Below are 55,613 nucleotides of genomic sequence, written 5' to 3'. Positions count from 1 at the left end.
TGTTTGACAGGAGCAGGTATGAAGCAAATCAGGGCGTTGGCCCAGTATTATGTGGATCTGATGGTGAAGCTGGGGTTAATCCGGTTCTCACTGTTGCTGGCCTCAGCGCTGGTGGTGCTGGCGATGATTGTGCAGATGGCCGTCACCATGCTGTTGCGCGGCCAGGTAGAGAGCATCGATGTGGTGCGATCCATCTTCTTTGGCCTGCTGATCACGCCATGGGCAGTCTACTTTCTCTCCGTGGTGGTCGAGCAACTGGAGGAGTCCCGGCAGCGTCTCTCGCGGCTGGTGGACAAGCTGGAAGAGATGCGCCACCGTGACCTGGAGCTGAACCACCAGTTGCAGGAGAACATCACCCAGCTTAACCAGGAGATCACTGACCGTATCCGGGCGGAAGAGGCGCGCCTCGCGGTGGTGGACAAGTTAAAGCTGGAGATGGCGCACCGTGAACAGGCCCAGATTGAACTGAGCCAGCAATCGGCGTTATTGCGCTCTTTCCTGGATGCCTCGCCCGATCTGGTCTATTACCGTAATGAAGATAAAGAATTCTCCGGCTGCAACCGGGCGATGGAGCTGCTGACCGGCCGCAGTGAGAAACAGCTGATCGGCCTGACCCCGTATGACGTCTACACGCCTGACATCGCTGAAAAAGTGGTGGAAACCGACGAAAAAGTATTCCGCCACAACGTCTCCCTGACCTATGAGCAGTGGCTGGTTTACCCAGACGGGCGTAAGGCCTGTTTCGAGCTGCGGAAAGTGCCGTTTTATGACCGTATCGGCAAACGCCACGGGCTGATGGGCTTCGGCCGTGATATTACCGAGCGTAAGCGCTACCAGGACGCGCTGGAGAACGCCAGCCGGGAGAAGACCACCTTTATCTCTACCATCAGCCACGAGCTGCGTACGCCGCTTAATGGCATTGTTGGCCTCAGCCGTATTCTGCTCGATACTGATCTCAATGAAGAGCAGCATAACTACCTGAAGACGATCCATGTCAGCGCCATCACCCTCGGCAACATTTTCAATGACATCATCGAAATGGATAAAATCGAACGACGCAAAGTACAGCTGGACAATCAGCCGGTTGACTTTACCGGCTTCCTGGCCGATCTGGAAAACCTGACCGGCCTGCTGGTGCAGCCGAAAGGGCTGAAATTCGTGATGGAGCCGCACCCGCCGCTGCCGGAGAAAATCCTTACGGACGGTACCCGGCTGCGCCAGATCCTCTGGAACCTGATTGGCAACGCCGTGAAATTCACCCAGCAAGGGCAGATTGTGGTGCGTGTCTGGCATGAGCCGCATAACCGCCTGCGCTTTGAGGTGGAAGATTCCGGCATGGGCATCCCGCAGGATGAGCAGGACAAGATTTTCGCCATGTACTATCAGGTGAAAGATCAGAACGGCGGCAAGCCGGCTACCGGCACCGGCATTGGCCTGGCGGTATCACGGCGGCTGGCCCAGAGCATGGGCGGCGACATCACCGTGCGCAGCCAGCCGGGGCACGGCTCCTGCTTCACCCTGACGATTACCGCACCGTCGCTGGAGGAAAAGCCCGCCAGCCGCGAAGAGCCGGAGCCGCTGCCGTTGCCGGCGCTGCATGTGTTGCTGGTCGAAGATATCGAGCTGAATGTGGTGGTGGCCCGTTCGGTGCTCGAGAAGCTTGGCAACAGCGTCGAGGTGGCGATGAACGGCCAGGATGCGCTGGCGATGTTTAACCCGGATGAGTTTGACCTGGTGCTGCTGGACATCCAGCTGCCGGACATGACCGGGCTGGATATTGCCCGCATCCTGCGCGAACAATATGTCGACCAGGTGCTGCCGCCGCTGGTGGCCCTGACGGCCAACGTGCTGAAAGATAAAAGCGAATACCTTGAGGCAGGCATGGATGACGTCCTGAGCAAACCGCTCTCCGTCCCGGCGTTGACTGCCATGATTAAACAGTTCTGGGATCATCCCCCACGCCATTCCGGCAAAAAAATGGAGCTAAAAAGTATGCAAACCAACGAATCACTTCTCGATGTTGCGATGCTGGAGCAGTACATGGATTTGGTCGGGCCGCAGCTTATCCATCAGAGCCTGGAGATGTTTGAGCAGATGATGCCGGGCTACCTGGCCGTGCTGGATTCCAACATGACCGCGCGTGATGAAAAAGGCATTGCTGAAGAGGCGCATAAGATCAAAGGCGCAGCCGGATCGGTAGGGCTGAAGCACCTCCAGCAACTGGCGCAGCAGATCCAGACGCCGTCACTGCCGGCCTGGTGGGACAACGTGCAGGATTGGGTCGATGAGCTGAAACAAGAGTGGCCGCAGGATGTGCAGGTACTGCGTGAGTGGGTCGCAAAGGCGGAGCAGGCTTAATCCTGAAAGGGTAAGAAAGTGTCTTGCTGAAGGGATAAGAAAAATAACGGGGTCATACAAAAAAATGACCCCAGCCTAAGCCGGGGTGCGCGAATACTGCGCCAACACCAGGGAAATCGGTCACCCACGAAGATTCTTATCAGGGTTTTCGGTATCGCAGGGTTTGGTAACTTTTCACAATAAAATTTTACTGTTTTTCAACAATAGCAAAAGACGCCGCGTTTGTTAAAGGAAACATTAAAATATGTGATGTAGATTAGTCTTTATTCGCACAAAACTTCAAGCAGTTGTTTTAAGAAATTTCGGAGGCGGAGAATGAAAAGGATTGGGGTCATCATCTGTGGGGACGCTTTTTTAGATAAAATTGAGATCCATGAAACGGAATTAGTGCTAAATGCACTGAAAAATAACAATGTAACGGTCGTTTTTTTCACCCGATTACATGGTCAAGTTATTGATAATAAAAATATTGAAGGGCGCGTAGCAGAAGCCTCGTTAAAGGTCGTGAATATATTTACTGGACTGACCTCCTACCCCTTGTCTGACCTCTCAGAAATAGAAAAATTTATGCCGGACGCCCTTATTATTTTATCTGCAAACAGTGTACCGGTTTACTTTGAAACGAAAGAAAACAGCATCGAATATGAATCCTCAGCGAAGAGCTATATGGACTTACTGAAGAAATTTCATAAGAAAGGTTTAACTATTGGCTTTGTGGGTAAAAGCGCGATTCTGGCCCCATTACTCACCCGGAATCCGGTACGGGCAACGCTGGGGAACGATCCCGATTGTGCTGAACTGATTGAGGAATTAGGCGCTGAAGCCGTGATCTGCCCTGCGGATGACATTGTGATTGATGATGCGCACCAGGTGATGACCACGCCGGGATTTCTGGCAGGTGGTCCTGTAGCAGAAATTTCACAAGGAATTGATAAGCTAGTAACACGTATTTTAGGTGAGTGATTATGTGGAGCAAACGTCGTCAACGAGGTGTGCTGTTTTGGCTGAGCGGGCTTAAATGGCTGGCAGGCGGCGTAATTACGTTGTGGATAGGGTTGATCCTGATCTTTTCCGTCCTGCCGGTGCCGTTTTCTGCGGTGATGATGGAGCGCCAACTCAGCGCCTGGTTCTCCGGTAACGTTAGCTACGTTGCCCATTCTGACTGGGTGCCAAGGGAGGCCATCTCCCCGGCGATGGCCCTGGCCGTGATGGCGGCCGAGGACCAACGCTTCCCGGAACACTGGGGGTTTGATGTGGCGGCGATCCAGTCTGCCCTGTCGCACAATGAGCGCGAGGGCAGTTCACTGCGTGGGGCGTCGACTTTGTCACAGCAAACGGCAAAAAACCTGCTGCTGTGGGATGGGCGCAGCTGGGTGCGTAAGGGGCTGGAAGCCGGCCTGACCGCCGGGATTGAACTGGTCTGGACGAAACGGCGCATCCTGACGGTTTACCTTAATATTGTGGAGCTGGGCGATGGGGTCTTTGGAGTAGAACAGGCCGCGCGCACCTATTTCCATAAGCCCGCCAGCCGCCTGACGGCCCCGGAAGCGGCGTTACTGGCGGCCGTATTGCCCAACCCGCACCGCTTTAAGGTGAATGCACCCTCAGCCTATGTGCTTCGCCGCCAGCAGTGGATTTTACGCCAGATGCGGCAGATGGGCGGGGAAGGGTTCCTGCGGGCACACCAGTTATAGCGCTGGGAAGGCAGCAGGCGCGTCGGTGAAAACGGCACAATGCCCATCGCTATCACGCCCACTGCCGTAGTGGTTATGCACAACCAGCACCGTAATGCCCTCGCTTCAGCCGTGCCTGCCACCGCCCTTACGCTCACCAACCGGTGATGACCCCGAAAATGCATAAAAAAACGGGTGCCGTCATGGCACCCGTCAGCGGTAACGCGTGGTTATTTCAGATCGGTAAAGGCGGTGGTGACATGTTTCACCCCGCTGACCTGGCTGGCAATTTGCGCAGCGGACTGGCCTTCCTGCGGCGTTACCAGCCCCAGCAGGAACACTTCACCATTCTCAGTGGTCACTTTGACATTCGAGGATTTTACCGAGTCGCTGGTCAGCAATTGCGAGCGCACTTTGGTGGTGATCCAGGTATCTGAAGACGCTGTACCCAGGCTCACCGGGGTGCCCTGACGAATCTCGCTATAGACTTCGCGTGCGCCGTCTACGCCCATGGCGATTTGCTTGGCGCGGGTCGCGAGATCAGTGTTGGGGGCCTGGCCGGTCAGCAGTACCTTGCCCTGATACGCCGTGACTACCACGCGCGCCTCTTTCTTCAGTTGTTGATCTTTGCTCAGCGCATTGCTGACGCGCGCTTCCAGCGTTTCATCATCGACCTGGGTGCCGACGGTGCGCGGGTCAGTCGCGGTTTTGGTGGCCACTGCCGCGCTGCCAACCACCACAGCGCCGACGCAACCCTGCAGCAGCAGGGCGCTGCACAACACAGCCAGTGTTAATCGAACCTTCATTGGTGCTCCTTAATCATCCTGGTGAGGAAACAGGGTGTTATCTATCAGATCACACAGGCAATTCACGGTGAGCATATGCATCTCCTGAATGCGTGCGCTGCGGTGGGAGGGAATACGGATCTCGACATCCTGTTGGCCGAGTAATCCCGCCAGTTCGCCGCCATCGTACCCTGTGAGCGCGACAATCGTCATATCACGGGTGACCGCTGCTTCAACCGCTTTCACAATATCACGGCTGTTGCCGCGGGTGGAAATGGCCAGCAGCACATCACCGGCGTGGCCCAGCGCGCGCACCTGTTTGGCATAAACCTCATCATGCAGCCGATCGTTGGTAATGGCGGTCAACACAATGTTGTCTGCGCTCAGGGCGATGGCCGGCAGGCTGGGGCGCTCAGTCTCAAAACGGTTGATCATGCTGGCGGCAAAGTGCTGTGCATTGGCCGCAGAGGTGCCGTTGCCGCAACAGAGGATTTTGTTACCGTTCAGCAGGGATTGCACCAACGTCAGGGCCGCCCGGGAAATGGCATCGGGCAGGGCTTCCGCCGCTGCGATCTGGGTTTGGATGCTTTCAGTAAAGCAGGCTTTGATTCTTTCCAGCACGTGAGTTAATCCAGTCAGTAAAAGGGCCGGGCGAAAGCACCGGTTAACATATCATTCCGCATTGAAGGCATTGGGCAACCACTCCAGGCTCTCGCCGGTAATGGCCAGCACATCAAAACGGCAGGGCGTGGTGTCAAAACTGGCCTGCCGCAGGGCCAGCCAGACGCCGGCCGCATGCAACAGACGCCGGCGCTTTTGCCGGGTAATGCTGGCGGCCGCACCGCCAAAGGCGGCGTTACGCCGGTAGCGCACTTCCACAAACACCCAGGTCTCCCGGTCACGCATGATGAGGTCCAGCTCACCGCCGCGTACCGTGACGTTGGCCGCCTCAAACCGCAGGCCGGCCTGCTCCAGATAGCGGCGTGCCTGTTGCTCATAGGCGGTGCCGGTGTGTCGTGTCCCTGGGCGGATGTTCAGCATGGCGTCTGTCCTGTCTTCATGCTGAGGGGAAAGGCAGCGGCTGCCTTTCCCCTCTTAACCCGGCCGGGGCAAAATACCCCGGCCGGAGCCTTAGTTGGCGGAGACCAGCGCGCCGCCGCGGTATTGCAGCCACGGCAACTGGCGGTGAACCACGCAGTCACTGTTGGCACTCAGGCCACCGGTGGTGCCGGGCAACTGGAAACCGGGGATTTGGCGGAGTTCAGCGAAGTGGTTCGCCAGTGTCCAGGCATCCATCCCCATGGCATAGAGCCGCACCAGTGAGTAGTCGTTCCGGAACTGCGCGCTGGCCTGCTGCATCAGCTGCGGGTTAGCCCCGGCCAGCAGCGGGATGTCACTGAACTGCAACCCTTCCATCTCCAGCCGGTAATCCGGGCCGGCACCGGCTTGATAGCTGCGCGAGCTGGCATAGAGCGCGGTCTGGCTGCGGGAACTGGTGGACATGTCAATCATCGGCTTGATCAGGGTCATCTCATCCTGCGTAGCGATGATGTAGACCGCATCCACATTGCCGGACGGCGCGGCAGACGCGCTGATCTGCGCGTCGGTCGGCGGGGCCGGAATGGTGATACCGCCGATGGTCACGCCCTGCGGCTCAGCAGGGGCCGCAACCGGTGCCGGGTTGACCGGTGTGCCGGTCAGGCGGATGCCTGCGCCGCTGTTAATCGCCTGCTTAAGCTCGCCGGTGGAGCCAAAGCCCTGTTTCAGCACCGTCTGGCCACCCTGTTTTTGCCATTCGTCGGCAAAGGCGGTGGCAATCCGGTCGCCCAGGCTGCCGCGTGGGGCCAGCACCAGTGGCATCTGTTTGTGTTGCGCCCAGATATGGCGGGCGGCGTCGCGCGCCTCATCTTCCGGCGAAAGGGCGAAATAGCAGAGGTTCGGCAGGTTAGTGACCTTCTCCGGCTGGTTCAGCGCCAGGATATTCAGCGGCGTCTGGGCGGTGGCGAGCTGCTCAACATTGCTTTTCAGCAGCGGGCCGACCACCAGCGTAGCACCATCCTGCTGCGCCTGCGCCAGTAACGCGGGCAGCGGCTGGCTGTCGGTGTCATACACTTTAACCTGCGCGCTGCTGGCGGCCGGTGCCGGAGCCACCGGGGCTGCGGGTGCCTGCACCGGTTCAGCCGGCGCGGCCGGTGCGGCGGCGTCAGTGGGCTGTGCCGACGGGCTGACAGCGGCATTTGGGTCAACAGGCGCGGCGTTCGGATCAGCGGGCGCAGCCGTCGGGGCAGGTGCGGCCGCCGGTGGGGCGGCCTGTACGCCGCTCTGCGCGGCCATAAAGCCCTGCTGGATGGCGTTACCGAACACCTGCGCCTGGCCGCTCAGCGGCAGGAACAGGGCGATTTTCGCCGTGGACGCCTGCTGGAAGTTGAGCACATTATTCAGCTGGGTCGGCAAGGTTTTGGCCGCCGGGTTTTGCGGGTAGCGGGTCTGCCAATCCTGAATGCCGGATTTCAGGGCGTCCGGGTTCTGCATATTGTCCTGATAGACGTGCAACAGATCGAGCCAGCCCTGCAACACATTTTCGTCGGCATTAATCGCCAGCGTGCTGAGATCCTGCGGTGTCAGCTGCGTCAGCGCCATCCAGGTACGGTCGAGGTTGTCCTGATGCGGCTGGCCGGTCAGCGCCGGTTCCTGCGCAATATAGGCGCGGATCAGCGGCAAACCGGGGCGTGTCTGGCTGGCGGCGATCAGCGCCTGATAGTAACGGGCTTTCTGGTTGGCAGAGAGGCTGTCGGGGTTGAGGGCGTTCAGCGTGGTGGCCGCCGCCGGGGCATTACCCTGGGCCAGTTGCAGTTCGCCGGTCAGCAGTTGCTGTTCCAGCCGTTGGACATCACTGAGCGTCTGCGGTAGTTTGCCCAGCTGTTCGGCTGCCTGCGGCAGCTTCTTCTCATTCAGCAGGGCGCGAATGGCGAGTAATTGCCAGTCAGCCTTGTTATCATCGCCGCTTTGCTGCATCTGTTGCAGATAATAGTCAGAACCGGCGGTTGCCGCGTCCTGGACATTGGCGGCCGGGGCCTGGGTTGACTGGTTCTGACAGCCGGCAGCAATCAGGGCGGCCAGCAGAACAGGCACAAAGCGCCCTTTACGGCGTCGAACGACATGTGAGGAAAGCATACTGTATCCAGTGATGTTTTTTTCAAGATGCTCAATATTAAATCGGCATTCCGGACGAAACAATGAATCAACACGATCAGGCAGTGATTTCTGCATCAACGCTTTATGTAGTGCCGACCCCTATCGGTAATCTGGGTGATATCACCCAGCGGGCGCTGGCGGTTCTTCAGGGCGTGGATCTGGTTGCTGCTGAAGATACGCGCCATACCGGCCTGCTGTTACAACATTTTGCAATAAATGCGCGACTCTTCGCACTTCACGACCACAATGAACAGCAGAAAGCGGAGCTGCTGCTGGCAAAATTGCAGGAAGGGCAAAGCATCGCGCTGGTCTCCGATGCGGGCACGCCGCTGATTAACGATCCGGGCTACCATCTGGTGCGCCGCTGCCGTGAAGCCGGTATCCGCGTGGTACCGTTGCCGGGGGCCTGCGCGGCGATTGCGGCGCTCTCCGCCGCCGGCCTCGCCTCAGACCGCTTCTGCTATGAAGGGTTCCTGCCTGCCAAAACCAAGGCGCGCAAGGATACGCTACAGGCGTTGATTGAGGAACCGCGCACCCTGATCTTTTACGAGTCCACCCACCGGCTGATCGACAGCCTGAAAGACATGGTGACGGTGCTGGGCGCAGAGCGTTACGTGGTGCTGGCGCGTGAGCTGACCAAAACCTGGGAGTCTATCCAGGGTGCGCCGGTCGGGGAGCTGCTGGCGTGGGTGCTGGAAGATGAGAACCGCCGCAAAGGCGAGATGGTGCTGATCGTCGAGGGCCATAAGGCGACCGAAGAGGCTCTGCCCGCCGAGGCGCTGCGCACGCTGGCGCTGTTGCAGGCCGAATTACCGCTGAAAAAAGCGGCGGCGCTGGCGGCGGAAATCCACGGCGTGAAGAAGAATTCGCTCTATCGTTACGCCCTGGCGCAACAAGAGGGTGACATTCAGGACGAAACCCCCTAATATGCGCGCCGGAGTTGACCAGACAGTCGCCGCTTCACTGCCGTCCCTTTCGGGGGAGACAGGTGGAGGGGAGGAAAGTCCGGGCTCCATAGGGCAGGGTGCCAGGTAACGCCTGGGAGGCGTAAGCCTACGACAAGTGCAACAGAGAGCAAACCGCCGATGGCCCGCGCAAGCGGGATCAGGTAAGGGTGAAAGGGTGCGGTAAGAGCGCACCGCATGGCTGGCAACAGTTCATGGCAGGGTAAACTCCACCCGGAGCAAGGCCAAATAGGGGTTCACATGGTACGGCCCGTACTGAACCCGGGTAGGCTGCTTGAGCCAGCGAGCGATTGCTGGCCTAGACGAATGACTGTCCACGACAGAACCCGGCTTACCGGTCAACTCCACTCCATAAAGAAAAGCCCGGATCAGGAAACTGACCCGGGCTTTTTGCTTTCAGCGTAATACCTTCCCCCCGGCACGGCTCAGGTTGCCGGGGATCGTGCATAAACGCTGTGTTCTGACTTAACCACTTTCTGACTTACAACATCGACGAACGGGTGCTGTGTGCAGGCAATGCCTGTCTTAACCTGCCGCAAGGGCGGCGGGAAACCGGGTAATCAGGTCGGCAGATCAATTAACAGGGCGCGCATCGGGCTGTCCGCCACGATGGTCAGGCTCTGCTCTTGATAAATAAACGCACCGTCGCCACACGAGAGCAGTTGCTGTTCATCCCCGGCGGCGTTATGTGCCTGCACCCGGCCGTGGATCGACTGCAAATAGGCGCGCGGCCCGTTAATCGTCAGGGTGTGGCGCTCGCCCGCCTGAAGGTCAAGCTGATGCACCCACGCCTGCTGGCGCAGTTGCAGGCTCCCTTCCGCGCCGTCCGGTGAGGCAATCAGCTGGCAGGGCGTGCTGCGCAACGCCAGGTGCTGGAGTGCATTGCTGACCCGCTCCGGGCAGGCATCCAGCCAGAGCTGCATACGCGTCAGCGGCTGGTCAGCACTGACGTTTTGTTCGGTGTAGGTCACGTCCTGCCGGGTTGCCAGCATCAGTGCCTCACCGGCCTGTGCGCGCAGATGGTTGCCCAGGCTGTCACGGTATTCCGCCTCACCCTGCAAAATCAGGTTCAGCACATCCACCCGTGGGTAGCTGCGCGGTTGCAGGGCGGCGCCGGGTGCCAGCACTTCCTGGTTCAGGACGCGCAGCGCAGCGTAACCCATCAGTTTTGGGTCGAAATAGTGGCCAAACGAGAAGGTGTAGCGGGCTTTAAGCCAGCCAAAGTCCGCTTTCCCGCACTGTGTGGCTGTTCTGCAAGTAATCATGACTGAGGCTCTCATTATTCGATGGGGAAATGGTAAGCGTCTGGACGCCGGATTGTTAGCCAGTTAATCTGGTTGGCATATTCAAAAATCCTGACAGAGAACAACCATGGCCAAAGATCGGGCATTGACGCTGGAAGCGTTACGGGTAATGGATGCCATAGATCGTCGCGGCAGTTTTGCGGCGGCGGCGGATGAACTGGGCCGGGTGCCGAGTGCCCTGAGCTACACCATGCAGAAGCTCGAAGAGGAGCTGGACGTGGTGCTGTTTGACCGTTCAGGCCACCGGACAAAATTCACCAATGTCGGGCGGATGCTGCTGGAGCGCGGCCGGGTACTGCTGGAAGCGGCAGACAAGCTGACCACCGATGCCGAAGCGCTGGCGCGCGGCTGGGAGACCCACATCACCATCGTCTGCGAGGCGTTGTCGCCTGCCGTGCAGCTTTTCCCGCTGATTGAGCGGCTGGCACAGAAGGCCAACACCCAGGTGTCATTGCTGACCGAAGTGCTGGCCGGGGCCTGGGAACGGCTGGAGCAGGGACGGGCGGACATCGTTATCGCGCCGGACATGCATTTCCGCTCCTCGTCTGAGATCAACAGCCGCAAGCTTTACAAGCTGATGAGCGTCTACGTGGCCGCGCCGGATCACCCGATCCACCAGGAGCCGGAGCCGCTGTCGGAAATTACCCGCGTGAAGTACCGCGGCATCGCGGTGGCAGACACCGCCCGCGAGCGCCCGGTGCTGACGGTGCAACTGCTCGACAAACAGCAGCGGCTGACGGTGAGCACCATCGCGGAGAAACGGCAGGCACTGCTGGCGGGGCTGGGCGTGGCTACCATGCCGTACCCGATGGTCGAGCAGGACATCGCCGACGGGCGGCTGCGGGTGGTGAGCGCCGAGTACAACCGCGAAACGGACATCATCATGGCGTGGCGGCGTGACAGCATGGGCGAAGCGAAAGCCTGGATGCTGCGCGAGATCCCAAAACTGTTCCAGCATCTCCAGCAATAACGCGGCGGGGCCGCCCGGCTCCGCGTGCTTTCCCTTACAGCCCGTCGGTTTCCCCGTCACGCTCCGGCGTGCCGAAGCGCGTATCGCGCCCATGTTCTGCCAGCAGATCCTGTTCCGGCCCGATGGAGATCACCCCATTCGGGTTGATGGTTTTATGGCTGCGGTAGTAGTGGTTGCGGATGTGTGCCAGATCCACCGTCTCCTCGATGCCCGGCATCTGGTAGATGTCACGCAGGAAACCATACAGGTTAGGATAATCGCTGATCCGGCGGCGATCGCACTTGAAATGGGTGACATACACCGGGTCAAACCGCACCAGCGTGGTCCACAGCCGCAGGTCAGCCTCGGTGAGCTGGTTGCCGGTCAGGTAACGTTTGAAACTCAGGATCTGCTCCAGCCGATCCAGCGCCTCAAACACGCCTTCCACCGCCGTGTCATAGGCCGCCTGGCTGGTGGCAAAGCCGGCTTTATAGACGCCGTTGTTCACCTTGTCATAGATCCAGCTGTTGAGATCGTCAATCTCACCACGCAATACGTCCGGGTAGTAGTCCCCGGCGCGGGCGCCCACCGCATCAAACGCGCTGTTGAACATGCGGATGATGTCGGCAGACTCATTGCTGACGATGGTCTGCTGCTGTTTGTCCCACAATACCGGCACCGTCACGCGGCCGGTGTAATCCGGCTGGGCTTTCAGGTAGAGCTGGTAAAGGTAGTCGAACTGGTAGAGGTCATCGCCGGTGGCGGCCGGGAAATCACTGCCGAAGGTCCAGCCATTTTCCAGCATCAGCGGATGCACCACCGACACCGGGATCAGCGTCTCCAGCCCTTTCAGCTTGCGCATCAGCAGGGTACGGTGCGCCCACGGACAGGCGAGGGAAACATACAGATGGTAGCGATCCGGCTCCGCGCGGAAGCCGCCGCGGCCATGCTCGCCGGGTTCACCGTCTGCGGTGACCCAGTTACGGAACTGCGAAGTGGAGCGCTTGAAATGGCCGCCGGTTGATTTGGTGTCATACCAGGTATCCTGCCAGACTCCGTCAACTAATTGTCCCATGGTTCTCTCCTTCCTTCAGTGAAACGCGTAAGCAAAAAGGTGAGGCGGGGGCTGCCCGGCACTCACCTTTGTCATCTCTTTACCTGTAGCAATGTGTTAAGTGTAGCGGATCATGCCCGGCTTAACGTTTTGGCAGCCAGCAGGCGCTTCTTCAGCAGCGCGTCCAGGCTGAAGCTGCCGGCACCGGCTACGCTCAGCGCCAGGAAGCCCCCGGCGATAGACAGGTTCTTCATAAACATCATCTGGTTCACGCCTTCTGCAAAATTACTGTGGAAGATAAGCGCGGTCAGAATGGTGAAGATGGCCGTAATAAACGCCGTGGTACGGGTCAGGAAGCCGAACAGGATCGCCAGGCCGCCGCCGAACTCCAGCAAAATGGTCAGGGGCAACATAAAGCCGGGTACGCCCATGCTTTCCATATATTGCTGGGTAGCGCTGTAGGCGCCGATTTTGCCGTAGCCGGCGGTGATAAACAGAATCGGCATCAGGATGCGTGCAGCCAGCAGGCCGGTATCTTCTAATTTCTTCATCATCTTCTCCAACGTTTTGCGCCGGGAGCAAGCTGCACCCGATCAGGGATTATTCCGCCTCAGGCCCGCTGTCATGCGGTCTCAGGCCGTATCGCTATTCGATGAAGATGAGTGTATGAGAGGCGTGAAAAAGATGTAAGCAAGGAAAACTGCTGGATAACGTCAAAAAAATTGAGCAAAAAGCGATAAGGGAAAAGACAGGAAAAAGAAAACGGTAGCGCGCCGGCTACCGTGGGGAGAGGGTGTTACGGATCAGTTTAACCGTGCCCCAGATGCCAACGGCACGGCGGCCCCACTGCATCACCTTATTCGGGTGACGGGCAGTGTAGACCGCCATCAGGCTGGAGCCGATGGCCAGGTACTTTTTCATACCCATCAGCTTGATCCAGCCACGGTCATACGGGGCAGTCGCCACCAGCCACTGGTCACACTCATCCGTCAGATCTGCGCGCTGCTGCTGAATCAGGTAGAGCAGGCGCAGTTTTTCGGCATGGCGTTCACGTGGTCTCATGGAATTTTCTTCTCCAGCAGGGCACGGTCAATCTGCAACTGACGGCGTGTGGCCCCGAGCAGCGTAGAGTTTTTGGCTTTCACCAGCGTCCAGATGCCGATGGCAAACGCCAGCACCAGCAGAATGCCGGTGGTGATCCACAACGCCGGCTGGCGGTACGCCGGATCAATGGCCCAGAAGATCAGAACCAGTAAGCTGACCAGGCCAAAAGCCAGCAGGATTAATGAGATACCGGTCATCAGCAGCAACTGCACCAGGTGGGATTTCTCCTCCTCCAGTTCCAGTACCGCCAGTTTCACGCGGGTTTCAACAATGCCAACCACGGTGGTGACAACACGGTGCGCAACATCCAGGGCCCCTTTGGCCGGGCCCTGGGAATCAGTGGGTTTGCGATAATCCGTCATATCAGCGTCGTGCAATCAGAACGCCGATGATCACGCCGACAGCAGCCCCGATGCCGACCCCCTTCCATGGATTATCATGGACATAAGAATCCGCCTGGGTGGCGATCTCCTTGGTCTGGTGGACAACTTTGTCACTGGTGTCGCTCAGGCGTACGCGGGTATCTTTCAGGGTGCTTTCCGCACGGCTGCGGAGTTTGTCCCATTCGGCCAGCGGCTTTTCTGAAGAGGAGCGAAGCACATCTTCCAGCGTATCGGCCAGTGACTTGAGTTCTGCACGTAAACTATCCGAGGTGTAATCTTTTGCCATCAGGTGACTCCTTCATTTTCAGGACGGTCTTTTTAACATAGAGGATTTCCGGCGGTGCGCAAATGCGATTAATCTGGTTGATTCTTCACGCTTTTCGCGAGGCCTTCGCACGGCCGGAAGGGGGCTCAGGCCCACCCGGCCGGGTTATTGCCCGGCTTCGCGCAGCTCTGCGATTGCCTCTTCCAGTTTTTTCTGGCGTACGGCAATTTTTTCCTTATCGCCGCTCGCCTGTGCTTCCTTCAGATCTTGCTGCCGTTCGGCCACTTCCTGCTGCTTTTCCTTCGCCTTGTCAGCTTTTTCCGCAGCCAGGCTCTGGGCGGTACAATTGGCTTTGACTTCTGTCAGCGCCTTTTGCAGGCCCTTCAGCCGGTCAGCCTGGCCCTGTTCACGGGCATGGGCCATTTGCTGTTCGATCGCCTGCGCCTTACTTTCACAGGTTTCGACCGGCGCCGCGACACAGGCCGCTGAAAACAGTGACAGGGAGAGGACGAGTGTCAGGGGTGCGTGAAACGTCATCATCCGGTTCCTTATTCATCCCCGGGCGAGGTATGCGCTCTCACCCGGCACAGCGTTAAGCATAGACGGAAATTACGCATCCCCCCAAAAAAGCAGGCTTTTTCAGAAAAGTTTTGTGTCACAGGCCAAAAAAAACGCGCCGGATAGGCGCGTCTGTGGGTAGGGGGCGTAGCGGGCTAGCCGATACGCAGCTGATCATGGGTCAGCTTCTTTACCCAGGTTTGCTCCGCATTCACCGCGCGCTGCTCCACAATATAGCCCTGCGGAAGGATCACCGAGAGCGCCTCACGCGCCGCCTGCTGCTGCTGCGGCGAAGCCAGCCGGATGATCAGGGTGTCATTCTCCGGGGTAATACTTTTGATGCGGATGCCGCGCTGATCCAGATTCTGGTAAACAAAAAAGCCGTCCGGCAGGGTCAGCCCATGCCGCTCAGGGCGAATCGACAGCGCGTTCTCCTGGCTGTTGCCGCGCGGCAGGGCCAGCAGGCCCAGCAGGGCGAAGGCCACCATCAGGCAGACCAGCCACTGCCAACGCAACGGGGAGCTCAGGAAGGGGAGCTTCATACATGGTTTCCTTTATCTGAACTGCCGTGCCGCTTACGCCACAACACCACCAGCGAGCCAATCAGGCCCAGCACCAGCAGCACCAGCGGCAGCAGCATCAGGCAGAACATCAGTTGATCTTCATACTTCAAAAACAGCGAGGTTCTGCCGAGGAAAAAGCCCATCGTGGTCAGGATCACTACCCACAGGAAACCGCTCATCCAGTTAAAGAACTGGAAACGGCTGTTGCTGAGGCCGGAAAGCCCGGCAATGGTGGGCAGCAACGTACGCACGAAGGCCAGGAACCGGCCAATCAGCAGGGCAGACAAGCCATGCCGGTGAAACAGGTTATGCGCCCGCTGGTGGTACTGGGCAGGCAGGTGTGACAACCAGCTCTGCACCAGCCGGGTATTGCCCAGCCAGCGCCCCTGGATGTAGCTGAGCCAGCAGCCGAGGCTGGCGGCCGTGGTCAGCACCAGCAGCGTCAGCGGGAAATTCATGGTGCCTTTGGCAATCAGCACGCCCACCAGAATCAGCAGGCTGTCGCCCGGCAAAAAGGCAGCCGGCAGCAGGCCGTTTTCCAGAAAAAGGATAATAAACAGCAGGATATAGATTGCCCAAACCAGCGTGGGGTCGGCCAGTAACTCAAAATTTTGGTGCCACAAGGCGTGCAGCAGCTCTTTGATGATATCCATGTAGCGCGTCCGGAAACTCCATTACTTTTTAGGCCCGGTTTCCACAGTGCATCCTGTGCTGTGTTTCTTACCGGCCGATTAACGGGCGGAGGGCGGAGGTATCACGGGAGGGCCGTGACGTAACTTTTCCGCGTATTATCTGCGGCTTACCGGTTTTAGGGGTAATTATCTTAAAACGGGTAAAAAAAGTGGTCTAACTGTAACAAAAACCGTCAGAACGAAACAGCGGTAATCATACAGGTTCAATCATGTTTACATTGCATTGTATTAAGGCAGAAAAAAGCCGGACGGGTTTTACATAAATTGACATAAAATGCTGAACAGAAAAAAACCGGCGGACGCCGGTTTTAGGGGAAACGCCTTATTTGGGCAGGCTGAGGTGGTTTTCGAGGTGAACCACCGGGTTTTCTGCAAAAAGGTAACGGTCAACGTTGAATTCGAAATCGTCGGTGGTGGCATGGAACAGCATCTGTTTGGTGTTCTCCAGATGTTGCCACATCGCCAGCTTGGCCGCGTGCGGGTCTTTGCGCATCAGCGCTTTCAGGATCTGGTCATGATCCTCGCACCAGCTCTCAATCGACTTATCATCAATGTGCTCATGCAGTTTCAGCCAATAAGGGTTATGCACCCGCTGGCTCCACATCTTCTCCACAATGGTGGCCAGCGCGCTGTTCTGGGTCGCCATCGCCACCTGCACATGGAATTTCAGATCCCACTGGGAATCCCGGAAGCGATCCTCCTGCCGGGCATGATCCTGAATCTCCATCAGCTGCACAATATCCTGCTTGGTGACCTGGGTAGCGGCAAACTCTGCGATGTTGCTCTCAATCAGCTGGCGCGCCTGCAACAGCTCGAACGGGCCGACGCTGGCAAACTCCATCTCGGCGCTCGGCATCACCAGATGCTTCTGTTTGCTGGAGATCACATGGATGCCCGACCCTTTGCGCACCTCGACATACCCCTCTACCTCCAGCATGATGATCGCTTCCCGCACCACGGTACGGCTGACGTTCATCTCTTCAGAGATATAGCGCTCTGCGGGCAGCTTCTCGCCCACCGGATAGATGCCGGACTCGATACGCTGTTTAAATTCTGCGGCCAGTTGCTGGTAAAGCCGTCGCGATTCGGTGAATTCCATGGCAGTGCTCTTGGGTAAAAGGTAAGTGGGAAAAGCCGGCGGTGATGATAGCAAGTTATGGCGGGCATGTTTACCCAAAGTCGTCCCTGCGCCATAACCTGTTATACCACTTTATTATAGCGCAGCCGTACGGCGTGGCCTATGGCACAGGGCGCAAAAACGAAAAAACCCGGCACAGGTGCCGGGTCAGGAAACGGCCTTCGCAGCGGCGTCAGGCTTTTGCCGTGGCCGGCAGCTCAGCCGCCGGTTGCAATTCAGCCGCCGGTTGGTTTTTCAGCAGCGTCCAGATCACCACCGCACCCAGCAGGTCAAACACCGCCAGCGCCGCGAACAGCGGGCTGAAGCCCAGGGTATCCGCCAGCGCGCCGACCACCAGGGCAAACATGGTGCTCGCCGTCCAGGCCGCCATGCCGGTCAGCCCGTTAGCAGTGGCGACTTCGTTACGGCCGAAAACGTCTGACGACAGGGTGATCAGCGAGCCGGACAGCGCCTGGTGGGCGAAGCCGCCGACGCACAGCAGCGCAATCGCCGCGTAAGGGCTGGTGAACAGGCCGATGGTGCCGGGGCCAATCATCAGCACTGCGCCCATGGTCACCACCAGCTTGCGTGACACAATCAGGTTCACGCCAAACACCCGCTGGAACAGCGGCGGCAGGTAACCGCCGACGATGCAGCCGAGGTCGGCAAACAGCATCGGCAGCCAGGCAAACATGGCGATCTCTTTCAGGTTGAAGCCGTAGGCTTTGAACATGAACAGCGGGATCCAGGCATTAAAGGTGCCCCAGGCCGGTTCTGCCAGGAAGCGCGGCAGGGCGATGCCCCAGAACTGGCGGTTTTGCAGGATCTGCCAGGCCGTCATCTTTTTGGCATTGTTGGTCTGGTGGTGCGCTTCCTGGCCTTCCAGGATGTAGCTGCGCTCTTCGGCGCTGAGTTTCTTTTGATCTTTCGGGTGCTTGTAGAAAATCAGCCAGCAGAGCGCCCAGGCCAGGCTCAGCACGCCGGTAATAATGAAGGCCATTTCCCAGCTGTGCGCCACAATCGCCCAGACCACCAGCGGCGGGGCGATCATCGCCCCGATTGAGGAGCCGACGTTAAAGTAGCCCACGGCAATCGAACGCTCTTTCGCCGGGAACCACTCACTGCTGGCTTTCAGCCCGGCCGGGATCATCGCCGCCTCGGCCATACCCACCGCGCCGCGCGCCAGCGCCAGGCCGCCCCAGCTGCTGGCCAGCGCAGTACACATACAGAAGATGGCCCACATCACGGCAAACATCGCATAGCCGATCTTGGTGCCGAGCACGTCAAGGATATAACCGGCAACCGGCTGCATCACGGTATAGCAGGCCGAGTAAGCCGCTACGATATAGGAGTACTGCTGTGTGGTGATGTGCAGCGTGCTTTCGAGGGTTGGGGCAGCAACTGCAATGGCATTGCGCGTCAGGTAGCCGAGCACGGTGCCGACAGTCACCAGTGCGATCATGTACCAGCGCAGCCCTTTGATCTTACGCATATAACTCACTCCCAGTCATCTGATAGGCGATGGGTGCCGCGGTATGCAGCCCCAGAACACAACGGCTCTCTCCAGGGAATGGCCGTTGGCGCTTCGTATAATTTTTATGGGAGAAGCCCAAAGGCCGGGGCTTCTGCCGGCGCGCACTGCTTAAGCCCGCCGGAAAGGGCTGCAACCGGCCCCGCCGTGGCAGGCAAACAGAACCGGTGCAGCACAAAACGCAAGCACCTTAACTTGTCATACAGATTTAAAAGTTGAGTGACATCACAAAACCCATTTTTCAATTAGGCAATACTGCTAACCATGACGGAAGGGTGCGACAGCGCACGCATTTTTGTTAATTAAGCCGGAACAGCCCGGCTCAGCGCAGTATCATCAGGCTACCGGGCGTGACGAGAAAGTGCTGGACGCCCCCCAGAATTGGTGTGATAACTTTGTCCGTGAGACGGATCCTGTTTCGAATGCAAGGTGAGGAACCTACTATGTCGTCCTTTATGACCGAAGATTTTCTGCTCGACAGTGAGTTTGCCAAACGGCTTTACCATGACTATGCCAAAGACCAGCCGATTTTTGACTATCACTGTCACTTGCCGCCGGAGCAGATTGCCCAGGACTATCAGTTCACCAATTTGTATGACATCTGGCTGAAAGGCGATCATTACAAATGGCGGGCAATGCGCACCAACGGCGTGGCAGAACGCTTCTGTACCGGTGATGCCTCCGACTGGGAAAAATTCCTCGCCTGGGCCGACACGGTGCCGCACACCCTCGGCAACCCGCTCTACCACTGGACGCACCTGGAGCTGCGCCGCCCATTCGGTATCACCGGCACCCTGCTGTCAAAAGAGACGGCGGAAGAGGTCTGGCAGCGCGGTAATGCACTGCTGAGCCAGCCCGCCTTCAGCGCGCGCGGCATTATGCAGCAGATGAACGTGAAACTGGTCGGCACCACCGATGACCCGGCCGACTCGCTGGAACACCACAAAACGATTGCCGAAGACCGCAATTTTGACATCAAAGTGCTGCCGAGCTGGCGGCCGGACAAGGCGTTCATCATTGAAGCGCCGGGCTTTACCGACTACCTGACCCGCCTGAGCGCGGCGGCGGACGTCGCCGTCTCCCGTTTCAGCCATGTGTGTGACGCGCTGACCGCCCGGCTGGATCACTTCGCCGCCCATGGCTGCAAAGTGGCAGACCACGCGCTGGACGTGGTGGTCTACGCCGAGGCCGATGAGGCCACGCTGGACGGCATCCTCGCCCGCCGCCTGACCGGCACGCTGCCCACCAAAGAAGAGAGCGCCCAGTTCCGCACCGCGGTGCTGCTGTTCCTCGCCGCCGAATACCAGAAACGCGGCTGGGTGCAGCAGTACCACATCGGCGCGCTGCGAAATAACAACACCCGGATGCTACAGGCGATTGGGCCGGACATCGGCTTTGACTCGATCAACGACCAGCCGCTGGCGGAACCGCTGTCACGCCTGCTGGACGCCCAGGCGCGCAACAATGCGCTGCCGAAAACCATCCTCTACTGCCTGAACCCGCGTGATAACGAAGTGATCGGCACCATGGTCGGCAACTTCCAGGGCGAAGGGATGCCGGGCAAGATGCAGTTCGGTTCCGGCTGGTGGTTTAACGACCAGAAAGACGGCATGCTGCGCCAGATGACCCAGCTCGCCAACCTCGGCCTGCTGAGCCGCTTTGTCGGCATGTTGACTGACAGCCGCAGCTTCCTCTCTTACACGCGCCATGAATATTTCCGCCGCGTGCTCTGCCAGATGATGGGCCGCTGGGTCGAAGACGGCGAAGCGCCGGCTGATATCGGGTTGCTCGGCAGCATGGTGAAAAATATCTGCTTCGATAACGCGAAAAACTATTTTGCGATTGAACTGAACTGATGCCGTGGGCGGATCGCTCCGCCCGTTTACTTCTTATCAGGCGACGGCCGTTAAAGGTTGATTATGCAAAGCATCATAAAAATACACTCTCTGGATAATGTCGCAGTCGCCCTGCGCGATCTCGCCGCCGGTGAAACCGTCACGCTGAATGACCAGCAGGTGGTGTTGCCGCAGGCGGTGGCGCGCGGCCATAAGTTCGCCCTGTACCCGATCGAGGCGGGGCAGAACATCATCAAATATGGCTTGCCGATCGGCCATGCGCTCACGGCGATTGCCGAAGGTGAGCACATCCATTCACAGAACGCCAAAACCAATCTAAGCGATCTGGACGAGTACCGTTACCAGCCGGAGGCCGCGCCGCTGCCGACGCAACCGGCAGACCGCGAGGTGCAGATCTACCGCCGGGCCAACGGCCAGGTTGGTATCCGCAACGAACTGTGGATCATCCCGACGGTGGGCTGTGTCAACGGCATCGCCCGCCAGATCCAGAGCCGTTTCCTGAAAGAGACAGACGACGCGCCCGGCATCGACGGCGTACACCTGTTCGGCCACACGTTAGGCTGCTCGCAACTGGGGCAGGACCACGAGAACACCCGCACCATGCTGCAAAACATGGTGCGCCACCCAAATGCCGGCGCGGTGCTGGTGATCGGGCTGGGCTGTGAGAACAATCAGGTAGATGTGTTCCGCAGCACGCTGGGCGAGATCGATGAAACGCGCGTGCGGTTTATGGTCTGCCAGCAGCAGGATGATGAAGTGGAAGCCGGGCTGGAGCAGTTGCGCGCGCTTTATCAGGTGATGCGCGATGACCGCCGGGTGCCGGGCAAACTCAGCGAGCTGAAATTCGGGCTGGAGTGCGGCGGCTCGGACGGCCTCTCCGGCATCACCGCCAACCCGTTGCTGGGGCGCTTCTCCGACTATGTGATCGCCAACGGCGGTACCTCCGTGCTGACCGAAGTGCCGGAGATGTTCGGGGCCGAGCGCATTCTGATGAGCCGCTGCCGCGACGAACTGACCTTCGACAAAACCGTCAGCATGGTCAACGACTTCAAGCGCTACTTTATTGCGCATAACCAGCCGATCTACGAGAACCCGTCGCCGGGCAACAAGGCGGGCGGCATCACCACGCTGGAGGAGAAATCCCTGGGCTGTACCCAGAAAGCGGGGCAGAGCCAGGTGGTAGACGTGCTGAAATATGGCGAGCGGCTGCACACGCCGGGGCTGAACCTGCTGAGTGCGCCGGGCAATGATGCCGTCGCCACCAGCGCGCTGGCCGGGGCGGGCTGCCACATGGTGCTGTTCAGCACCGGCCGCGGCACCCCGTATGGCGGCTTTGTGCCGACGGTGAAGCTGGCGACCAACAGTGAACTGGCAGCCAAGAAACCGCACTGGATCGATTTCGACGCCGGGCAGTTGATCCACGGCAAACCGATGGATCAACTGCTGGCGGAATTTGTTGATCTGATCGTGGCGATCGCCGACGGCAAACTCACCTGCAACGAGCGCAATGACTTCCGCGAACTGGCGATCTTCAAGAGCGGGGTCACGCTGTAAGATCGTACACACAGATCAGGCGCACGGGGCGATATAGCATTGTCACCGGCAGCCGCACTGGCTAAAATAGAAACAGCGTTTCATATCCGGCGCTCTCTCAGGGAGCGCCGTTTTCTTTTGCACGGCAGGCTTCAGGCGGGGCAGGGCGTATGACGTTGTACGGGTTTGCGCAGGGAATGGGGGTGCTGGCGTTTCTGGTCGGTATCACGATGTTTTTCAACCGTAACGACCGCCGCTTCAAGCAGCAGCTCGCGACTTACAGCGCCATTATCGGCACCCACTATTTTCTGATGGGCGGCCACTCCGGGGCAATCAGCGCCTGGCTCAGCGCCATCCGCACGCTGGCGGCGCTGCGCACCCGCAGCCTGTGGGTGATGTGGTTGTTCATCGCCCTGACGCTGGGGCTGGGGTTAGCCAACGCCCACCACCTGATGGAAGTGCTGCCGATTTGCGGCACCGCCGTCAGCACCTGGGCACTGTTCCGCACCTCAGGGCTGACCACCCGCTGCGTGATGTGGTGCTCCACCTGTTGCTGGGTGGCGCACAATATCTGGCTTGGCTCGATTGGCGGCTCGCTGATTGAGGGCAGTTTCCTGTTGATGAACGGCCTGAACATTATCCGTTTCTACCGTCTGCAACGGCGCGGCATCGATCCGTTCAGGGTCGAGAAAGCGTTAAAGCAGGAGGAGGAGGGCGGGACACTGCCCTCCGGCAAAGCGGGTTAGCGGCCGCCGTTGGGTTCCGGCGCCAGCGCCAGCGGCGGCAGTTGGGAAAAGGTGTTCAGCAGCCCTTCGCCCCAGCCTTTGCGGATCATGGCAAAATAGGGGTGCTGCTCGGTGATGCGGAACTGCTGCGCCACGCTGAAACTCTCGTTGGGGTAGATCAGCGCATCCAAAGGCAGCCCCACGGAGAGGTTACTACGCAGGGTTGAATCCATCGAGATCAGCGCGCACTGCATCGCCTGCTCCAGCGGCGTGTCGTAGGTCAGCACCCGGTCAATGATCGGCTTGCCATATTTGCTTTCCCCCACCTGGAAATAAGGGGTGTCGTGGGTCGCCTCAATGAAATTCCCCTCGGCGTAGATCTGGAACAGCCGCGTCTCTTCGCCGTGGATCTGCCCGCCGAGCAGCAGGCTACAGCTGAAATCGGTGGTGCCGCCCTGATTGGCCCCGCTGTCACGCGCGATCACCTCGCGCACCGTTTCACCGAGCAGGGTGGCGGCATCATACAGCGAGTGCACATTCATCAGGTTGCGCTGTTCCGGGTCCTGCGCGCGCCGGGTCAGCAGGCTGATGATGCTCTGGGTGGTCGCCAGGTTCCCGGCACTTTGCAGCACCAGCATCCGCTCCGCGCTCTGGTGGAAAATGTGCAGCTTGCGGAAGGTGGAGATGTGATCCACCCCGGCATTCGTGCGTGAATCTGAAACAAAAACCAAACCGGATGCCAGCCGCATCGCCACACAGTAGGTCATCGGAACGCCCTTTCGTTGTCAAATTTCATGATTGCCATTGTGATTGCGTGTTATCCCCCATCGACGCCACCGCCGCGACGGTGTGCATCGCCTCCGATCCGCCGCCGAGCCGGATGCCGCGCACCGGGCAGGCGTCCAGATAGTCGATGCCGATCGCCAGCTTCAGGTGCTGGTTAGGCCGGCAGGTATTGTTGGTCACATCAAAACTGTGCCAGCGCTCATCCAGCCAGGCTTCGGCCCAGGCGTGGGTCGCCACGTGCTCTGAGTCCTCTGAGTATAGATAGCCGCTGACATAACGTGCCGGAATGTTCAGGCTGCGGCAGCAGGCCAGAAAGACGTGGGTGTGATCCTGGCAGACGCCCTGGCCGGCCGTAAAGGCGTTGGCGGCGCTGTCGGTCACGCTGGTGGTGCCGGGGCGGTAGGGCATCCGGTGCAGCAGCTCGTTCATCATGTCGCATAAGCCGAGATACTGCGCCTGCGGCGCGCAGAAGCGCCCGGCGAATTCCCGGATCGACAAGTCTGGCTGCGTCAGCGGGCTGTGGCGCAGGAACACCAGCGGCGACAGGTGGCCCTGTTCGCTGTCCTCGGTGTCATCCTGAATCTCCACCACGCCCTGCGCCTCAATGGTGATCGCCTGATGCGGCCGGTCGAGCGTCAGCACATGCAGCACGTTGCCGTAGGCATCTGAGGTTTCGGTGGCTTCCTCCGGCAGGGAGAGTGACCAGGCGAGAATATGCTGGTGGCTGGAGTCCTGCGGCGTCAGGCGCAGATATTGTGTGCTGCGTTTTACCTGTTGGGCGTAGGTGTAATGGGTGCGGTGGTTGATGGTAAGTTTCATTGTGCCTCCAGGTACGAGCGGTGGATGCTGGCCGCGATGTCGTTGAGTTTTTCCAAAAATTGCGACAGCCAGTTGCCCAGCCCCGGTTGCAGCACATCCTCCAGCGTGCTGAAGCGCAGCTCAGCGTACAGGGCGTGAACCCTGAGGCGCGCCTGATTGCCGCTGGAGCCGCCAATCAGCTCCAGTTGCTCCATCATGTCGCTGAGGCAGGCCAGCAGGGATCGCGGCAGCTCATCCCGCAGGATCAGCAGCTCGGCTATCCCCTCGCGGGTGAATTGCTGTTTATAGAGGCTGTGGTACGCCTCACGGGCGCTCACGGCGCGCAGCAGGGTTTCCATGCGGTAGTACTCGCGCACCGGGTCGTGGTCATCATCCAGCAACCGGTCTTTGACGCCGAGCAGGCGCGCGGTGCTGTCGGCGCGCTCAATCAGCGTGCCGAGCCGGATAAAGTAGAGCGCGTCACTGCGCAGCAGGGTGCCGAACATCGCGCCGCGAAACAGGTGCGAACGCTCTTTCACCCAGTCGAAGAAGGCGTCCGCGCCCACCGAGCCGACCCCTTTGCGGCGGATCAGCTTCATCTCAATCCACGAGGCGTTGATCGACTCCCACACCTCCGACGACAAACTGCCGCGCACTGCGTGGGCGTTGTTCCAGGCCATTTGCAGGCAGCTGAAAATGCTGCTGTGGTTGAGGTTGCTCAGGGCAAAGAAGTCGAGCAGGTTGGTCATGCTCAGCTGCGGGTAGTTCGCCTCGAACAGCTGCTGGGTGCCGTTCATGCTCAGCGGCACCTGAAGGTCGATGTGGTGGTTATCGCGGATCGGCATCAGCGAGAGTTTGTTGGTGACGTCGAGGATGCGGGCGGTATTCTCCGCGCGCTCCAGATAGCGCGCCATCCAATAGAGTTCACTGGCAGTGCGGCTCAGCATGCGTCATCCTCCAGAACCCAGGTGTCTTTGGTGCCGCCGCCCTGCGAGGAGTTCACCACCAGCGAGCCTTCCGCCAGCGCCACCCGCGTCAGGCCGCCCGGCACCAGCCGGATCTCTGCGCCGGTCAGAGCAAAGGGGCGTAAATCGATATGGCGCGGGGCCAGCCCGTCACTGACAAAGGTCGGGCAGGTGGAGAGCGCCAGCGTCTCCTGCGCGATGTAGTTCTCCGGCCGGGAAATCAGCCGGTCGCGGAAATCTGCGATCTCCTGTTTGCTGGCAGCGGGGCCGATCAGCATGCCGTAGCCGCCCGCGCCGTGTACCTCTTTCACCACCATCTGATCCAGCCGGTCAAGCACATAGGAGAGCTCCGCCGGGCGGCGGCACTGCCAGGTCGGCACATTGTTCAGGATCGGCTCCTCCCCCAGGTAGTAGCGGATCATCTCCGGCACATAGGGGTAGACCGATTTGTCATCCGCCACGCCGGTGCCGATGGCGTTCGCCAGCACCACGCCCCCGGCGCGGTACACCGACAGCAGCCCCGGCACGCCGAGCATCGAGTCCGCGCGGAAAGCCAGCGGGTCGAGGAAGGCGTCATCAATCCGCCGGTAGATCACGTCCACTTTGCACGGCCCGGCGGTGGTGCGCATAAACACGGCGCCATTTTTCACAAACAGATCCACGCTCTCCACCAGCTCCACGCCCATCTGTTGCGCCAGGAAACTGTGCTCAAAATAGGCGCTGTTGAAGCGGCCGGGCGTCAGCACCACCACCGTCGGGTCGTTGACCGGCGAGCTTTCGCGCAGGGTCTGCAACAGGTGCGAGGGGTAGCGCTCCACCGGCGCGATGCGCTGCTCGGCGAACAGCTCCGGGTAGAGCCGCATCATCATTTTGCGGTTCTCCAGCATGTAGGAGACGCCGGACGGCGTGCGCAGGTTGTCTTCCAGTACGTAGTAGCTGCCGTCGCTGTTGCGCACCATGTCGATACCGGCAATGTGCGCATAGATGTCGCGGTGGAGGTTCACCCCCTGCATACAGGGCTGGTACTGGTCGTTCGCCAGGATGTGCCCGGCCGGGATAAGCCCCGCCTTGATGATGCGCTGGTCGTGGTAGATGTCATGCAGGAAGGCGTTGAGCGCCTGCACCCGCTGGCGGATGCCGCGGTCGAGCATTGCCCACTCATCGGCCGGGATGATGCGCGGTACGCTGTCAAACGGGATCAGGCGTTCAGCGCCGTCATCCTCGCCATACACATTAAAGGTAATCCCCACCCGGTGGAACAGCAGCGCGGCTTCCTCGCGTTTGCGCTGCACGGCCTGCTGATCGGCCTGTTGCAGCCACTGCCAGTAAGCGCCGTAATGGCTGCGGTGGCGGCCTTCGGCCAGCAGCATCTCATCAAAAAAGGGTGACGCGTCGATGTCGATATTAATCATTGATACCTCGCGAACAAGACAGGCGGTTCAGGGCGCAACAGGGACCACGCACAAAGTGTGCCAGCAGGTAAAACCGGCCGGAATAATCAAAGAAAAGGACGTCTTGGCACTGTTTCGGTGCGGGAGGCCAGCGGGCTGCTTTACGTCAGAGCAAAAGGCGTAAAGGAAAAAGCGCCGCTGGCTTAAGTATGGTTGCTGCTTCGGGAATCGGGTAGGGAGCGCGCGTAATGTTGCCGGGAAAGGGGGGAGCAGGCGGGAAGAAACCGGTATGCGGCGCATACCGGTCAAGGGCATCAGCGGCGCACGGCGATCGCTTCGATCTCGATCTTCACATCTTTCGGCAGGCGGGCCACTTCCACGCAGGAGCGCGCCGGGAACGGGGCGTCGTGCTCATTGAAGAAGGCTTCATAGGTGGCGTTGACGGTGGCGAAGTCGTTCAGGTCTTTCACGAACACCGTGGTTTTGACGATATCCGCCACGTTCAGGCCCGCCTGTTCCACGATGGCTTTGACGTTCTCCAGCGACTGGCGCGCCTGGGCGGCGATGTCGTCCGCCACGGCACCGGTTTTCGGGCAGACCGGGATCTGGCCGGAGGTAATAATCATACTGCCGAGGTCCACGCCCTGGACATAAGGGCCGATGGCGGCCGGGGCGAGTTCAGTGCTGATGGTACGGGACATGACTTCTCCTGGTTATGGGTTAAGCATCTCCGGCATTATAAGGAGCGGGCGGCGCCCTGCACAAGCCGCGCCGCCGTGCCGGTCAGTCGTTATTCAGCACCACCTGGCGGCTGAACGCTTTCTCGCAGTAGTTGCAGGTCAGGCGCACGTCGCCGTCGCGGGCAGTCACGCTGAACCGGGAGGCCACCGGCTCGCTGCGGCTGATGCAGTTACCGTTCGGGCAGCGCAGCACGCCGTGGATCTGCTCCGGCAGCGTCGGCATGATCTTGCCGACCACGTCGTAGTCATCGATGCGGTTGACGGTGGCATCCGGCGCATAGAGCGCCAGCTGGTTGACCTGCTGGTCAGTCAGGAAGGTGTTTTCAATTTTGATGATGTCTTTGCGCCCAAGCGCGTTGGACGGCAGATTGAGGCCGATGGTGATGCGCTGCTCAGTTTCCGTCAGCTTGAACAGCGTCAGCAGCTTGAACCCGACGCGCGCCGGGATGTGGTCAATCACCGTGCCGCATTTGATGGCTTCCACCTGCAATTTGTTTTCATGACTCATGGTTGCGCCTCCTTCAGGCCGTCAGATCAGCGGGTAATTCAGGGGTCAGGACCAGCGCCAGCAGCGCCTGGCGGGCGAAGATGCCGTTACCGGCCTGCTGGAAATACCAGGCGTAAGGCGTTTTATCGACGTCCGGCGTGATCTCATCAATCCGCGGCAGCGGGTGCAGCACCTTGAGGTTGTCACGTGCGCCGGCCAGGTCGGCGGCGCGCAGCACGAACTGCGCCTTCACGTTGGCATATTCAGACGGGTCGAGCCGCTCTTTCTGCACCCGCGTCATGTAGAGGATGTCCAGCTCCGGCACCACTTCTTCAATGTTGTCATGCAGGCTGTATTCAATGCCGCGCTCTTCCAGCATCGCGAGGATGTACTCCGGCATCGCCAGCGCATCCGGGGCGATGAAGTAGAAGCGGTTGCCTTCAAATTTCGCCAGCGCCTGGGTCAGCGAGTGCACGGTGCGGCCATATTTCAGGTCACCCACCATGGCGATGTGCAGGTTATTCAGCCGCCCCTGGGTTTCGCGCAGGGTGAAGAGATCCAGCAGGGTCTGGGTCGGGTGCTGGTTCGCGCCGTCCCCGGCATTGAGCACCGGCACGCCGCCGGAGAACTCCGCTGCCAGCCGCGCCGCGCCCTCCTGCGGGTGGCGCATCACAATCGCATCCACATAGGTGCTGATCACTGAGATGGTATCGGCCAGCGTTTCGCCCTTTTTCCCCAGCGAGGTGTTGCTGCTGTCAGAGAAGCCGACCACCGACGCGCCCAGCCGGTGGATGGAGGTTTCGAACGAGAGGCGGGTGCGGGTGGACGCCTCAAAAAAACAACTGGCGATCACGCTGTGCTTCAGCAGCTCCGGCTGGGGGCGCGCTTTCAGCGCGGCGGCGGTGTCGAGCACCAGCTCCAGCTCCTCGCGGCTGAGATCGTTAATTGAGATGATGTGTTTGTGGTACAGCGGGTTGGCCATGGTCGCTCTCCTGTTCGTTCCCCCGTGCAGGGGAATGCCGGTATGTTCGGGCGTCTGATCTTTTCGGGCATGTGACATAAGCTGCCGCCGGAACGCAGACAAAAAAAAGCCCCTCAACGAGGGGCATTCTGCGATCGGGCAACGGGAGGAAAAACGGCGTCGCGCCCCTGCGGGGGCAGGGCGGTGCAGCGGTATTCAGCAACAAAAACAGCAACGTTTTTCATGGATTCTCCCGGCAAATTGTGGCGCATTATACGCACGCCGCTTTACTCTGCAAGATCAAACTTCACACTTTGTATTCACAACAATAGTCACAGCGCAATCGTTTGTCTGCGGCAGTTGAGCGATATCGTACCCTGGCCGGAAACGTTACCCCGATCGCGGTAGCGTCATCTCTCTGGCGTATAATGAAACGCTATTTCACTTTAACCAGGGGCGATCATGATTACCGGGAATATCCATTCACTGGCACTGCTGCCATACCTGCCTGCACCACTGTGTGCGGCGATTGATTATGTAAAACAGAACGTTACGGACGACACGCCGATCGGCAAACATACCATCTGCGGCAGTGACGTGTTTGTGCTGATCTCTGAGGACAGCACCGAACCCACGGCGCAGCGGCGCGCGGAATACCACGCCGAGTATCTGGACATCCAGATTGTGTTGCGCGGCCAGGAGGGCATGACCTTCAGCACCCGCCCGGCGGGGCCGCCGGAGACTGACTGGCTGGCGGACAAGGACATCGCGTTTCTGCCGCAGGGGGAGCAGGAGCGCACCGTGGTGCTCCAGCCGGGCGACTTCGTGGTGTTCTACCCCGGCGAAGTGCATAAACCGCTGTGCGCCGTGGGCGAGACCGCGCCGGTACGCAAAGCGGTGATCAAGATGCGCGTCAGCGCGCTGTAGGCGGAGGCGTTACTTCACCACCGGCGCGGGTGGTGCAGGCGGGTGAGCGCATCGCCCGCCGCATTGTGCCCCCGCCTTCTTTCTGAGCGCCGGTTCAGCGTGTGAAGATCTCTTTTAGCCAGTCCACAAACACCCTTACCCGCGGCGAAAGATGCCGGTTATGGGGGTAGAGAACCGAGACCGGCATCGGCGGCGGCGGGTTGCCCGGCAGCAGTTCATGCAGAATACCTTGCTGCAACTCTCGGGCAATCCGGTATTTAGGCACCTGAATCAGACCAATCCCGGCAATGGCCGATGCCGTATAAATTTCTGCACCAAACACGGAGATGGCGGTAGGAATCGTGACTTCCTGCATGGCGCCATTCGCCTCAAATTCGAACGGAAAAGGTTTTCCACTGGTAGGCGAGACATAGTTGATCGCTTTATGGTTTATCAGGTCGGCCAGGTTTTGTGGTTCGCCATAGGTTTTGATATAGGCCGGGCTTGCACAGGTCACCTGCGGCAGGTTGGCCAGATGCCTGCCGATTAACGATGAATCCCTGAGCATACCTGCCCGCACCACACAATCGACACCTTCCTGAATAAGATCAACGAAACGGTCGGTTTCACTAAACGATAACTCAATGCCCGGGTACCGCTGAATAAACGCCGGCAACGCCGGGATAACGAAGAAGCGTGCTAACGTGCCATGCAAATCTACCCGGAGCCTGCCTTTAGGCTGGCTCTGCCGGAAAGCAAGCTCCGCCTCTTCCAGTTCTGCCAGCAGATTTACGCAGCGGTGGTAATAGGCTTCGCCATCTAACGTCGGGCGTACCCGCCGGGTGCTGCGCTCCAGCAGCCGCGTACCCAGCCACTGTTCGAACTGGTTCATCACATGCGTCAGCGTTGCACGGGGGATGTCAAGATCCTCGGCGGCGGCAGTGAAGCTGTTGCGCTCGTAGATACGAACAAAGATTTTCATGGCACGAACCTGATCCATAAAGCTCCACGTTTATTGTTCCATCAGGCTGAACAGTATTGCCCAATACGCCCCCTTTATTCCAGGCAGGAACGCTGTCAGCCTGAGACCGAGTTCCGCTCTCTCATGGCTTCTTATCGGGGATCATCACTATGCATACGCTTGTCGCTATCGCATCCGGCTTCTGTCTGCTCTGGCTCGTTCAACGGTTGGCGCGTTTTTTCAATCTGAGGCCAGGCATTGCCGACAGGGCGTTCGCGCTGCTCTGGCTGGTGGCTTGTGCCATTCATGGCCTGATGGGCATAGCAGCCGGTTACAGCATCGCCATGGAGCTTGCCGTGGGGACGCTGGTGTTTCTGGTACCGCCGGCAGGGCTGGCGGCCCGCAGGCGGTACGCGGCACGTAACAAAGACACCGGCCAGCCCTGAAACCCGCTTATTTTACGGCGGCCCAACCCGGGCTCACACGAACCCCCGTCTCTCTCACCCGATAAGGCCCCCGCTATAGACCAAATTGCGCATTTATTGTTGATGAATATTGAATAGTGAAGGCGAAAATGGGGCATTTATCCCAAATATCCGCTGTGAGACTCTGTTCCTGCACCACACACCCAACTCAACTAACAGACAGGAAAAGCCATGAACACTTCTGACAGCAAAGTAGCCATCGTTACCGGCGCCTCCCGTGGTATCGGCAGTGAAATCGCCCGGCGTCTTTCCCAGGATGGCTTCAGCGTAGTGGTGAACTACGCCAGCAGCGCAACAGAGGCGGATGCCCTGGTGGCGGCTATCCAGGCACAGGGCGGGCAGGCGTTGGCCGTTAAGGCGAATGTGGCCAGTGCTGAGGATGTACGCCGCCTGTTTAATGAAACAGAGCAGTATTTCGGCAGTGTCGACGTCGTGGTCAACAACGCCGGTATCATGGCCCTGGCGACCCTGGCTGAAACAGACGATGAAACCCTGGATCGGCAAATCGACATCAACTTCAAGGGTACGTTCAACACGATGCGGGAAGCGGCCAGACGCATGCGCGATGGCGGCCGGGTGATCAACTTTTCCTCAAGCGTAGTGGCGATGCTGCAACCCACTTATGGCGTGTATGCCGGTACCAAAGCGGCCGTAGAGGCGATGACCAGCGTCTTCGCCAAAGAGTTGCGCGGCCGCAACATTACCGTCAACGCAGTGGCACCCGGGCCAACCGCGACGGATCTTTTCCTGAATGGCAAGCCACAGGAGGTTGTCGACCGGCTTTCCAGACTGGCCCCGCTGGAACGTTTGGGCCAGCCACAGGATATCGCTGCCACTGTCGCTTTCCTGGCCGGCCCGGACGGCGGCTGGATCAACGGCCAAACCCTCCGCGCCAATGGCGGGATTATCTGAATCGCTCTGCTGTCCGTTAACCTTATTGTCTGGAGAAACATATGAAACATGTCATCGTTATCACCGGGGCATCCAGTGGGTTTGGCGCCCTTACCGCACGCGCACTGGCCCACGCCGGGCACACCGTTTATGCCAGTATGCGGGAGACGCAGGGGCGTAATGCACCCCAGGTTGCGGAGGTAGCCCGCTACGCCCATGCGCATCAGGTAGATCTGCGTAGCGTGGAGCTGGATGTTGCCGACAGTGGCTCCGTGGAGGCGGGTATTGCGAAAATTATCGACGAGGCCGGGCGCCTTGACGTGGTGATTCACAATGCCGGGCATATGTCGTTCGGCCCGGCAGAGGCTTTTCTCCCTGAACAATTTGCCCAGCTTTATGACATCAACGTGCTGAGCACCCAACGGGTGAACCGCGCTGCGTTGCCTTACCTGCGTCAGCAGGGCAGTGGGTTGGTGTTGTGGGTGTCATCCAGCAGCGCCCGGGGCGGCACGCCGCCTTACCTGGCTCCCTATTTTGCCGCCAAAGCCGCGATGGATTCTCTGGCCGTGTCTTATGCCGGGGAACTGGCTCGCTGGGGGATTGAAACCTCCATTATCGTGCCGGGGGCGTTTACGAAAGGGACAAACCATTTCGTTCACTCCGGCACGCCTGCCGATAGCGCCAGGGCGGCCGAATATCACAACGGCCCCTACGCCGGGGTGCCGGAGCAGAGCCTTGCTGGCCTGGCCGCGCTTGAGCCGGCGGATGCCGATGTCGCGGACGTCGCCCGTGCGATTGTCGACATCGTGGCGATGCCGTCAGGCAGCCGCCCGTTCCGCCGCCATATCGACCCGTCTCAGGACGGCGCTGAAATCGTCAACGCCATGGCGGACCGTGTGCGGGCGGAAATGTTGCGCCGTATTGGCCTTGAGGACTTGTTGCATATACGTACAAATCCCTCTTCTCAGCCTCAGGAGCACAACACATAATTAAGGTGAACAACGCTCAGGCTGCCCCGGCCTCCTTATTTTCCGGCTACTTCACCACCGGCAGATCGGCAAAGCGGGTGGTGTAGGCGGGTGAGAGCATCGCCCGCCGCATCTGCCAGCTTTTCTGCACACCCTGACCGGCGAACCACAGCGAGCCTTTGCCGGTGCGGTTCAGGCGGTCTACCACCTGCATCAGCGCTTCGCTGTTGGCGCGCGGGGCCAGCTCATCAAACAGGCCGAGCTGCGCCACGCCTTCGTTGTAAAAATCCCCCAGCATCACGCCCGCTTTCATGTAGCGATAACCTGTCTGCCAGATGTGCTCAAACGCCTGCATCGCCAGCGCAATAATGTCGCGCGTGTCCTGGGTGGGCGTCTGGCATTGGGCAGTGGCGTGCGGGGTGTAGTGATCGCCGCTGGCGTCATGCGGGCTGGTGCGGATAAACACCGTGACCTGGCGGCAATAGCGGCGCTCGCCGCGCAGCTTCTCCGCCGCCCGCTCCGCAAAGGCGCACACCGCCTGGCGCACCTCCTCTTTGGCGGTGAGCCGGTGGCCGAAAGAGCGGCTGCACACAATCTGCTGTTTTGCCGCAGGCTCCAGCTCCAGCGCCAGGCAGGATTCGCCGCGCAGCTCACGCACCGTGCGCTCCAGCACCACGCCGAACTGTTTGCGGATAAGCCCGGTATTGGCCTGCGCCAGATCCAGCGCGGTATGGATGCCCATCAGCATCAGCCTTTTGCTGAGGCGGCCGCCAATGCCCCACACTTCAGACACCGGCACCAGCGCCATCAGCTTGCGCTGGCGCAGCGGGTCACTGAGATCGACCACGCCGCCGGTTTTCCGCCACCGCTTGGCCGCGTGGTTCGCCAGCTTGGCCAGGGTTTTGGTCGGGGCGATGCCGACGCCGACTGCCACATGCGCCTCTTTTTGCACCCGCGCCTGCACCCGGCGGCCATACTCCTCCAGCGGCATCAGCCGCGCCATGCCCTGCAACAGGAGCCAACTCTCATCGATGGAGTAGATCTCCGTGGCCGGGGCCATCTCTTCCAGAATGGTCATCACCCGGTTGGAGATATCGGCGTACAGCGCGTAGTTAGAGCTGAAAACATGCACGCCATGCGCCCGGAAATAGTCGCCCAGTTTGAAATAGGGGTCACCGGTTTTCAGCCCCAGCCGCCGCGCCTGCGCGTTACAGGCGATCACGCAGCCGTCATTGTTGCTCAGCACCGCCACCGGCTTTCCCCATAAATCGGGCCGGAACACGGTCTCGCACGAGGCATAAAAGCTATTTACATCAACCAGGGCGAACATAGTGGCGGCTGGCGGCGGGGGAGATGATGAACATCTTAATAGAGCGGAAAGGCAACATAAGCATGGTTCCTGAATTTGCTGTATATAAAAACAGTACCTTTGAAGCCCCTTTTTATCAAGATGCCACATCACTTATTCAATTAAGGCGATGAGCGCCCTCAGCAAGCCGGTTATCGTGCGGTAGCGTTCATTTACGCGTTCTACGCCGATAAAATCGCGGCTTTCATAAACAGAGGTCTCCCGGTTAAAAAACAGAATATCCATGTCCGTTTCACCGACGACCGCACCGTTTTTAAATGCATCAGGAAACAGGTCAGGCACGGCGTGTAAATTGGCTGATTGTTTACGTAAATCCCGCTCATCCTCTTTGTCATCGAAATAACCAAATAACCGCACGCCGTTAAGATCAAAGCCATTCATTTGCCGCAAGAACGGCAGATAACTCTCAGCAAAACGATCGCCGCCCAGGGTGACTAATACCCGCTGACAGGCGCTGACCTGATCTTCACGAATCCCCGCCTGGTCTTCATACCCGGCATCCGCATAGGATTGCTCTATGTCATGCAGCGCAGCAATAAGCGTCACGAGTTCCTGTTTTTCACTGTTCATGGTTGCCTCTGCGGATAAATTTTCCCTTTGGGGATGGGCCAATAAACGGATTTTGACTGCCCATACTCTAATTCACTCACTATGCGCCGTTGGGCATTGGTGAAAACCGTATGTTCAGGATCATTTTTGATCAAAATAAGATTATGAAAATCGTTCGTGCCGGTGTCATCTAAAGAAATCTTATGATGCACAGACCACCCCCGTGCAGGTATTTTTCCCTTTGCCATTTCAAGGCGTTGTGCAGGTGTAAACCTCATTAACGCAGCAGGATCAGCCGCCAAAGATTTTAAAAAATCAGGCCGTACCCGGTTGTTAAACTGGTTTCTCAAGAGCTGATAGTCATCGCGTTCTCTGCGTAAGTAATCGATTTTTACTACGCTGATTTGTTCCAAAAACCGCTGTTTACCTTTCGCTTTTCCCAGGTAACTGTGCAGTTTTTCCAGTTCGCTTATGGACATCGTATTGCCTGTACGACGCACTGCCAGCAAGAGAGAAGATAAGGCAATCACGCTGCCGGCTGTTTTTTCATTGAGTATCTGGCTATAACCCTCTGCTGCCTCACCACCCAAAGCCTGCGCTGTTTCCGCAAATGCCGCGATATTGCCGTTATAAATACCGCCGGCAGCCAATAAACGCCCGACAGATTTGCTGTTCAGCATTTTCCCTGCCTGAGCATGTTGTTCGGGGTCCGTATAAGCACTGCCATAATTGAACCGCTGCGTGGGTGCAGCCTTAACGCTCCTCCGTGCGGCGACGGCCCGGTTATAGCCAGAGATAACCTCATGGACATACCAACTGTGATATCTGCCCGGATCGCCGCAAACCAGATCGCCATGCTCATTAACATGAAAGGGGTGATGGAATGCGCTCCAGTGCGCCATAAGGTCAATGCCAATCAACCAGCCTATTTCAAGCCAGTGTTTCACCCGATCATAGACTGGATCGGCATAGCCAGCCGGGGCACGCTGCCAGGTTTGCCTGCCTGAATATAGACGATGGGGGAGTTCAAAGAAGCCGCAACAGGAGTAACGGCGGGGCTCAAGGTCATAATGCGTTTCCACCTGCGCCAGTGCGTCCCGTGGCGAGAGAATCAGCGGGAAATCTTCTGGAGAGAGTGCTCGTTCAATGTCACGACTCTGATAGAGAGTAAACATAGGTACCTGCTTATCCTTGCAGTATGTAAGGTTAAGAGGAAATATTACGCCGCGTCTGAAAAAAAGCATCCGACGTGAGCATGACCGGGCACACAGTTTTTATAAGGGATGTCACCGGAATTTACGCCCGGCCCTGCCTTTCATCAACCCAGCCAGAAAAACGATTTACATCAACCAGGGCGAACATAGTGGCGGCTGGCGGCGGGGGAGATGATGTAGGTGACCACGCCGAAGATATGCAGATCCTGCCCTTCGCGGATGACGATCGGCGTGTAGGCCGGGTTCATCGGCACCAGCGCCCAAAAAGGGCGGGTCTGCAAACATTTGATGGTGAACTCGCCGTCAACGGCGGCGATCACGATGTCCCCGTCGGCGGCGGTCAGGGCGCTGTCCACCATCACCAGGTCGCCGTCACGCACGTTGGCGTCAATCATGGAATCGCCCGCCACGCGCAGGAAATAGGTGGCGGAGGGGTGGCGAATCAGCAGCTTGTTGAGGTCAATCCGTTCCTCCACAAAGTCTGCCGCCGGCGAAGGGAAACCCGCCGGGATTACCACATTAAAATGTGCTGAAAACGCCTCATCGGCCTGAAGAACGGCTTTGATGAACTGCATGGGAAAACCCTTTTTTATACTGTTTATGTGTACAGTATTTTTCATTTTCCCAAGGTGATCAAGGTTTCCTGAAGTGAAATCAGGCTATGCTGCTGATAACGCCCAGAATTTTTACCACGCTTAGTGCTGTATCCACACCACTTGCCACGGCGTCAGGGTCATTTTGCCGGTGAACGGCGTGTCGGAAATCAGTTCATGGCCCTGTTCATCCAGCGCCAGCTCGACCCTGTGGTCGGTAACGTTGATTACGCAGCTGATGCGGTCTTCGTTTTTCGGGTCATAACGCTCCAGGCCAAACAGCGATTTGCCGAGATCCAGCACCCGCTGGCCGGAGGAGGGCGCAAAGGCCGGGTGGGCGCGGCGCAGGGTAATCAGGTGGCGCAGGCCGTTGTAGACTTTTGCGCGCAGGCTCTCCGGGTTCGCCAGTTCGGCTTCTACCTTTTCTGCATCCAGCTTCTGCCGGTTGATACGGCGGTTAATCCCGGCGTGGTGCATCCCTTCGACGTCATTCTCGCTGCCGAGCAGGCTGTGGTAATAGAGCGCCGGCACGCCCACAAAGGAGAGCAGCAGCGATTGGGCGGCGATGAATTTTTTCGCCTTCAGGGCGTTGCTGTCCTGCTTTTCCGTCAGGGCGCTGAGGTAGTTGATGTTCAGTTCATACGGCGAGAAGGTGCCGTCGCCGTTGTCTTTGTGCGACACGCGCCCCTCTTTGCGGATCACTTCCTGCGCCATAAACTGCCGTTCGCTGTCGTCCAGGAAGGTCTCGGTCGGCCGCAGGCCGATGCCGTCATGGCTGGCCAGGAAGTTGAAGAAGGTGGTCTCCGGGTAGCGCGCCTCGGCGCTCAGCCCGTGCGCCCATCTGGTGAGCACGGTGGTGTCCTGGCGCAGGAAGGCGTGCAGCGTCAGCGGCGGCAGCGGGAACTGGTACACCATGTGCGCTTCGTCGCCGTGGCCGAAATAGCTGATGTTCTCATGGTGCGGCACGTTGGTTTCCGTGATCAGCCGGGTACCGGGTATGGCGTAATCCAGCACCGTGCGCCACACCTTGATGATGTTATGCACCTGCGGCAGGTGGATACAGCGCGTGCCCGGCTCTTTCCAGATGTAGCCGATGGCGTCAAGGCGGATCGACTGCCCGCCGCTGGCGGCATATTGCAGCAGGATGTCGAGGCTCTCCAGCAACACCTGTGGGTTGTGGAAATTGATGTCGATCTGGTCGTCGCTGAAGGTGGTCCAGAGGTAGACCATCTCGCCGTTGGCTTTGGTCATCGGCGTCAGCAGGCGGGAGGAGCGGGGGCGTACCACGCGGCTGTAATCCAGCGCCGGGTTGGCGGCAATCAGGTAGTCCGCGTAGTTTGGGTCATCATGCATAAAACCGTGTACCCACGCGCTGGAGCGGGAGACGTGGTTGATCACGCAGTCAAACATCAGGTTAAAACCTTTCGACAGGGTTTTCAGGTCGCCCCAGCCGCCCAGGTGCTCATCAATCAGGCGGTAGTCAATCACGCTGAAACCATCATCCGAGCTGTAGGGGTACATCGGCAGGATGTGGATGTCGGTGATGATTTCGTCAAAGTATTGGTGGGCGAACTTGTTAAGCGTCGCCAGCGGCTTCTCATCGGCGTGGTGGATGCTGTCGCCATAGGTGATCAGGTAAACGGTATTGCCGTCTACCCAATGCGGATTGGGGTGTTTGCCGTATTGCCATTTGGCGACCAACCGGAAAATTTGCCGCAGTACATCGCCGATGTGTTCACGCGGATAGACGTAACCAAGCAGTTTCTCTAACCGTTGCGCAAATTCCAGTTTGTTGGCGCTCATAACCCTTCCTTTTTTCGGCTGGTGTCAAAAAAAGGGTAGTCGAAAAATAAGCGCAGCGGCGGTAAAAGCAGCGGAAAAGTGCAAGCTGATGTGAAGGGCGGCGGCGCAGAAAGCACCGCCGCCGGGGGAATTACGCCCCGGGGGAGAGGGTGGCGACCATCACCGCTTTGATGGTGTGCAGGCGGTTTTCAGCCTGATCAAATACCACGCTGTGCGCCGACTCAAACACCTCGTCGGTGACTTCCATGCCGCCGTGCAAACCATACTGTTCCGCCATCTGTTTGCCGAGCACGGTCTGGTCATCATGGAAGGCCGGCAGGCAGTGCAGGAACTTCACCTGCGGGTTACCGGTTTGCTTCACCAGCGCCATGTTGACCTGGTAATCACGCAGCAGGGCGATGCGGTCCGGCCAGCTCTCTTTTGGTTCGCCCATCGATACCCAGACGTCGGTGTAGAGGAAATCTGCCTGCGCCACCCCGGCCTCGCACGACTCGGTCAGGGTGATGTCACCGCCGTTCTGCTGCGCCAGCGTTTTGCACTCGGCCACCAGCGCGGCATCCGGCCAGCAGGCAGTGGGGGCCACCAGCCGCAGATCCAGCCCGACCAGCGCCGCCGCCTCCAGCAGCGAGTTGCCCATGTTATTGCGCGCATCGCCCAGATAGGCCAGCTTCACCCCCTGCAACGGCCGCCCCGGCAGATGCTCCCGGATGGTCAGCAGATCCGCCAGCAGCTGGGTCGGGTGGAACTCGTCGGTCAGGCCGTTCCACACCGGCACTCCGGCTTGTTCCGCCAGCGTGCTGACGATCGCCTGGCCGTGGCCGCGGTACTGGATGCCGTCATACATGCGGCCGAGCACGCGCGCCGTGTCTTTGATCGACTCTTTGTGGCCGATCTGGCTGCCGCTGGGGCCGAGGTAAGTCACGCGCGCGCCCTGGTCAAACGCGGCAACTTCGAAAGAGCATCGGGTACGGGTCGAGTCTTTTTCGAAGATGAGCGCGATATTTTTGCCGGTAAGGCGTGGGGTTTCAGTGCCCTGTTTTTTCTCTGTTTTCAGGGCAACGGCGAGATCGAGCAGGGCAGTAATCTCGGCGGGGGTGAAGTCCAGCAATCTGAGGAAATGACGTTTATAGAAAGTACTCATCGCGCGGTTCTCCAGGCATTCGGTTCGTTTGATGTGAATTTAAATTCACATTATATGTATGAATATGCAATTGCAACCCCGCCTGACAAATCTTTCGTGTTTGTTGTGGAGGCGATGGCGGTGCTGTGGGAGAATGCGCACAGATACGCCCACTGACTGAGGACTTAGGCATGGCAAACCGCGAATTGCTGGACGAACAGCGTGAAGAAACCCGTCTGATCATCGAAGAACTGCTGGATGATGGCAGCGATCCCGATGCGCTTTACACTATTGAACACCATCTCTCGGCAGAGAAGTTTGAAGTGCTGGAGCAGGCCGCCGTTGAAGCCTTCAAGCTGGGTTATGAAGTGACCGACGCCGAAGAGCTGGAAATTGAAGACGGCACCAAGCTGATGTGCTGTGACGTGGTCAGCGAAGTGTCGCTGAAGCCGGAAATTATTGATGCGCAGGTAGAACAGCTGGTGGCGCTGGCCGAGCGTTGCAATGTGAACTACGACGGCTGGGGCACTTACTTTGAAGACCCGGACGGCGAAGAGGGCGACGAGTACGATGAAGACGACGACCTCATCGACGAAGATGATGACGGCAAACGTCACTGATCCTGAGCCGCACAAAAAAAGCCCCGCAAAGGGGCTTTTTTATGGGAGCCGTTACAGCGTTTCGCCGTTGCTGGCGATCACCTGTTTGTACCAGTCAAAGCTGGCTTTGCGGGAGCGTGCCAGGGTGCCGGTGCCGTCGTCATGTTTATCGACGTAGATAAAGCCGTAACGCTTGCTGTACTGGCCGGTGGTGAAGGAGACGCAGTCGATGCAGCCCCACGGCGTGTAGCCCATCAGCTCGACGCCATCTTCCGTGACCGCTTTCATCATCTGCTCAATGTGCGATTTCAGGTAGGCGATGCGGTAATCATCGTGGATGCTGCCGTCGGCCTCTGGCTTGTCGATGGCACCAAAACCGTTTTCCACAATAAACAGCGGCTTCTGGTAGCGCTCATAGAGCAAGTTCAGCGAGTAGCGCAGGCCCACCGGGTCAATCTGCCAGCCCCAGTCAGACGCCTTCACGTGCGGGTTCGGCACGCTGCCGGGGAAGCTGACGATGCTCTGGCTTTCGCTGTCGAGCTGGGTAGAGACGGCGTTGCTCATGTAGTAGCTCAGGCCGATGTAGTCGGTGCAGCCTTCACGCAGGGTTTGCTCGTCGCCCGGTTCCATCTGGATGGTGAAGCCGCGGCGCTCCCACTCTTTCAGGATGTAAGACGGGTAATAGCCGCGTACCTGAACGTCGGTAAACAGGAAGCGCTCACGCATCGCTTCCACCGAGTAGATCATGTCATCCGGGTGGCAGGAGTAGGGGTAGATCGGCACGCAGGCCAGCATACAGCCAATCTGGAACGCCGGGTTGATCGCATGGCCGAGTTTCACCACCTGGGCGCTGGCGACAAACTGGTGGTGCAGCACCTGGTACATCGTCTCTTCCGGGTTCTCGTGCTCGGTGAACACCACGCCGGAACAGCAGTAGCCAAACAACGGGTAACGCCAGTCACGCTGGTTGTTGATCTCGTTGAAGGTCATCCAGTATTTCACTTTGTGCTGGTAGCGCTGCATCACCACTTCGCTGAAGCGCACAAAGAAATCCACCACTTTGCGGTTTTTCCAGCCGCCGTACTCCTTCACCAGATGCCACGGCATCTCGAAGTGCGACAGGGTGATCACCGGTTCAATGCCGTATTTCAGCAGCTCGTCGAACAGGTCATCATAGAATTGCAGGCCGGCTTCGTTCGGCTGGGCGTCGTCCCCGTTCGGGAAGATGCGCGTCCAGGCAATCGAGGTGCGGAAACACTTGAAGCCCATCTCCGCGAACAGCGCCACGTCCTCTTTGTAGCGGCCGTAGAAATCCACCGCCTCATGGTTTGGGTAGGAATAGCCTTCCTGAATGCCGTCCGTCATCACGCGATCCACGCCGTGCGCGCCGCCGGAGAGCACATCCGCGATGCTGACGCCTTTGCCGCCCTGATCCCAGCCGCCTTCAACCTGATGCGCCGCCACCGCGCCGCCCCACAGGAAGTTACCCGGTAAACCTTGCTTTGCCATGATGCTCTGCTCCCTTCTGGTAAATAAAAGTGAGTCTGGCAAAGCGGGCAAATAAAGTCACGTTATAACACCGCACGCGCCGCGTGATATGTCACCGGGAAATAACAGGCTGTTTTTTAAAGGCGGCGCGGCGGGAATATTATAAGGCGGGGATCTGGCGGGCCAGTTTCTTGCCCAGGGTTTCGAGAATATAGAGTACCGGGATCTGCGTGGTGATATTGTGGTTTCCCGGCAGCAGCACATACGGCATATGGTAAGGGATATTCAGATCCGCCAGCCGCGCCAGCGAGGAGTTCTCCCCGTTGGTAATGCTGATGATTTTGCAGTGATGCAGATTAAACTGGCTGGCAATGCGCAGGATCTCCTGGGTCTCGCCGGAAACTGACAAGATAATCGCCACCGCTTTGCGGTACATGTCGCTGTTGACCGGATAATAGGGGTCATCAATATGGGTACTGAATTTCCCGACATTGGAAAAGAAACGCGCACCATATTTCCCCAGCGTGCCGGAGGTGCCCGCGCCAACAAAAATAATCCGCTCGTTGTCGGCAATAATCGCCGCCGCGGCATTTAATTGCCGGTCAAAGTCATCATTATTAATGCTATGGAAATAGTGGACGATCTCACTGATGCCGAATTCCGGCACCGTGGCCTGCGCCTGTTGCAAAAACAGCTTGTAACGCACGCGGAATTCCGAATACCCGGCATAGCCCATTTTTTTGCAGAACCGCAGGATGGTGGTGGTCGAGACGCCGACCTCCTCCGCCAGTTCGCGGATGGTCATGTAGATCACCTGTTGCCGGTGCTTCAGCACGTAATGGTAGACCAGCAGTTCCAGCTCGTTCAGGTGGGAGATTTCTTGGTAACTAAACATCACGCGGTTCCGGGGTGAAGGGAGAGGGGCGCACAACCGCGCCCACGGGTTACGGCACTAAATTACAGCGTTTTCAGCATGGTGACTTCGCAGTCTACATGGCCGGTGTTGCCCAGCGGCCCGCTGATGTGCTCAAAGCCCAGGCGTTCATACAGCGCCACGGCCTGCGTCAGGCTGGCGGTGGTCTCCAGGTAGCAGCGGCCAAAACCCTGTTCACGGGCGAAGTCCATCGCCTGTAGCGCCAGCTTTTTCGCCAGCCCCTGACCGCGCAGGATCGGCAGGAAGTACATTTTTTGCAGCTCGCAGAGGTCGGCCTCTGCGCCCGCCAGCGGGGCGATGCCGCCGCCGCCGGCGATCGCGCCGTCCGCCTCAATCACCCAATAGGCACTGCGCGGCTGGCTGTAGAGATCGTAGAGGTGGTCAAGGTTCGGGTCAGAGACCGTGTACCCTTTGTCCGCCGTCAGGCCGAATTCGGCGGAAACCCGGCGGATCACCTGGGCGATGGCGGCGTTGTCTGCGGCGGTCAGGGGGCGGATGACGACACGTGACGGCGTTGCAATGGTCATGATGATGTACTCAGGCAGTTAAACAAGGCAAAGGTGTGTGCCGCCGCGCACTGACGGTGCCGGGGTGGGCGGTCACAGGATCCGGTTACTATTACGCACTCTGTCACAAATGCAAAATAAAAAAGCCAGCCCGGAGGCTGGCTTTAACGGTAGCAGGTCACGGTTACAGCGCGGCGATGGTCGCCTGCTGCTCCAGCAATTTCACCTTAGCCTGGGCGCAGGCATCGAGGCGCTCACGCTCTTTCGCCACCACGGCTTCCGGCGCGCGTGCTACAAAGCCTTCGTTGGAGAGCTTGGCTTCAATGCGGCTCACTTCTGCATCCAGCTTCGCCACTTCCTTCGCCAGACGATCCAGCTCGGCGGCTTTGTCCACCAGACCGGCCATCGGGATCAGCAGTTCAGCACCTTCCACCAGCTTGGTCACTGACACCGGGCCTTTGTCGCCGTCCGCCAGCAGCGTGATGCTGTCGAGGCGCGCCAGTGACTTGATGAAGCTCAGGTTTTCGGTTACGCGGCGTTGCGCATCGGCGTCGGCACCGCGCAGCAGCACTTCCAGCGGTTTGCCCGGGGCGATGTTCATCTCGGCACGGATGTTACGCACGGCGATGATCGCCTGCTTGATCCACTCCAGATCGGCCAGCGCCTGCACGTCAACCTGCTCTGCGTCATACGCCGGGAACGGCTGAAGCATGATCGTGTCAGCGGTGATGCCTTTCAGGGTTTTCACGCGCTGCCAGATGGTCTCCGTGATAAACGGAATGATCGGGTGCGCCAGGCGCAGCAGCGCTTCCAGCACCGTCACCAGCGTGTGGCGGGTGCCGCGCAGTTCAGCTTCGGTGCCGCCGTTCATCACCGGCTTGGCGAGTTCCAGATACCAGTCACAGAACTGGTTCCAGGTGAACTCATACAGCACACCGGCGGCCAGGTCGAAGCGGTAGCTGTCCAGCGCCTCGCGGTAGGCTTTCACCGTCTGGTTGAACTCCGCCAGGATCCAGCGATCCGCCAGCGAAAGCTGCATCTCGCCGCCGTTCTGGCCGCAATCCTGATCTTCGGTGTTCATCAGCACAAAGCGGCTGGCGTTCCACAGCTTGTTACAGAAGTTGCGGTAGCCTTCCAGGCGTTTCATGTCCCAGTTGATGTCACGGCCGGTAGAGGCCAGCGCCGCCAGCGTGAAGCGCAGGGCGTCGGTGCCGTGCGGTTCGATGCCGTTCGGGAACTGCTTCTCGGTGCGTTTGCGGATCTTCTCCGCCAGCTGCGGCTGCATCATGTTGCCGGTGCGCTTCTCCAGCAGATCTTCCAGCGAGATGCCGTCGATCATGTCCAGCGGGTCAATCACGTTACCCTTGGACTTGGACATCTTCTGCCCTTCGTCGTCACGGATCAGGCCGGTCATGTAGACGGTGTGGAACGGCACCTGCGGCTTGCCGTTTTCGTCTTTCACGAAGTGCATGGTCATCATGATCATGCGGGCGATCCAGAAGAAGATGATGTCAAAGCCGCTCACCACCACGCTGGACGGGTGGAACGCTTTCAGGTCAGCGGTCTGTTCCGGCCAGCCCAGGGTGGAGAAGGTCCACAGCCCGGAGGAGAACCAGGTGTCCAGCACGTCTTCGTCCTGGCGCAGCGCCACGGTGGCGTCGAGGTTGTTTTCGCGGCGCACTTCGTCTTCATCACGGCCGACGTAGACGTTGCCTGCGTCGTCATACCAGGCCGGGATGCGGTGGCCCCACCAGAGCTGGCGGGAGATACACCAGTCCTGGATGTCACGCATCCAGCTGAAGTACATGTTTTCGTACTGTTTCGGCACAAACTGGATCTCGCCCTGTTCCACCGCTTCCACCGCGACTTTCGCCAGCGGGGCAGTGCGCACGTACCACTGGTCGGTGAGCATCGGCTCGATCACCACGCCGCCGCGGTCGCCATACGGCACCGTCAGGTCGTGCGGTTTGATCTCGTCCAGCAGGCCCTGCGCGTCAAAGGCGGCGACCACCGCTTTACGGGCGGCGAAGCGCTCCAGACCCTGGAATTTCGCCGGGATGGCGTTGCTCCACTCGCTGCTTTCGCGGCCGTTGGTGTCGAACACTTCCGCCACGTCACGGATGTCGCCGTCGAAGGTCAGGATGTTGATCATCGGCAGGCCGTGGCGTTTGCCAACTTCATAGTCGTTGAAGTCGTGCGCCGGGGTGATTTTCACGCAGCCGGTGCCTTTCTCCATGTCGGCGTGCTCGTCGCCCACGATCGGGATGCGGCGGCCCACCAGCGGCAGGATGATCTCTTTGCCGATCAGGTCTTTGTAACGAGGATCTTCCGGGTTTACCGCCACGCCGGTATCACCCAGCACGGTTTCCGGGCGGGTGGTGGCGACCACCAGATAGTCTTTGCCTTCAGCGGTTTTCGCGCCGTCCGCCAGCGGGTAGCGCAGGTGCCACATGGAGCCTTTGGACTCGCGGTTCTCCACTTCCAGGTCGGAAATGGCGGTGCGCAGTTTCGGGTCCCAGTTCACCAGGCGTTTGCCGCGGTAGATCAGGTCTTCTTTATAGAGGCGGACAAACACCTCTTTCACGGCCAGCGACAGGTTCTCGTCCATGGTGAAGCGCTCACGCTCCCAGTCCACGGAGTCACCGAGGCGGCGCATCTGGCGGGTGATGGTGCCGCCTGATTCCGCTTTCCACTGCCAGATTTTGTCGATGAAGGCGTCACGGCCGTAGTCGTGGCGGGTTTTGCCCTCTTCGGCGGCAATTTTGCGCTCAACCACCATCTGCGTGGCGATACCGGCATGGTCGGTGCCCGCCTGCCACAGGGTGTTTTTCCCCTGCATACGCTGGTAGCGGATCATGGTGTCCATGATGGTTTGCTGGAAGGCGTGACCCATGTGCAAGCTGCCGGTGACGTTCGGCGGCGGGATCATGATGCAGTAGCTCTCCTGGCTCTCGTCGCCGTTCGGCTTGAAGTAGCCCTGCTGTTCCCAGTGCTCGTAGAGCGGCTGTTCGATGTCTTGCGGGTTGTATGTTTTTTCCATTTCGCTTTGATATCAGTAAGTTGGCGGCTTGGCCGTGGTCAAATGAAAGCCGACGCTGCGATAGGCTTTATAGCGGTCGCGCGCCAACTGTTTCAGGGTGTCCGGGTAAGGGACGAAGTCTATCACTTCATGGAAAGCGGTGGCAAAATCTGCGAACTGCGGCAGCAGGCTGATCAACAGGTCACGCGGGGCGTTGCCGCGCTTGCCGGGCCAGCAGATCTCCACCGGTGCGCCGTACCGCGGCCCTTCACCCGCCAGATTGTGCGGCACGAAGGCGTCGGGTTCGCGCTGCCACAGCGCATCATCCAGCCGTTGCGCCTGCTGCTGGTCCTCACAGGCGATCAGCACCCGTTTACCGGCCCGCCAGCGGGCGGCGGCCAGATCACAGGCCAGGGCCTCATGGGCGATCATCCCGTTCGCGTCGGTGTCACTCTCCAGAAGGTAGAACGTTGCGTTTTTCATTGAAGTGCCATTGGTCAATCGGTAAAGCGGGTGCCGGAATAAAGAGGGCGGCCGCAGCCGCCCCGGTATGCCGCATTGCCGCCGGGAGAGGTGCCCCGGCGGCGGGAAGGGCGGTTACTCGTCGCCGTTCATGCCGGCGCGGTTCAGCAGGAACTGGGTCAGCAGTGCTACCGGGCGGCCGGTCGCGCCTTTGGCCTTGCCGGAGCGCCAGCCGGTGCCGGCGATGTCCAGGTGCGCCCACGAATATTTACGGGTAAAGCGGGACAGGAAGCACCCGGCGGTGATGGCACCACCGGCACGGCCGCCGATGTTGGCCATGTCTGCGAAGTTGGAGTCCAGCAGCTCCTGGTACTCCTCATGCAGCGGCAAACGCCAGGCACGGTCGCCCGCCTGCTCCGAGGCGCTGATCAGCTCATGCGCCAGCGGGTTGTGGTTGGACATCAGCCCGGTCAGCTGATGGCCGAGGGCCACCACGCAGGCGCCGGTCAGGGTCGCCACGTCAATCACCAGCTCCGGGTCAAAGCGCTCAACGTAGGTCAGGGCGTCACACAGCACCAGGCGGCCTTCGGCGTCGGTGTTCAGCACTTCCACCGTCTGGCCGGACATGGTGGTCAGGATGTCGCCCGGCCGGAACGCACGCCCGCCCGGCATGTTTTCACAGCCCGCCAGCACGCCGACCACGTTCAGCGGCAGGTTCAGTTCCGCCACCACGCGCATCACGCCATAGACCGAGGCCGCGCCGCACATGTCATATTTCATCTCGTCCATGCTGTCGGCGGGCTTGATGGAGATGCCGCCGGAGTCAAAGGTCAGCCCTTTGCCGACCAGCACGATCGGCTTAGCGTCCGGGTTTGGATTGCCTTTATATTCCATCACCGACATCAATGATTCGTTCTGCGAACCCTGGCCCACCGCCAGATAGGCGTTCATGCCCAGCTCTTTCATCTGCTGTTCGCCGATGACGCGGGTGGTGATGTTGGTGCTGAAGGCGTCGGCCAGCTGGCGCGCCTGCGAGGCGAGGTAGGCGGCGTTACAGATGTTCGGCGGCATGTTGCCGAGGTCTTTGGCGGCCTTCACCCCGGCGGCAATCGCCAGCCCGTGTTGGATGGCGCGTTCGCCGCTGGTCAGCTCACGGCGGGTCGGCACGTTAAACACCATTTTGCGCAGCGGGCGGCGCGGCTCAACTTTGTTACTTTTGAGCTGATCAAAGGTGTAGAGCGACTCTTTGGCCGTTTCCACCGCCTGGCGCACTTTCCAGTAGGTGTTGCGGCCCTTGACGTGCAGCTCGGTCAAAAAGCAGACGGCTTCCATCGACCCGGTGTCGTTCAGGGTGTTGATGGTCTTCTGAATCACCTGTTTGTACTGGCGTTCATCAAGCTCGCGCTCTTTGCCGCACCCGATAAGCAGGATCCGCTCGGAGAGGATATTCGGCACATGGTGCAGCAATAACGTCTGACCGACTTTGCCTTCCAGTTCGCCGCGGCGGAGCAGCGCGCTGATGTAGCCATCGCTGATTTTATCGAGTTGCTCGGCAATGGGCGACAGGCGGCGAGGTTCAAAAACCCCGACTACAATACAGGCGCTGCGCTGCTTTTCCGGGCTACCGCTTTTTACACTGAACTCCATGCACTCTCCTGAATCTTAAAGACAACGACGGGAGCTGCGGCTAGAATGACGCACTCCGCAACAAACCTTCGTCATTGTGTTAACTGCGGATGTTAACCTGAACGGCGTAATTTATTCTGTTTTCGGCGGCTATAGGCATGTTCCTATAGGGCACCCTAACACGAGATGTTTTAATGCTATTTTAGCTATGAAGGTGGCCATATGATGAGAATAAATGGCGCATTAGCGAAGAAACTAGCGATTTTCCTGCAAAAAGACAAGTTTTCACAGGCGTAATAAGCGTGATCATCATTAGATATCTGGTACGGGAAACCTTCAAAAGCCAGGTTGCGATTCTGTTCATCCTGCTGCTGATCTTCTTCTGTCAGAAGCTGGTCAGGGTACTGGGCGCAGCCGTCGATGGCGATATCCCAACAAATCTGGTCCTCTCCCTGATGGGGCTGGGCGTGCCTGAAATGGCACAACTCATCTTGCCGCTCAGCCTGTTCCTTGGGCTGTTGATGACCTTCGGCAAACTCTATACGGAAAGTGAAATCACCGTGATGCACGCCTGCGGGCTGGGCAAGAAAGTGCTGATTGTCTCCGCGCTGCTGCTGGCGTTGCTGACGGCGGTGATGGCGGCGGGCAACGCCTTCTGGCTCGGGCCGTGGTCCTCAAAACATCAGGACGAAGTGCTGGCGGAGGCCAAGGCCAACCCCAGTATGGCGGCGCTGGTGGAGGGGCAGTTCCAGCCCTCGCAGGACGGCAACGCGGTGCTGTTTGTCGGCAGCGTGAAGGGCAAGGAGTTCCATAACGTCTTTCTGGCGCAGTTACGGCCGAACGGCAACCAGCGCCCGTCGGTGGTGGTAGCGGATAGCGGCCACATGGAGCAGCGCGCGGACGGCTCGCAAACGGTGACCCTGAACCAGGGCACGCGTTATGAAGGCACCGCAATGCTGCGTGATTTCCGGGTCACAGATTTCAACAACTATCTGGCGGTGGTCGGCCACCAGACGGTGAGCCTGGATAACACCACCGAAGCCGAACAGATGAGCATGAGCCAGCTGTGGCAGGCCACCACGCCGGATGCGCGCGCCGAGTTCCACTGGCGGCTGACGCTGGTGTTCTCGGTGCTGCTGATGGCGCTGATGGTGGTGCCGCTCAGCGTGGTGAACCCGCGCCAGGGCCGGGTGCTGAGTATGCTGCCGGCGATGCTGCTTTATCTGATCTTCTTCCTGCTGCAAAGCTCGCTGCGCTCCAACGGCGCAAAAGGCAAGTTCGACCCGATGGTGTGGATGTGGGCGACCAATGCCGCTTACTTCGTGCTGGCGATGGTGCTGAACGCCTGGGATACGGTGCCGGTGCGCCGCCTGCGCGCGCGTTTTAAAGGAGCCGCGTAATGTTTGGCGTATTGGATCGCTACATCGGGAAAACCATTTTTAACACCATCATGATGACGCTGTTCATGCTGGTGTCGCTGTCCGGCATTATCAAATTTGTCGATCAGTTGCGCAAAGTGGGGCAGGGCGGCTATTCCGCCACCGGCGCGGGGCTTTACACGCTGCTGAGCGTGCCGAAAGACATCGAGATTTTCTTCCCGATGGCGGCGCTGCTGGGGGCATTGATGGGGCTGGGCGCGCTGGCGACCCGCAGCGAGCTGGTGGTGATGCAGGCGTCCGGTTTTACGCGGATGCAGATTGCCGCGTCAGTAATGAAGACCGCGATTCCGCTGGTGTTGCTGACCATGGCGATTGGCGAGTGGGTTGCGCCGCAGGGCGAGCAGATGGCGCGTAACTACCGGGCGCAGATGATGTACGGCGGCTCGTTGCTCTCCACCCAGAGCGGGCTGTGGGCGAAAGATGGCCCGGACTTTATCTTCATCGAGCGGCTTTCCGGCGCGAATGAGCTTTCCGGCGTCAATATTTATCATTTTGACAAAGAAAACCATTTGCTGTCAGTGCGTTATGCGGCCAGCGCCACCTTTGACGCCGACGCGCGCGAATGGAAGTTGTCGCAGGTAGACGAATCCGGGCTTGGCGGGAAATTTATCACCGGCCACCAGACGCTGAACGGCGTATGGAAAACCAACCTGACGCCGGACAAGCTGGGTGTGGTGGCGCTCGACCCGGATGCGCTGTCCATCAGCGGCCTGCGTAACTACATCAAATACCTGAGCCAGAGCGGGCAGGAGTCGAACCGTTACCAGCTGAACATGTGGAGCAAGATTTTCTCGCCGCTGTCGGTGGCGGTGATGATGCTGATGGCGCTGTCGTTCATTTTCGGCCCGCTGCGCAGTGTGCCGATGGGCGTACGGGTGGTCACCGGGATCTGTTTCGGTTTCCTGTTCTACGTGCTGGATCAAATCTTTGGGCCGTTGAGTCTGGTGTATAATATTCCGCCAATTCTCGGCGCGCTGTTGCCGAGTTTGCTGTTTTTGCTGATAAGTGTGTTTATGTTATTGAAGCGGAGATAGTTTTCTTCTGCCGAAGTAGAAAGAAGCCCCGGGATGGGGCTTTTTTGTTTTTTATGGGGGAGGGGGGGATGTGGCGTTGGCGCATGCCCGGTGTCTTTCTGCGGCTTCGTGGCCGCCACCGGGCGTAAAGTGGATTGTTTCGGTTGTTTATGTGTATTTGTCTACCTGGCTCACTGAGCCTCAACCGAGCGGGGCCTGCCGGCGCGCCGGCCCTGCACCCGTGCGCTTTCGGTGGTTTGGCTGAATCATTGCACGCTCCCGCGTGTCCCCTCATTCCGCCTCCGGGCTGATCGGGCCGCCGCAGACACGCTCCCGGCGTGGCTGCGACTCTCACGGGCATCCATGCCCGTTCGCCCGGCCCTTCGTCTTCATTCGGCAATGATTTTTACGCCCCCACCGAACTGCAAATCTTTGGGTATGTAAGGAAATAGTAGGTGGGGATTATTGGATGTTCGGTGTACTCGCCCGGCCCTGCGGCTCCATTCGGCAATGATTTTTACGCCCCCACCACTTTTGCAAACCAATAAGTCTGTGAGGAAATAATAGGGGGAGGTTTTAAGTCGCTCGGCGTGTTTGCTCTCATACCGAATTTTCATGCGGCAACGTGTCTGCATTCTTCACAAATTTTAAAAAAGCCTTATCTACTCTTTCCTTACATAGCCAAGAATTTGCAGTCTGGTGGGGGCATTAAATTATTGCCGACGAGGACGCAGGGCCGGGTGAGCGGGCATGGACAAATTGGCCGGGAGCCAATTTGAACAACGCGAAGCGTTGGCCCCGAAGGGGTGAGCCCCAGGGATGGGGCGAATCTTCCCCGCGAGAGGGACAGCCACGCTGGGAGCGTGTCTGTCCCGGCCCGATTAGCCCGGAGGCCGAAGGAGGGAACCCGCTACGCGGGCAATAATTCTGCCGGATCACCCAAGGCGCGGGGATGCAAGGGGCGAGCGCCTACGCGCCCCTTGCGCGGTGGCGGCAGCGGAGCCGCAGAAGGAATGCAGGCGTTTGCCAACGCAACCAACCTCAATCCAAAAGCAAAAGGCCACCGCACATGAGCAACCGAAATAAGCCATCTCATCAACAACCGAAACAATCCACTTAACCCCAGTGGCGGCAGCAGGGCCGCCTACCCCTGCCGCGAAAACACCGCTATCACTGCATCAAGATGCGCCTTCATCGCCCGCCGCGCCCCCGCGGCATCCCCCGCCTCGATGGCATCAAGGATCGCCCGGTGCTCCTGCTCGGAGCGGTGCGGCATATCCTCCGGCGTGTAATTACGCTGCAACACCCGGAACATGCTGCCGTAACGGTGGCCGAGCAGGTGGCCGATGATGAACGCGTAAGCCGGGTTGCCGCTGGCCTGGGCAATACGGATGTGGAACAGCCGGTCGCCGGGGTGCGTCTCCGATCCGGCGCGGTTGTCCTCGCAGTTGCGCAGGTAGGCGGCGCGGATGGCGGCGCGCTCCTCCGCGCTGGCGTAACGCGCAGCCAGTGCGGCGGTTTCCGGCTCGATCAGGCGGCGGGTCTGTAACAGCGAAAAAGGCGGCAGCTCGCTGTTCAGGTCGAGGTCAATCCCCAGCTCCTCGTCCAGTTCGCCCCACTGGCCGCGCCCGGCTTGCGCCATCACCGGCTCCGGTGTAGCCACGATCGGCGGGTGGCGCACAATCACGCCATTGCCGACTTTCACATCCACCAGCCCCACCACCTCCAGCGCAATCAGCGCCTCCCGCACCGACGCCCGGCTCACCTGCATTTGCGCCGCCAGATCGCGCTCCGACGGCAATCGGCTGCCGGGCGGAAATTCCCCTTTCTCAATCAGCCCGCGCAGCTGATCGGCTATCTGCCGGTAAAGCCGCGGGTTTTCCAGTCTGGTAATCGGCATAGTGGCCCGTCTCCCTGTGGTCGGTTAAGCGATTCAGCCACCAATTCCCGGTTGTGGCCCTTGAGGAATTGTTATCGGCGTGTAAAAACTGAATCCGCGTTGATGATGTTTTGTGCAGCCGGTGCCCATCTTAGCAAACCCCGCCGCCGGGTAAGCAATAACATTTCCAACCTAATTGGCCTGACCTTCAGGCTCTTTTTAGCCGGTCAGTGGCCTGACCATTAGACCTGAAAGCGAGGCACCCATGACCCAGTTTACCGCCCTGCGCGTTGAAGATATCCGCTTTCCCACCTCGCAGGCGCTGGATGGCTCCGACGCCATGAACCCGGACCCGGACTACTCCGCCGCCTATGTGATTCTGGAAACCGATGACCCGACGCTGAGCGGCCACGGCCTGACGTTTACCATCGGCCGCGGCAATGAGATCTGCTGTGCGGCCATCCGGGCGCTGGAGCACCAGATCGTCGGGCAGTCTTTGGAGTCGATCACTGCGGACATGGGCGCGTTCTGGCGGCGTTTCACCAGTGACAGCCAGCTCCGCTGGATCGGGCCGGACAAGGGCGCGATCCATCTGGCGACCGGCGCGGTGATCAACGCCGTGTGGGATGCGTGGGCGAAATCCTGCGGCAAGCCGCTGTGGCAACTGGTGGCGGATATGTCGCCGGAAGAGCTGGTGCGTTGTATCGATTTCCGTTACCTCACCGACTGCATCACGCCGGAGCAGGCGTTACGGCTGCTGACCGAACGCGCCGAAGGGCAGGCGCAACGGCGCGAGACATTGCTGGCGGAAGGTTACCCCTGTTACACCACCTCGGCGGGCTGGCTCGGCTACCCGGATGAGAAGCTGCGCCGCCTCTGCCAGCAGGCGGTGGACGCCGGGTTTTCCTTCCTCAAACTCAAAGTCGGGCGCGACCTGGAAGATGACATCCGCCGGGTGCGCATCGCCCGCGAGGTGATCGGTCCCGACCGCCAGTTGATGATTGACGCCAATCAGGTGTGGGAGGTGGATGAGGCGATCGACTGGGTCAACAAACTCGCCTTCGCCCGGCCGTGGTTTATTGAGGAACCCACCAGCCCCGATGACATCGAAGGCCACCGTAAAATCCGTGAGGCGGTCGCGCCGGTGAAAGTGGCGACCGGCGAGATGTGCCAGAACCGCATTATGTTCAAGCAGTTCATTATGCGTGGCGCGATCGACGTAGTGCAGATTGACGCCTGCCGGATGGGCGGCGTGAATGAGGTGCTGGCGGTGATGCTGATGGCCGCACGCTATAACCTGCCGGTCTGCCCCCATGCCGGCGGCGTCGGGCTGTGCGAGTACGTGCAGCACCTGTCGATGATCGACTACCTCTGCATCGCCGGGACGCATGAAGGGCGGGTGATTGAGTATGTGGATCACCTGCACGAGCATTTCGTGACGCCGTGTGAGATCCGCGGCGCGGCCTATATGCCGCCGCACGCGCCGGGCTTCTCGATTGAGATGCACGCTGCGTCCCTCGACCAGTACCGCTTCCGGGGGTAACGATGCGCATCGACGCCCACCAGCATTTCTGGCGCTACCAGCCGCAGGAGTATGGCTGGATCAGTGACCAGATGGCCGTGCTGCAACGCGATTTCCTGCCCGGCGATCTGTTGCCGTTGCTGCAACAACAGCAGATCGACGGCTGCATCGCGGTGCAGGCGCGCCAGAGCCTCGACGAGACGCTGAGCCTGCTGGCGATGGCGGATGTTAACCCGTTTATCCTGGGCGTCGTGGGCTGGCTGCCGCTCACCTCGCCGGTGCTGGCCGACGTGCTGGCCCCGTTGCAGGATCTCCCGGCGCTGCGCGGGGTGCGGCATCTGGTGCAGGATGAACCCGACCCGGCCGCGTGGCTGCAACAGCCGGCGCTGGAGGGTGGGATGCAACTGATTCAGTCGCGCGGTTATGTGTATGAGCTGCTGGTGACGCATCGCCACCTGGCGGACGCCACAACCTTCGCGGCGCGTCATGACGATCACTGGCTGGTGCTGGACCACCTCGGCAAACCGGACATCGCCCGCGGTGCGGTGCACTGGGCGCGGCAGATTGCGCCATTGGCCGCGCTACCACATGTCGCCTGCAAGCTCTCCGGGTTGGTGACCGAAGCGCCCGGTTTCCGCTGGACGCCCGCGCTGCTGCGGCCGTTTATCGAGGCGGCGCTGGAGGCGTTCGGCCCGGATCGGTTGCTGGCCGGGTCAGACTGGCCGGTCTGTTTGCTGGCCGGTGAGTATGCGCAGGTCACCGAACTTTATGAGCAGGCGCTCGTTTCCCTCAGCGACGCCGAGCGCGCCGCCATCCTTGGCGGCAATGCCTGCCGCCTCTACGGCTTACAGGAGCCAGACTATGCACCTCAACCTCACTGATAAGGTCGTGATCGTCACCGGCGGCGGGTCCGGCATCGGCGCGGCGATCTCTGCCACGCTGGCTGACGAGGGGGCGATCCCGGTGATCGTTACCAATACGCCGCCGGAGCCGGGCTTTCTGGCACAGCTTCAGCAACAGCAACCGGCCGCTTGCGTGATCCTCGCCGATCTCTGCCAGGAAGCGGAGTGCCGCCGTGCGGTGGCGGAGGCGCTGGCCCGTTTCGGCCGCCTTGACGGGCTGGTCAATAACGCCGGGGTGAATGACAGCGTCAGCCTGGAGGCGGGGCGCGAGGCGTTTGTGGCCTCGCTGGAGAAGAACCTCGTCCACTACTACCTGATGGCGCACTTCTGCCTGGATGCCCTGCGCGCCAGCCGCGGCAGCATCGTCAACATCAGCTCCAAAACCGCGCTGACCGGGCAGGGCAACACCAGCGGCTACACCGCCGCGAAAGGGGGCGTGCTGTCCCTGACGCGGGAGTGGGCGGTGTCGCTGCTGGAGGACGGCATCCGCGTGAACGCGGTGATCCCGGCCGAGGTGATGACGCCGCAGTACGAGCGGTGGATCGACACCTTCGACCAGCCGCAGCGCAAACGCGACAGCATTACCGCCCGTATTCCGCTCGGCAAACGCATGACCACGCCGCAGGA

Annotated in this window: 54 protein-coding genes and 1 other RNA gene (1 of these 55 cut by a window edge); 19 read left to right on the top strand and 36 right to left on the bottom strand. The window is 59.5% G+C overall.

Translation table 11 applies throughout. The features are described 5' to 3' along the window. The first annotated feature begins 18 nt into the window (after positions 1–18). From arcB to mtgA, 3 genes are all read left to right on the top strand, one after another. Positions 19–2,358, top strand: a complete 2,340-nt coding sequence (gene arcB / locus CYR55_RS04820; protein ID WP_101815004.1) for an aerobic respiration two-component sensor histidine kinase ArcB — start codon at positions 19–21, stop codon at positions 2,356–2,358. Positions 2,359–2,673: 315 nt separating this feature from the next. Then, complete coding sequence (locus CYR55_RS04815) at positions 2,674–3,321, top strand: type 1 glutamine amidotransferase family protein (protein ID WP_101815003.1); 648 nt, start codon at positions 2,674–2,676, stop codon at positions 3,319–3,321. 2 nt (positions 3,322–3,323) lie between these two features. Continuing rightward, a complete protein-coding gene (gene mtgA, locus CYR55_RS04810; RefSeq protein ID WP_101815032.1) occupies positions 3,324–4,052 on the top strand; it encodes a monofunctional biosynthetic peptidoglycan transglycosylase in 729 nt (242 codons plus the stop codon). Between the two features lie 209 nt (positions 4,053–4,261). Here mtgA and dolP read toward each other — a convergent pair whose 3' ends face one another. The 4 genes from dolP to CYR55_RS04790 all read right to left on the bottom strand — a co-directional run bounded on the left by dolP (position 4,262) and on the right by CYR55_RS04790 (position 7,990). Beyond that, complete coding sequence (dolP, locus tag CYR55_RS04805; protein WP_101815002.1) at positions 4,262–4,837, bottom strand: division/outer membrane stress-associated lipid-binding lipoprotein; 576 nt, start codon at positions 4,835–4,837, stop codon at positions 4,262–4,264. A gap of 9 nt (positions 4,838–4,846) precedes the next feature. Further along, on the bottom strand, positions 4,847–5,437 hold the full coding sequence (diaA, locus tag CYR55_RS04800; protein ID WP_072931769.1) for a DnaA initiator-associating protein DiaA: 591 nt from the start codon (positions 5,435–5,437) through the stop codon (positions 4,847–4,849). A 51-nt stretch (positions 5,438–5,488) separates the two neighbouring features. Then, positions 5,489–5,857 carry a YraN family protein gene (locus CYR55_RS04795; protein ID WP_101815001.1) on the bottom strand — a complete coding sequence of 123 codons (369 nt, stop codon included), beginning with the start codon at positions 5,855–5,857 and terminating at the stop codon, positions 5,489–5,491. A 90-nt stretch (positions 5,858–5,947) separates the two neighbouring features. Further along, positions 5,948–7,990, bottom strand: a complete 2,043-nt coding sequence (locus CYR55_RS04790) for a penicillin-binding protein activator (RefSeq protein WP_101815000.1) — start codon at positions 7,988–7,990, stop codon at positions 5,948–5,950. 62 nt (positions 7,991–8,052) lie between these two features. Between CYR55_RS04790 and rsmI the strand changes: the two genes are divergently transcribed. After that, positions 8,053–8,937 (top strand): 16S rRNA (cytidine(1402)-2'-O)-methyltransferase, encoded by an 885-nt coding sequence (rsmI, locus tag CYR55_RS04785; protein WP_101814999.1) that lies wholly within the window; start codon positions 8,053–8,055, stop codon positions 8,935–8,937. A gap of 10 nt (positions 8,938–8,947) precedes the next feature. Further along, an RNA gene (gene rnpB, locus CYR55_RS04780) (RNase P RNA component class A) lies at positions 8,948–9,326 on the top strand. A gap of 210 nt (positions 9,327–9,536) precedes the next feature. Here the strand turns inward: rnpB and CYR55_RS04775 are convergent. Then, the gene (locus tag CYR55_RS04775) at positions 9,537–10,241 is read right to left on the bottom strand and encodes a pirin family protein (protein ID WP_101814998.1); all 705 of its coding nucleotides are present in this window, start codon (positions 10,239–10,241) and stop codon (positions 9,537–9,539) included. Between the two features lie 106 nt (positions 10,242–10,347). On the opposite strand from CYR55_RS04775, the gene CYR55_RS04770 reads away from it, so the two are divergent. Further along, a complete protein-coding gene (locus CYR55_RS04770; RefSeq protein WP_101814997.1) occupies positions 10,348–11,250 on the top strand; it encodes a LysR family transcriptional regulator in 903 nt (300 codons plus the stop codon). 34 nt (positions 11,251–11,284) lie between these two features. Here the strand turns inward: CYR55_RS04770 and CYR55_RS04765 are convergent, their stop codons facing one another. The 10 genes from CYR55_RS04765 to CYR55_RS04720 all read right to left on the bottom strand — a co-directional run bounded on the left by CYR55_RS04765 (position 11,285) and on the right by CYR55_RS04720 (position 18,457). Then, positions 11,285–12,304 carry a glutathione S-transferase family protein gene (locus CYR55_RS04765; protein WP_101814996.1) on the bottom strand — a complete coding sequence of 340 codons (1,020 nt, stop codon included), beginning with the start codon at positions 12,302–12,304 and terminating at the stop codon, positions 11,285–11,287. 110 nt (positions 12,305–12,414) lie between these two features. Then, a complete protein-coding gene (locus tag CYR55_RS04760; RefSeq protein ID WP_101815031.1) occupies positions 12,415–12,834 on the bottom strand; it encodes a DoxX family protein in 420 nt (139 codons plus the stop codon). A gap of 226 nt (positions 12,835–13,060) precedes the next feature. Then, on the bottom strand, positions 13,061–13,345 hold the full coding sequence (locus tag CYR55_RS04755) for a YqjK-like family protein (protein WP_101814995.1): 285 nt from the start codon (positions 13,343–13,345) through the stop codon (positions 13,061–13,063). Beyond that, positions 13,342–13,749 carry a phage holin family protein gene (locus CYR55_RS04750; RefSeq protein WP_101814994.1) on the bottom strand — a complete coding sequence of 136 codons (408 nt, stop codon included), beginning with the start codon at positions 13,747–13,749 and terminating at the stop codon, positions 13,342–13,344. Before CYR55_RS04750 ends, CYR55_RS04755 begins: the two co-directional genes overlap by 4 nt. Before the next feature lies 1 nt (position 13,750). Beyond that, positions 13,751–14,056 carry an ElaB/YgaM/YqjD family protein gene (locus tag CYR55_RS04745; RefSeq protein WP_101814993.1) on the bottom strand — a complete coding sequence of 102 codons (306 nt, stop codon included), beginning with the start codon at positions 14,054–14,056 and terminating at the stop codon, positions 13,751–13,753. A 144-nt stretch (positions 14,057–14,200) separates the two neighbouring features. Further along, positions 14,201–14,575, bottom strand: coding sequence for a DUF1090 domain-containing protein (locus CYR55_RS04740; protein ID WP_146000946.1), 375 nt, complete (start codon positions 14,573–14,575; stop codon positions 14,201–14,203). 173 nt (positions 14,576–14,748) lie between these two features. Continuing rightward, positions 14,749–15,081: an EnvZ/OmpR regulon moderator MzrA gene (gene mzrA / locus CYR55_RS04735; RefSeq protein WP_241522084.1), complete on the bottom strand. Its 333-nt coding sequence runs from the start codon at positions 15,079–15,081 to the stop codon at positions 14,749–14,751. Between the two features lie 50 nt (positions 15,082–15,131). Beyond that, entirely contained in the window at positions 15,132–15,809 is a 678-nt protein-coding gene (locus CYR55_RS04730) for a DedA family protein (RefSeq protein ID WP_101814990.1), read from the bottom strand. A 361-nt stretch (positions 15,810–16,170) separates the two neighbouring features. Next, the gene (exuR, locus tag CYR55_RS04725; RefSeq protein WP_101814989.1) at positions 16,171–16,947 is read right to left on the bottom strand and encodes a transcriptional regulator ExuR; all 777 of its coding nucleotides are present in this window, start codon (positions 16,945–16,947) and stop codon (positions 16,171–16,173) included. Between the two features lie 211 nt (positions 16,948–17,158). Continuing rightward, on the bottom strand, positions 17,159–18,457 hold the full coding sequence (locus tag CYR55_RS04720; RefSeq protein WP_101814988.1) for an MFS transporter: 1,299 nt from the start codon (positions 18,455–18,457) through the stop codon (positions 17,159–17,161). A gap of 482 nt (positions 18,458–18,939) precedes the next feature. Between CYR55_RS04720 and uxaC the strand changes: the two genes are divergently transcribed. From uxaC to CYR55_RS04705, 3 genes are all read left to right on the top strand, one after another. Next, positions 18,940–20,352, top strand: a complete 1,413-nt coding sequence (gene uxaC, locus CYR55_RS04715) for a glucuronate isomerase (protein ID WP_101814987.1) — start codon at positions 18,940–18,942, stop codon at positions 20,350–20,352. A gap of 63 nt (positions 20,353–20,415) precedes the next feature. Next, complete coding sequence (locus tag CYR55_RS04710) at positions 20,416–21,906, top strand: UxaA family hydrolase (RefSeq protein ID WP_101814986.1); 1,491 nt, start codon at positions 20,416–20,418, stop codon at positions 21,904–21,906. Between the two features lie 149 nt (positions 21,907–22,055). After that, positions 22,056–22,631 carry a YgjV family protein gene (locus CYR55_RS04705; RefSeq protein ID WP_101814985.1) on the top strand — a complete coding sequence of 192 codons (576 nt, stop codon included), beginning with the start codon at positions 22,056–22,058 and terminating at the stop codon, positions 22,629–22,631. Here the strand turns inward: CYR55_RS04705 and CYR55_RS04700 are convergent. The 7 genes from CYR55_RS04700 to pyrB all read right to left on the bottom strand — a co-directional run bounded on the left by CYR55_RS04700 (position 22,628) and on the right by pyrB (position 28,759). After that, the gene (locus tag CYR55_RS04700) at positions 22,628–23,377 is read right to left on the bottom strand and encodes a proteasome-type protease (protein ID WP_101814984.1); all 750 of its coding nucleotides are present in this window, start codon (positions 23,375–23,377) and stop codon (positions 22,628–22,630) included. The two genes, CYR55_RS04705 and CYR55_RS04700, sit on opposite strands and share 4 nt — an antisense overlap. Positions 23,378–23,402: 25 nt before the next feature. Beyond that, on the bottom strand, positions 23,403–24,215 hold the full coding sequence (locus tag CYR55_RS04695; protein ID WP_101814983.1) for a transglutaminase family protein: 813 nt from the start codon (positions 24,213–24,215) through the stop codon (positions 23,403–23,405). Further along, positions 24,212–25,141: an alpha-E domain-containing protein gene (locus CYR55_RS04690; RefSeq protein WP_101814982.1), complete on the bottom strand. Its 930-nt coding sequence runs from the start codon at positions 25,139–25,141 to the stop codon at positions 24,212–24,214. Before CYR55_RS04690 ends, CYR55_RS04695 begins: the two co-directional genes overlap by 4 nt. Continuing rightward, positions 25,135–26,571: a circularly permuted type 2 ATP-grasp protein gene (locus CYR55_RS04685; protein ID WP_101814981.1), complete on the bottom strand. Its 1,437-nt coding sequence runs from the start codon at positions 26,569–26,571 to the stop codon at positions 25,135–25,137. The genes CYR55_RS04690 and CYR55_RS04685 overlap by 7 nt, the downstream gene beginning before the upstream one ends. 293 nt (positions 26,572–26,864) lie before the next feature. Next, positions 26,865–27,251: a 2-iminobutanoate/2-iminopropanoate deaminase gene (gene ridA / locus CYR55_RS04680; protein WP_072931797.1), complete on the bottom strand. Its 387-nt coding sequence runs from the start codon at positions 27,249–27,251 to the stop codon at positions 26,865–26,867. A gap of 82 nt (positions 27,252–27,333) precedes the next feature. Beyond that, positions 27,334–27,798 carry an aspartate carbamoyltransferase regulatory subunit gene (pyrI, locus tag CYR55_RS04675; protein ID WP_101814980.1) on the bottom strand — a complete coding sequence of 155 codons (465 nt, stop codon included), beginning with the start codon at positions 27,796–27,798 and terminating at the stop codon, positions 27,334–27,336. 13 nt (positions 27,799–27,811) lie between these two features. Then, a complete protein-coding gene (gene pyrB, locus CYR55_RS04670) occupies positions 27,812–28,759 on the bottom strand; it encodes an aspartate carbamoyltransferase (RefSeq protein ID WP_101814979.1) in 948 nt (315 codons plus the stop codon). 441 nt (positions 28,760–29,200) lie between these two features. Between pyrB and CYR55_RS04665 the strand changes: the two genes are divergently transcribed. After that, the gene (locus CYR55_RS04665) at positions 29,201–29,665 is read left to right on the top strand and encodes a NanQ anomerase/TabA/YiaL family protein (protein ID WP_101814978.1); all 465 of its coding nucleotides are present in this window, start codon (positions 29,201–29,203) and stop codon (positions 29,663–29,665) included. Between the two features lie 94 nt (positions 29,666–29,759). Here the strand turns inward: CYR55_RS04665 and CYR55_RS04660 are convergent, their stop codons facing one another. After that, entirely contained in the window at positions 29,760–30,644 is an 885-nt protein-coding gene (locus tag CYR55_RS04660; RefSeq protein WP_101814977.1) for a LysR family transcriptional regulator, read from the bottom strand. Between the two features lie 131 nt (positions 30,645–30,775). Here CYR55_RS04660 and CYR55_RS04655 point away from each other — a divergent pair, with 131 nt between their 5' ends. From CYR55_RS04655 to CYR55_RS04645, 3 genes are all read left to right on the top strand, one after another. Next, positions 30,776–31,051, top strand: coding sequence for a hypothetical protein (locus CYR55_RS04655; protein ID WP_101814976.1), 276 nt, complete (start codon positions 30,776–30,778; stop codon positions 31,049–31,051). A 210-nt stretch (positions 31,052–31,261) separates the two neighbouring features. Beyond that, the gene (locus CYR55_RS04650; RefSeq protein WP_101814975.1) at positions 31,262–32,002 is read left to right on the top strand and encodes an SDR family oxidoreductase; all 741 of its coding nucleotides are present in this window, start codon (positions 31,262–31,264) and stop codon (positions 32,000–32,002) included. 41 nt (positions 32,003–32,043) lie between these two features. Then, positions 32,044–32,970 (top strand): SDR family oxidoreductase, encoded by a 927-nt coding sequence (locus CYR55_RS04645; RefSeq protein ID WP_101814974.1) that lies wholly within the window; start codon positions 32,044–32,046, stop codon positions 32,968–32,970. A 46-nt stretch (positions 32,971–33,016) separates the two neighbouring features. On the opposite strand, the gene umuC is transcribed toward CYR55_RS04645, so the two are convergent. The 6 genes from umuC to argF form a co-directional block, all read right to left on the bottom strand. Beyond that, positions 33,017–34,279: a translesion error-prone DNA polymerase V subunit UmuC gene (gene umuC, locus CYR55_RS04640; RefSeq protein ID WP_101814973.1), complete on the bottom strand. Its 1,263-nt coding sequence runs from the start codon at positions 34,277–34,279 to the stop codon at positions 33,017–33,019. Between the two features lie 132 nt (positions 34,280–34,411). Beyond that, positions 34,412–34,888: a YrhA family protein gene (locus CYR55_RS04635; RefSeq protein ID WP_101814972.1), complete on the bottom strand. Its 477-nt coding sequence runs from the start codon at positions 34,886–34,888 to the stop codon at positions 34,412–34,414. After that, positions 34,885–36,042 carry an HNH endonuclease signature motif containing protein gene (locus CYR55_RS23930; RefSeq protein ID WP_241522076.1) on the bottom strand — a complete coding sequence of 386 codons (1,158 nt, stop codon included), beginning with the start codon at positions 36,040–36,042 and terminating at the stop codon, positions 34,885–34,887. The genes CYR55_RS04635 and CYR55_RS23930 overlap by 4 nt, the downstream gene beginning before the upstream one ends. A 170-nt stretch (positions 36,043–36,212) precedes the next feature. Next, positions 36,213–36,656: a translesion error-prone DNA polymerase V autoproteolytic subunit gene (umuD, locus tag CYR55_RS04615; protein ID WP_101814968.1), complete on the bottom strand. Its 444-nt coding sequence runs from the start codon at positions 36,654–36,656 to the stop codon at positions 36,213–36,215. Positions 36,657–36,776: 120 nt separating this feature from the next. Beyond that, positions 36,777–38,477, bottom strand: a complete 1,701-nt coding sequence (locus tag CYR55_RS04610; protein WP_101814967.1) for a sugar phosphorylase — start codon at positions 38,475–38,477, stop codon at positions 36,777–36,779. A gap of 130 nt (positions 38,478–38,607) precedes the next feature. Next, a complete protein-coding gene (argF, locus tag CYR55_RS04605) occupies positions 38,608–39,618 on the bottom strand; it encodes an ornithine carbamoyltransferase (protein ID WP_101814966.1) in 1,011 nt (336 codons plus the stop codon). Between the two features lie 170 nt (positions 39,619–39,788). Between argF and rraB the strand changes: the two genes are divergently transcribed. Then, positions 39,789–40,217 carry a ribonuclease E inhibitor RraB gene (gene rraB / locus CYR55_RS04600; protein ID WP_101814965.1) on the top strand — a complete coding sequence of 143 codons (429 nt, stop codon included), beginning with the start codon at positions 39,789–39,791 and terminating at the stop codon, positions 40,215–40,217. 51 nt (positions 40,218–40,268) lie between these two features. Here rraB and CYR55_RS04595 read toward each other — a convergent pair whose 3' ends face one another. The 6 genes from CYR55_RS04595 to pepA all read right to left on the bottom strand — a co-directional run bounded on the left by CYR55_RS04595 (position 40,269) and on the right by pepA (position 48,252). After that, positions 40,269–41,705, bottom strand: coding sequence for a 6-phospho-beta-glucosidase (locus CYR55_RS04595; protein ID WP_101814964.1), 1,437 nt, complete (start codon positions 41,703–41,705; stop codon positions 40,269–40,271). 139 nt (positions 41,706–41,844) lie between these two features. Beyond that, a complete protein-coding gene (locus tag CYR55_RS04590) occupies positions 41,845–42,579 on the bottom strand; it encodes a MurR/RpiR family transcriptional regulator (protein WP_101814963.1) in 735 nt (244 codons plus the stop codon). A gap of 62 nt (positions 42,580–42,641) precedes the next feature. After that, positions 42,642–43,145, bottom strand: coding sequence for a GNAT family N-acetyltransferase (locus tag CYR55_RS04585; RefSeq protein WP_101814962.1), 504 nt, complete (start codon positions 43,143–43,145; stop codon positions 42,642–42,644). 163 nt (positions 43,146–43,308) lie between these two features. Continuing rightward, the gene (locus tag CYR55_RS04580) at positions 43,309–46,164 is read right to left on the bottom strand and encodes a valine--tRNA ligase (RefSeq protein WP_101814961.1); all 2,856 of its coding nucleotides are present in this window, start codon (positions 46,162–46,164) and stop codon (positions 43,309–43,311) included. A gap of 12 nt (positions 46,165–46,176) precedes the next feature. After that, positions 46,177–46,626: a DNA polymerase III subunit chi gene (locus tag CYR55_RS04575; RefSeq protein ID WP_072931824.1), complete on the bottom strand. Its 450-nt coding sequence runs from the start codon at positions 46,624–46,626 to the stop codon at positions 46,177–46,179. Positions 46,627–46,740: 114 nt separating this feature from the next. Continuing rightward, the gene (pepA, locus tag CYR55_RS04570) at positions 46,741–48,252 is read right to left on the bottom strand and encodes a leucyl aminopeptidase (RefSeq protein WP_101814960.1); all 1,512 of its coding nucleotides are present in this window, start codon (positions 48,250–48,252) and stop codon (positions 46,741–46,743) included. Between the two features lie 281 nt (positions 48,253–48,533). Between pepA and lptF the strand changes: the two genes are divergently transcribed. Next, entirely contained in the window at positions 48,534–49,631 is a 1,098-nt protein-coding gene (gene lptF, locus CYR55_RS04565) for an LPS export ABC transporter permease LptF (RefSeq protein WP_101814959.1), read from the top strand. Next, positions 49,631–50,704: an LPS export ABC transporter permease LptG gene (gene lptG / locus CYR55_RS04560; RefSeq protein ID WP_101814958.1), complete on the top strand. Its 1,074-nt coding sequence runs from the start codon at positions 49,631–49,633 to the stop codon at positions 50,702–50,704. Before lptF ends, lptG begins: the two co-directional genes overlap by 1 nt. A 1,123-nt stretch (positions 50,705–51,827) precedes the next feature. Here lptG and CYR55_RS04555 read toward each other — a convergent pair. Beyond that, positions 51,828–52,583: a FadR/GntR family transcriptional regulator gene (locus CYR55_RS04555; protein WP_101814957.1), complete on the bottom strand. Its 756-nt coding sequence runs from the start codon at positions 52,581–52,583 to the stop codon at positions 51,828–51,830. Between the two features lie 244 nt (positions 52,584–52,827). On the opposite strand from CYR55_RS04555, the gene CYR55_RS04550 reads away from it, so the two are divergent. The 3 genes in view from CYR55_RS04550 to CYR55_RS04540 are tightly spaced (at most 2 nt apart) and all read left to right on the top strand, a layout consistent with a single transcriptional unit that may run on beyond the window. Further along, on the top strand, positions 52,828–54,105 hold the full coding sequence (locus CYR55_RS04550; protein WP_101814956.1) for an L-fuconate dehydratase: 1,278 nt from the start codon (positions 52,828–52,830) through the stop codon (positions 54,103–54,105). Between the two features lie 2 nt (positions 54,106–54,107). Beyond that, complete coding sequence (locus CYR55_RS04545) at positions 54,108–54,965, top strand: amidohydrolase family protein (RefSeq protein ID WP_101814955.1); 858 nt, start codon at positions 54,108–54,110, stop codon at positions 54,963–54,965. Continuing rightward, positions 54,946–55,613, top strand: the 5' portion of a protein-coding gene (locus CYR55_RS04540; RefSeq protein WP_101814954.1) for an L-fucose dehydrogenase. Its footprint extends 109 nt past the window's final position; 668 of the gene's 777 nt are visible here — the first part of the coding sequence; the start codon lies at positions 54,946–54,948; its stop codon lies beyond the right edge, outside the window. Before CYR55_RS04545 ends, CYR55_RS04540 begins: the two co-directional genes overlap by 20 nt.

This window comes from Chimaeribacter californicus (assembly GCF_002858675.1).
Taxonomy (GTDB): Bacteria; Pseudomonadota; Gammaproteobacteria; order Enterobacterales; family Enterobacteriaceae; genus Chimaeribacter; species Chimaeribacter californicus.
Note: the sequence above shows the minus strand (reverse complement) of the source record. Positions and strands in the feature narration are given on the sequence as shown.

What these genes read in the sequence shown, in the direction of transcription:
- arcB (WP_101815004.1), top strand. Translation starts at nt 19, where the DNA reads ATGAAGCAAATCAGGGCGTTGGCCCAGTATTATGTGGATCTGATGGTG.
- CYR55_RS04815 (WP_101815003.1), top strand. Translation starts at nt 2,674, where the DNA reads ATGAAAAGGATTGGGGTCATCATCTGTGGGGACGCTTTTTTAGATAAA.
- mtgA (WP_101815032.1), top strand. Translation starts at nt 3,324, where the DNA reads ATGTGGAGCAAACGTCGTCAACGAGGTGTGCTGTTTTGGCTGAGCGGG.
- dolP (WP_101815002.1), bottom strand. Translation starts at nt 4,837, where the DNA reads ATGAAGGTTCGATTAACACTGGCTGTGTTGTGCAGCGCCCTGCTGCTG.
- CYR55_RS04795 (WP_101815001.1), bottom strand. Translation starts at nt 5,857, where the DNA reads ATGCTGAACATCCGCCCAGGGACACGACACACCGGCACCGCCTATGAG.
- CYR55_RS04790 (WP_101815000.1), bottom strand. Translation starts at nt 7,990, where the DNA reads ATGCTTTCCTCACATGTCGTTCGACGCCGTAAAGGGCGCTTTGTGCCT.
- rsmI (WP_101814999.1), top strand. Translation starts at nt 8,053, where the DNA reads ATGAATCAACACGATCAGGCAGTGATTTCTGCATCAACGCTTTATGTA.
- CYR55_RS04775 (WP_101814998.1), bottom strand. Translation starts at nt 10,241, where the DNA reads ATGATTACTTGCAGAACAGCCACACAGTGCGGGAAAGCGGACTTTGGC.
- CYR55_RS04770 (WP_101814997.1), top strand. Translation starts at nt 10,348, where the DNA reads ATGGCCAAAGATCGGGCATTGACGCTGGAAGCGTTACGGGTAATGGAT.
- CYR55_RS04765 (WP_101814996.1), bottom strand. Translation starts at nt 12,304, where the DNA reads ATGGGACAATTAGTTGACGGAGTCTGGCAGGATACCTGGTATGACACC.
- CYR55_RS04760 (WP_101815031.1), bottom strand. Translation starts at nt 12,834, where the DNA reads ATGAAGAAATTAGAAGATACCGGCCTGCTGGCTGCACGCATCCTGATG.
- CYR55_RS04755 (WP_101814995.1), bottom strand. Translation starts at nt 13,345, where the DNA reads ATGAGACCACGTGAACGCCATGCCGAAAAACTGCGCCTGCTCTACCTG.
- CYR55_RS04750 (WP_101814994.1), bottom strand. Translation starts at nt 13,749, where the DNA reads ATGACGGATTATCGCAAACCCACTGATTCCCAGGGCCCGGCCAAAGGG.
- CYR55_RS04745 (WP_101814993.1), bottom strand. Translation starts at nt 14,056, where the DNA reads ATGGCAAAAGATTACACCTCGGATAGTTTACGTGCAGAACTCAAGTCA.
- CYR55_RS04740 (WP_146000946.1), bottom strand. Translation starts at nt 14,575, where the DNA reads ATGATGACGTTTCACGCACCCCTGACACTCGTCCTCTCCCTGTCACTG.
- mzrA (WP_241522084.1), bottom strand. Translation starts at nt 15,081, where the DNA reads ATGGTGGCCTTCGCCCTGCTGGGCCTGCTGGCCCTGCCGCGCGGCAAC.
- CYR55_RS04730 (WP_101814990.1), bottom strand. Translation starts at nt 15,809, where the DNA reads ATGGATATCATCAAAGAGCTGCTGCACGCCTTGTGGCACCAAAATTTT.
- exuR (WP_101814989.1), bottom strand. Translation starts at nt 16,947, where the DNA reads ATGGAATTCACCGAATCGCGACGGCTTTACCAGCAACTGGCCGCAGAA.
- CYR55_RS04720 (WP_101814988.1), bottom strand. Translation starts at nt 18,457, where the DNA reads ATGCGTAAGATCAAAGGGCTGCGCTGGTACATGATCGCACTGGTGACT.
- uxaC (WP_101814987.1), top strand. Translation starts at nt 18,940, where the DNA reads ATGTCGTCCTTTATGACCGAAGATTTTCTGCTCGACAGTGAGTTTGCC.
- CYR55_RS04710 (WP_101814986.1), top strand. Translation starts at nt 20,416, where the DNA reads ATGCAAAGCATCATAAAAATACACTCTCTGGATAATGTCGCAGTCGCC.
- CYR55_RS04705 (WP_101814985.1), top strand. Translation starts at nt 22,056, where the DNA reads ATGACGTTGTACGGGTTTGCGCAGGGAATGGGGGTGCTGGCGTTTCTG.
- CYR55_RS04700 (WP_101814984.1), bottom strand. Translation starts at nt 23,377, where the DNA reads ATGACCTACTGTGTGGCGATGCGGCTGGCATCCGGTTTGGTTTTTGTT.
- CYR55_RS04695 (WP_101814983.1), bottom strand. Translation starts at nt 24,215, where the DNA reads ATGAAACTTACCATCAACCACCGCACCCATTACACCTACGCCCAACAG.
- CYR55_RS04690 (WP_101814982.1), bottom strand. Translation starts at nt 25,141, where the DNA reads ATGCTGAGCCGCACTGCCAGTGAACTCTATTGGATGGCGCGCTATCTG.
- CYR55_RS04685 (WP_101814981.1), bottom strand. Translation starts at nt 26,571, where the DNA reads ATGATTAATATCGACATCGACGCGTCACCCTTTTTTGATGAGATGCTG.
- ridA (WP_072931797.1), bottom strand. Translation starts at nt 27,251, where the DNA reads ATGTCCCGTACCATCAGCACTGAACTCGCCCCGGCCGCCATCGGCCCT.
- pyrI (WP_101814980.1), bottom strand. Translation starts at nt 27,798, where the DNA reads ATGAGTCATGAAAACAAATTGCAGGTGGAAGCCATCAAATGCGGCACG.
- pyrB (WP_101814979.1), bottom strand. Translation starts at nt 28,759, where the DNA reads ATGGCCAACCCGCTGTACCACAAACACATCATCTCAATTAACGATCTC.
- CYR55_RS04665 (WP_101814978.1), top strand. Translation starts at nt 29,201, where the DNA reads ATGATTACCGGGAATATCCATTCACTGGCACTGCTGCCATACCTGCCT.
- CYR55_RS04660 (WP_101814977.1), bottom strand. Translation starts at nt 30,644, where the DNA reads ATGGATCAGGTTCGTGCCATGAAAATCTTTGTTCGTATCTACGAGCGC.
- CYR55_RS04655 (WP_101814976.1), top strand. Translation starts at nt 30,776, where the DNA reads ATGCATACGCTTGTCGCTATCGCATCCGGCTTCTGTCTGCTCTGGCTC.
- CYR55_RS04650 (WP_101814975.1), top strand. Translation starts at nt 31,262, where the DNA reads ATGAACACTTCTGACAGCAAAGTAGCCATCGTTACCGGCGCCTCCCGT.
- CYR55_RS04645 (WP_101814974.1), top strand. Translation starts at nt 32,044, where the DNA reads ATGAAACATGTCATCGTTATCACCGGGGCATCCAGTGGGTTTGGCGCC.
- umuC (WP_101814973.1), bottom strand. Translation starts at nt 34,279, where the DNA reads ATGTTCGCCCTGGTTGATGTAAATAGCTTTTATGCCTCGTGCGAGACC.
- CYR55_RS04635 (WP_101814972.1), bottom strand. Translation starts at nt 34,888, where the DNA reads ATGAACAGTGAAAAACAGGAACTCGTGACGCTTATTGCTGCGCTGCAT.
- CYR55_RS23930 (WP_241522076.1), bottom strand. Translation starts at nt 36,042, where the DNA reads ATGTTTACTCTCTATCAGAGTCGTGACATTGAACGAGCACTCTCTCCA.
- umuD (WP_101814968.1), bottom strand. Translation starts at nt 36,656, where the DNA reads ATGCAGTTCATCAAAGCCGTTCTTCAGGCCGATGAGGCGTTTTCAGCA.
- CYR55_RS04610 (WP_101814967.1), bottom strand. Translation starts at nt 38,477, where the DNA reads ATGAGCGCCAACAAACTGGAATTTGCGCAACGGTTAGAGAAACTGCTT.
- argF (WP_101814966.1), bottom strand. Translation starts at nt 39,618, where the DNA reads ATGAGTACTTTCTATAAACGTCATTTCCTCAGATTGCTGGACTTCACC.
- rraB (WP_101814965.1), top strand. Translation starts at nt 39,789, where the DNA reads ATGGCAAACCGCGAATTGCTGGACGAACAGCGTGAAGAAACCCGTCTG.
- CYR55_RS04595 (WP_101814964.1), bottom strand. Translation starts at nt 41,705, where the DNA reads ATGGCAAAGCAAGGTTTACCGGGTAACTTCCTGTGGGGCGGCGCGGTG.
- CYR55_RS04590 (WP_101814963.1), bottom strand. Translation starts at nt 42,579, where the DNA reads ATGTTTAGTTACCAAGAAATCTCCCACCTGAACGAGCTGGAACTGCTG.
- CYR55_RS04585 (WP_101814962.1), bottom strand. Translation starts at nt 43,145, where the DNA reads ATGACCATTGCAACGCCGTCACGTGTCGTCATCCGCCCCCTGACCGCC.
- CYR55_RS04580 (WP_101814961.1), bottom strand. Translation starts at nt 46,164, where the DNA reads ATGGAAAAAACATACAACCCGCAAGACATCGAACAGCCGCTCTACGAG.
- CYR55_RS04575 (WP_072931824.1), bottom strand. Translation starts at nt 46,626, where the DNA reads ATGAAAAACGCAACGTTCTACCTTCTGGAGAGTGACACCGACGCGAAC.
- pepA (WP_101814960.1), bottom strand. Translation starts at nt 48,252, where the DNA reads ATGGAGTTCAGTGTAAAAAGCGGTAGCCCGGAAAAGCAGCGCAGCGCC.
- lptG (WP_101814958.1), top strand. Translation starts at nt 49,631, where the DNA reads ATGTTTGGCGTATTGGATCGCTACATCGGGAAAACCATTTTTAACACC.
- CYR55_RS04555 (WP_101814957.1), bottom strand. Translation starts at nt 52,583, where the DNA reads ATGCCGATTACCAGACTGGAAAACCCGCGGCTTTACCGGCAGATAGCC.
- CYR55_RS04550 (WP_101814956.1), top strand. Translation starts at nt 52,828, where the DNA reads ATGACCCAGTTTACCGCCCTGCGCGTTGAAGATATCCGCTTTCCCACC.
- CYR55_RS04545 (WP_101814955.1), top strand. Translation starts at nt 54,108, where the DNA reads ATGCGCATCGACGCCCACCAGCATTTCTGGCGCTACCAGCCGCAGGAG.